We start from the raw sequence: 57671 nt of genomic DNA, 5'->3' as shown, positions 1-57671 counted from the left end.
ATGGTCGCGTTCGACCTGGTGACCCGCTGGTTGCGGTTCAGCGGTTATGACCTGACCTACGTGCGCAACATCACCGACATCGACGACAAGATCATCAACCGGGCCAACGAGAACGGTGAATCGTTCGAAGCGTTGACCGAGCGCATGATCGCGGCGATGCACGAAGACGAAGCGCGCCTGAACATCAAGAAGCCGGACATGGAGCCGCGCGCCACGGATCACATCCCTGGCATGCACGCGATGATCCAGACCCTGATCGACAAAGGTTACGCCTACGCCCCGGGCAATGGCGACGTGTACTACCGCGTCGGCAAGTTCATGGGCTACGGCAAGCTCTCGCGCAAGAAGATCGAAGACCTGCGCATCGGTGCGCGGATCGAGGTCGACGAAGCCAAGGAAGATCCGCTGGACTTCGTGCTCTGGAAAGGAGTCAAGCCTGGCGAGCCGAGCTGGGAATCGCCGTGGGGCGCCGGGCGTCCGGGCTGGCACATCGAGTGCTCGGTGATGTCCACCTGCTGCCTCGGCGAGACTTTCGACATTCATGGCGGCGGCAGCGACCTCGAGTTCCCGCACCACGAAAACGAAATCGCCCAGAGCGAAGCGGCCACCGGCAAGACCTACGCCAACGCGTGGATGCACTGCGGCATGATCCGTATCAATGGCGAGAAGATGTCCAAGTCCTTGAACAACTTCTTCACCATTCGCGACGTGCTCGACAAGTACCACCCGGAAGTCGTGCGTTACCTGCTGGTGTCGAGCCACTACCGCAGCGCGATCAACTATTCGGAAGACAACCTCAAGGACGCCAAGGGCGCCCTCGAGCGTTTCTACCATGCGTTGAAAGGCTTGCCGAAAGTGGCACCGGCGGGTGGCGAAGCCTTCGTCGAGCGTTTCACCCAGGTGATGAACGACGACTTCGGCACGCCGGAAGCCTGTGCGGTGCTGTTCGAGATGGTTCGCGAGATCAACCGTCTGCGCGAGAGCGATCTCGATGCGGCGGCCGGTCTGGCGGCGCGCTTGAAGGAACTGGCCAGCGTGCTAGGTGTGTTGCAGCTTGAAGCCGATGACTTCCTGCAGGCCGGTGCCGAAGGGCGGGTCGATGCGGCTGAGGTTGATGCACTGATCCAGGCGCGCCTGACTGCCCGTGCCAACAAGGACTGGGCCGAATCCGACCGCATCCGCGACCAGCTCACCGCCATGGGCGTGGTGCTGGAAGACGGCAAGGGCGGCACGACCTGGCGTCTGGCTGACTGATTGCTGCGCCTGTTACAAACAAAACCCGCCTTGTGCGGGTTTTTGTTTTTCTGTCCGATTGATCGATCTCACGCAGACAGTTGATCGCTCCCACGCTCCGCGTGGGAATGCAGCCCGGGACGCTCCGCGTCCCATGCCGAAGCGGACGCGGAGCGCCCATTGAGGCGTTCCCACGCAGACGGTTCGACGCCTCGACGTGGGAACGATCCAGACAATGTGTGATTGCTTTTGGTATTCGCATAGGTCTTGATAGCGCACGCGGCAGGATGCTCATCAGCGGCGAATCCGGAAGGGAGGAATCATGGCTAATCACTATCGCGAACTGGTATCGACACCCGGCGCCACCGGGCTGATCCTCGCGAGCTCCATCGCCCGACTGCCCCAGGCAATGATCGGTATCGGCATCATCACCATGCTGGTGCAGCAGACTGGCGTTTACTGGCTGGCGGGCGCAGTCGCCGGTACGTTTACCCTGGCTAATGCGCTGCTCGGTCCGCGCATCTCGAAACAGGTTGATCGGCGTGGCCAGAGTCGTGTGCTGCCCGTCGTTACGGCCTTCAGTATCGTCATGCTGCTGGCGCTGATTGTTGCCGTGCACCTGAGGGCTCCGGCCGCGTTGTTTTTTGTGCTGGCGGCTCTGGCGGGGACGATGCCGAGCATGCCGTCCATGATCCGCGCACGCTGGACGCAGCTGTTTCGTGGCAAGCCGCAACTGCACACCGCGTTCTCGCTGGACACAGTCCTCACTGAACTGGCTTACATCATCGGCCCGCCACTGGCGATCGGTTTGAGTGTGAGTTTCTTCGCAGAAGCCGGGCCGCTGGTGGCGGTAGGGTTGCTCGCTGTCGGCGTGACGGCGTTTCTCATGCAGCGGCAGACCGAACCGAAAGTGGTGGCGGGCAACCGGAAAAACAGCGGTTCGACCCTGCTGATTCCCGGCGTTCGCACCATTGTCCTGGCGTTGCTGGCGATGGGGGTTATTGGCGGAGCGATCGATGTTGCCGTTGTGGCCTTCGCCAATGCGCAAGGCTGGCCATCGGCTGCCACCTTCATTCTTGCCGCCTATGCATTCGGCTCGCTGGTGGCGGGTCTGACCTTCGGCGCGCTGCGGGTTTCGCTGGCGATTGAAAAACAGTTCTTTATCGGGATCCTGGTCACGGCAGTAACCGGCGTATTGCCGGTTTTCTCACCGGACGTTTATGTCCTTACCGCGATGCTGTTTATCGCCGGCATCTCGTTTGCGCCGACCATGGTGGTGGTGATGAAGCTGGGGACGATCATTATCCCGGCGGCGAGGATGACCGAAGGACTGACGTGGATGACCACCGGGATCAGCATCGGCGTGGCGCTCGGCGGCATGCTGGCGGGGCTGGTGATTGATGCCTGGGGCGCACGGGCAGGGTTCGGCGTTGCGATAGCCGCAGGTCTGATGATGATGGTTGTGGTGTCGATGGGCCTGCGGACGTTGGCGGCGGCATCGGCGGCGCCTGTTGAGCCAGCCGTTTCGGTCTGATCCGCTATGGAGGCGCTCAGTTTTCAATCTGCCGCAATCGCTTGTACAGCGTATTGCGGCTCACCCCCAACCGCCGCGCCAGGTGGGAAATATTGCCCCCGGCCAGCTGCAACTCCCGATTCAACGCCTCGGCATCGTTCAGGTCGATGCCCAACGGCTCGGCCAATTCCACGGGCTCCATCTCCAGATCGACAAAAAAGTCGTCCGGCAAATGCTCGGGTCGAATCGGTTGTTCCTCGGCCATCGCCAGTGCCACCTGCATCACGCTGCTGACCTGACGCAGATTGCCCGGCCACGGGTGCCGCTCGAACAGCTCCAGCACCTCACGACTCAATCCCGCCCACTGCGACGGCTCGCGATGTTGTTCCCACAGCCGTTTGAACAGCGCCTGCTTGTCGCTGCGCTCGCGTAGCGGTGGCAATTCCAGGGTCAGACCGCCGATGCGGTAGTACAGATCTTCGCGGAAGCGCCCCAGTTGCACCTGTTCCCTGAGCGAGCGGTTGGTGGCGGAGATGATCCGCAGATCCACCGGAAACAGCTCGCTGCTGCCCACCGGTTGCACGCAGCGCTCCTGCAACACCCGCAACAGCCGGGCCTGAGTCGGCAGCGGCATGTCGCCGATTTCATCGAGGAACAGCGTGCCTTTGTCGGCCTTGCGGATCAGGCCGATGCTGCCTTTCTGGTTGGCGCCGGTGAATGCGCCTTTCTCATAGCCGAACAGTTCGGACTCAACCAGTTCGGCTGGGATCGCCGCGCAGTTGACGGCGATGAACGCCTGTTTACTGCGGGAGCTGGCCTGGTGCAGGGCCTTGACGAAGACTTCCTTGCCGACCCCGGTTTCCCCGTGAATCAGCAGCGGAATGTCCTTTTCCAGCAGGCGTTCGGCCTGGCGCACGGCTTTTTCCACGCGGCTGTCACCGAAGTGCAACGTGCTCAGGCTGATGGCCGTGGGTACGGCGACTTTCGGTTCGGTGGGTCTGGCTTCAGTGAAGACCCGCGCCTGAATCTGTGCTTGTTTAGGTCGTTTCAACAAACACTGGAAACGATTGCGCCCGGAAGTCTGCAAGGCAAACGGCAACCCATCCGGCTGATTGATCAACTCCAGCAACGACACCTTGAACAGGCTCTCAACGCTGACCCGCGACAAGCGCACACCCAGCAAATTGTCGGCCCGGCGGTTGGCCGACAGCACCTGACCGCTCTCATCAAAGATCAGCAGCCCGGCCCACTGGCTGTCGAGGTTGTTCAACCCGGTGTTGAAGGTCAGTTGAAAGTGCTGGCCATGGAACAGGTTGAGGATCAGCCGGTTTTCCACGGTCTGACTCATCATCTTGACCATGCCGAGGGTGTGCGAGGGCGGCAGATAGCTGTCGCTGGACACATCAAGTACGGCGATGACCTTGCGCTCGGCATCGAAAATCGGCGCTGCGGAACCGGTCATGAAGCGGTTGGCCTTGAGAAAGTGTTCATCGTGTTCGATGTGCACCGCCTGCTCGCAGGCCAGCGCCGTGCCGATGGCGTTGGTGCCGCTGGCGCGTTCGACCCAACTGGCGCCGGCCTGAAAACCGCGCGCCAGATTCGGCTCGATAAAGCGCTGGGTGCCCCAGGACGTCAGCACCTGGCCCTGATTGTCGGCCAGCATGATCAGGCAATTGGAATTGCTCAGGATGTTCTCGTAATACGGCAGCACTTCCTGGTGAGTGGTCTGCACCAGCGAATGATGGCGGTCGAGCAACTGCGCAATGCCGGCGGCGGGCAACTGATCGAAAGCCGGGGCGCTTTGATGATTGAGACCGAAGGCGCGGCAACGGGACCAGGAGTCCTGGACGATGGCATCGTGGGAAAGCGGCGGGGCAGGTGCGGCCATGGCAGTCAGCCTCTGAATACAGCATTTTTATTATTGTTATTGAGATCTCTGTGGGAGTGAGCAAGCTCGCTCTCACAGGATCCATGCCAAAAAGCATCCATAGAGTGTTGTTCACGATTGTTCATTGTCAATCGCCCGACTGTTCAATTGTTCATTCGTAACTGTTCATTTGTGTTCAGCTACGAACCACGGTTTGCGTGGCTTGCAGCGAATTCGACGGTAAATCAAAGGCTTGGCGTTTCTGGCACGAATGTCGCTCTACAGGACAGGTCGCTTGACTCCAATAATAAAAAGGCCGAGCCATGTCACTCACCCTGGAGCACGTCAGCCGTACCGTCGAGGGCCAGACCTGGATCGACGATGCGAGCCTGAAATTCGAACCCGGATCCTTCAACGTTTTGCTCGGGCGCACGCTGTCCGGCAAGACCAGTCTGATGCGTCTGATGGCCGGTCTGGACAAGCCCGACAGCGGCCGCATCCTGATGAACGGCGTCGACGTCACCCAGCGCCCGGTGCGTTTGCGCAACGTGTCGATGGTCTATCAGCAATTCATCAATTACCCGACCATGACGGTGTTCGAGAACATCGCCTCGCCGCTGCGCCAGGCCGGGATCTCCAACGAGCAGATCCAGAGCAAGGTTCAGGAAACCGCGAAGATGCTGCGCATCGAGAAATTCCTGAAGCGCTATCCGCTGGAACTGTCCGGTGGCCAGCAGCAGCGCACCGCGATGGCGCGGGCGCTGGTCAAGGATGCCGAACTGATTCTGTTCGACGAGCCGCTGGTCAACCTCGACTACAAACTGCGCGAAGAATTGCGCCAGGAAATGCGCGAGCTGTTCAAGGCGCGCCACACCATCGCCATCTACGCCACCACCGAGCCCAATGAAGCGCTGGCGCTGGGCGGCACCACCACCATTCTTCATGAAGGCCGGGTGATCCAGAGCGGCCCTTCGACCGAGGTCTATCACCAGCCGCAAACGGTGCTGGCCGCCGAATTGTTCTCCGAGCCACCGATCAACCTGATGCCGGGGCGTATCGCCGGCAACGAAGTGAGCTTCGCCAACTTCGTGCACTTTCCGTTGAACGTCGACCTGCGACCGGTGGGCGAGGGCGAGTTCCGTTTTGGCGTTCGCCCGAGCCACATCTCGCTGGTGCCGAGCAACGACGACGACCTGGAACTGGCGGTGACCGTCGAGGTGGCGGAGATCAGCGGTTCGGAAACCTTCCTGCACGTGCGCAACGAGCATTTCCTGCTGGTGCTGCATTTGCCCGGCGTTCACGAATACGACGTCGATGCGCCGATCCGCATCTATATCCCGACCCATAAACTGTTTGTGTTCGATGCGCAGGGCCGTCTGGTGCAGGCACCGGGCCGGCGCGTCGCGAGGGTTGCCTGATGGCCGAAATCCGTTTGCAGCACCTCGCCCACAGCTACAGCAAAACCCCGAGCGGGCCCGAGGATTACGCGATCCGCGAGATGGACCACATCTGGGAGCAGGGCGGTGCCTATGCCTTGCTCGGCCCTTCGGGCTGCGGCAAGTCGACCTTGCTCAACATCATTTCTGGCCTGCTCAGCCCGTCTCAGGGTCATGTGCTGTTCGACGGCAAAGCGGTCAACGACCTGACCCCGGAGAAGCGCAACATCGCCCAGGTGTTCCAGTTCCCGGTGGTGTACGACACCATGACCGTGTTCGACAACCTGGCCTTTCCTTTGAGAAATCAGGGCCTGGCCGAGGCGAAAGTGCACAGCAAGGTGCAGGAAATCGCCGAAGTCCTCGACCTGCAGAACCTGCTGAGCAAAAAGGCGCGCAACCTCACCGCCGACGAAAAACAGAAAGTCTCCATGGGCCGTGGTCTGGTGCGCGATGACGTCTCGGCGATTCTGTTCGACGAGCCGCTGACGGTGATCGACCCGCACCTGAAATGGAAACTGCGGCGCAAGCTCAAGCAGATCCACGAGCAGTTCAACATCACCATGGTCTACGTCACTCACGATCAGCTGGAGGCCTCGACCTTCGCCGACAAGATCGCGGTGATGTACGGCGGCCAGATCGTCCAGTTCGGCACGCCACGGGAATTGTTCGAGCGGCCAAGCCACACCTTTGTCGGCTACTTCATCGGCAGCCCGGGGATGAACCTGATCGAAGTGCAGCCGCAACCGGGCGGGGTCGGTTTCAACTCGACCCATCTGCCGCTGTCCGACGGCTTGCAGCGCCATATCGAACACGGTCAGTGGAAAAATCTGAAGGTCGGCATCCGTCCCGAGTTCATCCATGTGTGGGATGAGCCGTTCGATGACGCGATGCAGGCGCGAGTCGTACACGTCGAAGACCTCGGCACCTACAAGATCATGACCCTGGATCTGGACGGCGCACCGCTGAAAGTGCGCCTGGCCGAGGACAAACCGGTGCCGCAGGGCACGGCGTACATCAGTTTTCCGGCGCAATGGCTGATGGTCTATGCCGACGAATTTCTGTTGGATGCCACCGACAGCGAGGTACAGCCATGAACAAGGTGCAGAACAACAAGGCCTGGTGGCTGGTGTTGCCGGTATTCCTGCTGGTGGCCTTCAGTGCCGTGATTCCGATGATGACCGTGGTCAACTATTCGGTGCAGGACATCTTCGACCAGTCCAGCCGCTACTTCGTCGGCGCCGACTGGTACAAACAGGTGCTGCTTGACCCGCGCCTGCACGATTCGCTGCTGCGCCAGTTCATCTACTCGGCGTGTGTGCTGCTGATCGAAATCCCCCTCGGCATCGCCATTGCGCTGACCATGCCGACCAAGGGTCGCTGGTCGTCGGTGGTACTGATCGTGCTGGCGATCCCGCTGCTGATTCCATGGAACGTGGTCGGCACCATCTGGCAGATTTTCGGCCGCGCCGACATCGGCCTGCTCGGGTCGAGCCTCAACGCCATGGGCATCAGCTACAACTACGCGGCGAACACCATGGATGCCTGGGTCACCGTGCTGGTGATGGACGTCTGGCACTGGACTTCGCTGGTGGCGCTGCTGTGTTTCTCCGGCTTGCGGGCGATTCCCGACGTGTATTACCAGGCCGCACGCATCGACCGGGCTTCGGCCTGGGCGGTATTCCGGCACATTCAGTTGCCCAAGTTGAAAAGCGTGCTGCTGATCGCCGTGATGCTGCGCTTCATGGACAGTTTCATGATCTACACCGAACCGTTCGTGCTCACCGGTGGCGGGCCGGGTAACTCGACGACCTTCCTCAGTCAGACCCTGACCCAGATGGCCGTAGGCCAATTCGACCTGGGGCCGGCGGCGGCATTCTCGCTGGTGTACTTCCTGATCATCCTGCTGGTGTCCTGGCTGTTCTACACCGCCATGACCCACAACGATGCCAACCGCTGAGGCCCGGCCATGAGCAAAAGAAAGCTGATTCCCCTGCTGCTCTACATTTTTTTCCTGCTGGTGCCGATCTACTGGCTGCTGAACATGTCGTTCAAGAGCAACACCGAAATCCTCGGCGGACTGACCCTTTTCCCACAGGATTTCACGCTGGCGAACTACAAGGTGATCTTCACCGACCCGAGCTGGTACACCGGCTATATCAACTCGCTGTACTACGTCAGTCTGAACACGATCATTTCCCTGACCGTGGCGCTGCCGGCGGCGTATGCGTTTTCCCGTTACCGTTTTCTCGGCGACAAGCACCTGTTCTTCTGGCTGCTGACCAACCGCATGGCGCCACCAGCGGTGTTCCTGCTGCCGTTCTTCCAGCTGTATTCGTCGATCGGCCTGTTCGATACCCATATTGCCGTGGCGCTGGCGCACTGCCTGTTCAACGTGCCGCTGGCGGTGTGGATCCTCGAAGGTTTCATGTCCGGGGTGCCGAAGGAAATCGACGAAACCGCCTACATCGACGGCTACAGCTTTCCCAAGTTCTTCGTGAAGATCTTCATCCCGCTGATCGGCTCCGGCATCGGCGTGACGGCGTTTTTCTGCTTCATGTTTTCCTGGGTCGAACTGCTGCTGGCGCGCACGCTGACTTCGGTGAACGCCAAACCGATCGCGGCGGTGATGACGCGCACGGTGTCGGCATCCGGGATTGACTGGGGCGTACTGGCGGCAGCGGGGGTGTTGACTATTCTCCCCGGCATGCTGGTGATCTGGTTCGTTCGCAACCACGTGGCCAAGGGCTTTGCCCTGGGCCGGGTCTGAGGAACTGATGATGGAATGGATGAGCTGGACCGTCCCGACGGCGGCGTTTTTCATCGTGATCGGGTTGATCCTGGTGGGCATGACCACCTGGGAATTGCGCTCGCCGAGCATCTTGCGGCGAGGGTTTCTGCCGATTGCCACCACCCGTGGCGATCGCTTGTTCATCGGTCTTCTCGGCAGCGCCTACCTGCATCTGCTGGTAATCGGCGTGACCGACTGGAGCATCTGGGTAGCGTCCGCGTTGTCCCTGGTGTGGCTGTTGGCTGTGATGCGTTGGGGCTAGTCGAATCGCTCGGCAATCGTGCTCCGAAAACCTAACAGGAGGTCTCTATGTTCGATAAGAAAAATAAGCTGCGACATAGCATTTCATTGGCAGCCATGCTGGCACTCAGCGGTTTGAGCGCGTCCGCCTGGGCCGACGCCTACGAAGATGCCGCAAAAAAATGGATCGGCAGCGAGTTCAAACCGTCGACCCTGACGGCCGAGCAGCAATTGGAAGAACTGAAGTGGTTCATCAAGGCGGCCGAGCCGTTTCGCGGGATGGACATCAAGGTCGTCTCGGAAACCCTGACCACCCACGAATATGAATCCAAGGTGCTGGCCAAGGCCTTCAGCGAAATCACCGGCATCAAGCTGACCCACGACCTGCTGCAGGAAGGCGACGTCGTGGAAAAAATGCAGACGGTGATGCAGTCGGACAAGAACATCTACGACGGCTGGGTCAATGACTCGGACCTGATCGGTACGCACTTTCGCTACGGCAAGACCGAATCGATCACCGACCTGATGGCCAACGAAGGCAAGAACTTCACCTCGCCGACCCTCGACATCAAGGACTTCATCGGCATCTCCTTCACCACCGCGCCGGACGGCAAGATCTATCAATTGCCCGACCAGCAGTTCGCCAACCTGTACTGGTTCCGCGCCGACTGGTTCGAACGCGCCGACCTGAAAGCCAAGTTCAAGGAAAAGTACGGCTACGAACTGGGCGTACCGGTGAACTGGTCGGCCTATGAAGACATCGCCAAGTTCTTCAGCGAAGACGTCAAGGAGATCGACGGCAAACGCATCTACGGGCACATGGACTACGGCAAGAAAGACCCGTCCCTGGGCTGGCGCTTCACTGATGCCTGGTTCTCCATGGCCGGTGGCGGCGACAAGGGCATTCCCAACGGTTTGCCGGTGGACGAGTGGGGGATTCGCGTCGAGGATTGCCACCCGGTCGGTTCCAGCGTGACCCGCGGCGGCGACACCAACGGCCCGGCGGCGGTGTTCGCCACCACCAAATACGTCGACTGGCTGAAAAAGTACGCGCCACCGGAAGCGGCGGGCATGACCTTCTCCGAGTCCGGCCCGGTGCCGTCCCAGGGCAACATCGCCCAGCAGATCTTCTGGTACACGGCCTTCACCGCCGACATGACCAAACCGGGCCTGCCGGTGGTCAACGCCGACGGCACGCCGAAATGGCGTATGGCGCCGTCGCCGCGAGGACCGTACTGGGAAGAGGGGATGAAACTCGGTTATCAGGACGTGGGCTCGTGGACCTTCATGAAATCCACGCCTGAGAAACAGAAACTCGCGGCCTGGCTGTACGCGCAGTTCGTGACCTCGAAAACCGTGTCGCTGAAGAAAACCATCGTCGGCCTGACGCCGATTCGCGAGTCGGACATCAACTCGCAGGCGATGACCGATCTGGCACCGAAACTCGGTGGTCTGGTCGAGTTCTATCGCAGCCCGGCCCGCGTGCAATGGACGCCGACCGGCACCAACGTGCCGGACTATCCTCGCCTGGCACAACTGTGGTGGAGCCACATCGCCGAGGCCGCCAGCGGCGAGAAGACCCCGCAACAGGCCCTTGACGGTCTGGCCAAGGATCAGGACGCGATCATGACCCGTCTGGAACGCTCCAAGGCCCAAGCGGTGTGCGCCCCGAAAATGAACCCCGAGCGCGACGCGCAATACTGGTTCGACCAGCCGGGCGCACCAAAACCGAAACTGGCCAACGAGAAGCCGAAAGGCGAAACCGTGAGCTACAACGAACTGCTCAAGTCGTGGGAGGCGGCACGCAAGTAAGGGTTTTTGAGGAATGGGACGGCACCTTCGGGTGCCGTTTTTCTTAGCCCTCGATTTCACGTTTCACCGCCCGACGCACTGCTTTGAGGATCGCATTTTCAAAGGCGTTGTGCCCGGCATGCAGCAGTCGGCAGTGGATGTTCATGCGTTGCCTGAGCCAGCGCACGCTGGCCATGCCATGGGTGTCGCGGATGCCCTGGATCAGCAGGGTGTTGTCGTCGAGGGTCAGGTATTCGTCCTTTGGGGTGAAGCAATAGTTCTGCAGGTGGTAATGCAGTTCCAGACGGATCGCAAGCACGGCTTCCTGATCGACGAAACGCTCCAGGGTGTCGGGGCAAATCGTCTGCCCTGAGCGACGTAGAACAGCGTTCAACCATTCGATGGCGGCGCGGTGCTGCTGCGATGGACAGCCTTCGCCGAGGATCCGGTAGATGTCGCTGGCCCGTTGGCCGGGCGACATTTGAGGCGATTGCGCCAACCCGTCATTGAGCGCCTGATCGTAGGCCCGGACATTGGCGGCAAACGGCACGAATAACGAAACCAGTGTGCTTTTCAGCAGGTGCTGCGGATATCGCTGCTGGTACTGGATCGCCAGCCAACTGCCCCATGACACGCCCAGCACGCTGATTTTTTCGAAGCCGAAATGCTGGCGCAGGGCATCGATGTCTTCGACACACAGCCCGGTAGTGTTGTCCCGCAGCTCGCCGTAAGGCGTCGAGCGCCCGCAACCCCGTTGGTCGAACAGGATGATGTCGAACCGGCCCTGGTCGAAGAACTGCAAATGGTGGCGGCTGAAACGTCCGCCGGGGCCGCCATGGAGGAAAAACACCGGTTCGTGTCCCGGAACACCATGCCGTTCCCAATAGAGTTGATGGCCGTCGCCGGTCGGGTAATAACCTCGGCTGTGCAGGGAAAAACTCATGGCGCCGAAACCGTCAGACGATAGAACTGGAACAGCTCGACCTGCCCCGACCGTGCCGCGACACTGGATTCAAGTTTCAGGTGGTGGATGGAGGCAAGCCAGGTGACCGGAATCAGTACCGGGGTGTGACCGAAGACGAGGATCGTGCCGCCGGGCTTGACGCAGCGGATCAGCGACTCGAATGCGGTTTGGGCCTCACGACGGGTCAAGACTTCGGCGTTGAGGAAACGCAGGATCAAGACATCGCAGCGAATCCCGGCATCGAAAGCTTCACTCGCCTCCAGCACATCGAACTCGACGGATGTCCCGCTGTGACATTGCCTGGCGTGTTCGATCATCGAGGCCGAACGGTCACTGCCCAGGCACAGACAGTCTGGCAGGGCGCGGGCGAGGTGGGCGATGAACGCGCCGGTCGAACAGGCCGGGTCGTAAATCAGTGCGCCTTTTCCAGTGATGGCCTGGAGCAGCCCGGCGCAGTATTCGCGCAAGTGCTGCTCGTCAGTGTTCAGCTGTTCGGCCAGTGATGCGTTGCATTGCCAGAAATCTGCCGGGCAGACCGCTTCCCGACCTGTCTCATCCAGCAGCGGAAAGGGAAACAGGATCTCACTGTCAGCCTGATGCAAGGCGTGCTCGAAGGCCTGCGTCTTCTCTGCGGGGGAAGCGGTCCGATAGCCGATCGACAACCCGTCATCTCCCCACAATGAATGGAGATGCGGGCCAAACAGCATGCCGGGTTTGAGTGCGCTGCCGGCCTGCCACCGAAAATGCCGGTCACGTTGCAGGAGCTTGCGGCCGACCCAGAGCTCATCGTTCACCCGCAGGAAAAAAATGTAATGCAGTCCGCTGCCTCGTGGTTCGAGGTAGTGACCAACAGCGCCGTTCTCGTTGAGGTAAAGGCGCATGGATCGGGCCAGTGTCAGCTCCCGGTTGCGATCGGGTCGGTTCATGAGGCGGGCCTCTCCAGCGTAAGGCCCCGGGCTTGCGGGACGACGACGTTACCGCTGCAGACCACGAAGAAGCGTTCCAGTCCGGGGATCACCACGTTGAGCAGGGTGGTGCCGAGCTCGGTTCGCTGCAGGACGGCGGCACCGAGCGTACGGCCATGAATCCGCAGGTCTTGAGTCAGCAAGTGCAGTTGACTGTCCACCGACAGGTCTTTAGCGGAATCCGGCAGTTTCACCTCGTGTTGAACGCAGCGATGCAGCAGCGTTTGCGGCTCGAACTGCGCACAGCGCAGCAGGCGCGGGAAGGGTTGCAGGTTGCGCAGCGCATTGGCCAGTGTCTGGCGGTATTCAGGTTCGGCGGCACTCAGTTGCAACTGCACCAGTTCAGTAAGCGCCCGCCACGCAGCATGGCGCGGGTCGAGAGAGCTGCCGCTGCCGAATACCTGTGGATGAGGGCTTGGCTTCGTAGTGAAGGCCAGAAAGGTCCGCGTCTTGAACTCGGTGCTGATATCCACCAGCACGATTTCGCCGTCGATTTCCTGTTCGGCATCGGCCCATAGACGACCGAGTTCGTCGCTTTCAGTGAGACGTGCCACCCGGCGCAGTGGCGGATGGTTCTGGTAATAGAAATGATCGAGCAGAAACAACGACACGGCGTCGCGCTCGATGCACTCGTTGGCGGCGTGCAGCAGCGCTTCGTTGTAAGTGGCGCCAATCGCGGTGCCGCTGTTGCTGGCGTAGCGCTGTACGGCGCGGCAGTCCGCCATGCCCGGTGACGAGGGCAAACGTGAGCCGTTCGGCGAGGTCAGCGCAATCGGATAGAAAAACCGGTCATGCCACGGCGGACAGACATAGGTTCGGCAGGTGATGCGCACGTTTTGCTGGCTGGTGAGCCTGTGCAGAAGCGAGTCATCGGCAAACATCGGCGTGTCTTTGAAATAGCGTTCAGTCTCTTCGTGAACATCGCAGGTGCAGAGCTTATCCGTCCAATAGTGCTCGAGCGCTTCATAAAGCGCGCCCAGGTGCGCCTGATCTGCATAGCCCTTGCCGGAGCCGCAGGCATGGCGGTTATCGCTGCCCTGAAGACTCGCCTGGACGGCAACGACTTTGCTGCCGAAGGTGCGGGTGTGTGGCGTGAGGCCCAGGCATGAAAGTTCGACATGAATACGCCGTTCTGCCTGATCGGCTGTGAGCTCACGCTCGGCCAACGTTGTCTTGTGCATGATTTCCTTCCTGGAAAACCCGCGAGGGCGCAAGCCCCCGCGGGTTCTGTCACTCGGCGTTGAGTTCCGCTCGTTCTTCCTCGGTCAGTTGCAGCGCTTCGATCTGCTCTGCCGAGGGCGCTTCCTGCTCTTCCAGTTCATCAATAGGGTTTGCGTTCCAGCTGCCCATGTAGCCCATGATGTTGCTCCTTGGTTGTTGTTTGGGAGTGCTGTTGCAAGCACGGGCCGAATCTAAAAGGGCGGTGACGGCGGGGTCAAAAATGTCCGGACGTTTCCAGTCGCGGGTTTCAGCGGTATCGAAATACGTACTGATAAAGCGTGAATTGACGCCGCGAGGACGTGTTTCTGAGGGGGCAGCACTGCGTTGCAACGGGCGAGCCACGCGAAAGGAATCAGCGGTTTGAGGCGTTCTGTCTTTTGCCGCTGTCAGACATTTCAGCGCAGGGACGACGCAAATTCGTGATGAAGGATTTACGGGGATGTATGCAGCACTTGTGCGGTGATTTTTCCCATGAGGTTTGAGAAAACACCGCACAAATCGGCTTGAAGGTTTAGTGCCGTTCCGGGTGCGTCACGGGAAACACCAGGCTGAATATTGTCATCGCTCCCGGTCGGCTTTGAACCTGCGCAGAGCCCTGATGCAGGGTCATGATCGAGTGCACGATGGCCAGTCCCAGACCGGTACTGCCCTGTGACCGGGTGCGGCTGCTGTCGATCCGGTAAAAACGGTCGAACAGATACGGCAGGTGCTGCGCTTCGATGCCCGCACCCGGATTGCTCACCCGCAATGACACCTCGTTCGGCGCCTGTTCGATGAACAGCGAAACGGTCTTGCCGGACGGGCAGTGGCGCAGGGCATTGGACAGCAGATTGGAAATCGCTCGCTGAATCATCAGCCGGTCCCCCGACACCTGCGCGCTGCCGATGACCTTCAGATCGATCTGTTTGTCCTGTGCCGTCAGGGAAAACAGATCCACCACCCTGGACGCCTCTTCTTCCAGCGCAATCGGCTCGAACGAGGCGTGCGCCGCAGGCTGGCTGGCCTGGGCCAGGAACAGCATGTCCGAGACAATCCGCGCGACCCGTTCCAGCTCTTCGGTGCAGGACACCAGAACGTTGGTGTATTCCTCGACCGAGCGCTCGCGCGACAGCGTCACCTGAGCCTTGCCCATCAGGTTGTTGATCGGCGTGCGCAGCTCGTGGGCCAGGTCATCGGAGAATTGCGACAACTGCTGCACGCCGCTGTCCAGGCGATCAAGCATCACGTTGATGCCCTGCGCCAGTTCGCTGAGTTCCTGGGGCATGTTCAGCACCGACAGGCGATGATCGAGATCCTGCGTCGTCACTCGCGCTGCCACTTTGCGAAATTCCCGCAACGGTGCCAACCCTCGCTGCACGGCGCCCCAAGCGGTCAGGCCGATGAATACCAGCAGCAACGGCAAAGCCATCAACGTCGAGCGCAAATAAGCACTGAGCAAGGCCTGATCGTGGGCGTTATCCATCGACAGCAGGACTGGTACGCTGCTGCCGTCCTTGAGGCGAATCAGCTTGGAGACGGTGAGAAACTTCGCACCTTCGGCATCGGCGCTGTCGGTGTGGGTCAACTGATCGGTTGTCGCCCGTACCGCCTTCAGTTCAACGCGCGGATCGGTCAGACCCGAACCGGACTTGAGCAGCGGGGTGCGCAGATTGTTCAGGTCATAAATAGTCAGGGTCAGGTTGTCGTGCCCCATGACCTGATCGAGCAGAATGTGCGGCTTGGCACTGATCTCTCCGGTGTCGAAGTACAGCGTCAGGCTGTGCTCGACTTGTTCCAGCTTCTTTTCCAGGCTGTCCCGGGATAGCGCGTTCAGCTCGTGGGTCAGGGCGAAATACGCGAGGATCGCCAGGAACACCACCAGCAATGCGCCCAGAATGCTGACCGTCAGACCCAGCCGCAGCGACAGGCTGGCCGGCTTCATTCCCGCGCCTCCAGCACATAGCCGACGCCGCGCAAGGTGTGGATCAGTTTGCTGTCGAACGGGTCGTCGATCTTCGCCCGCAAGCGGCGGATCGAGACTTCGACCACGTTGGTGTCGCAGTCGAAATTCATGTCCCACACCAGCGAGATGATCTGGGTGCGGGTCAGCACTTCGCCGGACTGGCGCATCAGCAGGTGCAGCAGGGCGAATTCCTTGGTGGTCAGGTCGATGCGCTGGGTGCCACGAAACGCCCGGTGACGGCCCGGATCGAGTTCCAGATCGGCAACCTTGAGCACCTGCGGCACCGGGATGTTCTCGCTGCGCCGCATCAACGTGCGCACCCTGGCCAGCAGCTCCGGGAACTCGAACGGCTTGACCAGATAATCATCGGCGCCCAGATCCAGACCCCGGATCTTGTCCGCCAGCCGCCCGCGTGCGGTGAGCATCATCACCCGGGTGGAGTGAGTGCGACGCAGTTGTTCCAGCACGCTCCAGCCGTCGAGTTCCGGCAGGTTCACATCGAGGATGATCAGGTCATAAACCTGTTGTTGCGCCAGGTGCAAACCATCCGCGCCATTGACCGCGTGATCAACGATATAACCACTTTCGGTCAGGCCCTGATGCAAGTATTCGGCAGCTTTAAGCTCGTCCTCGACGACAAGGATTCGCATGATGTTTCACCACTTTTAATGAATGGGTATTTAACTAAGTGAGTCTGGAAGTTGCAGTTTTTTGTAGGGACTTCCTGACGGACTTCGTAACTGAGTGGCGTGCACGGTAAAGGCTGTAGTGGCTACAGAGTCAACGTCTGAGCCCTTTAAATCGGCCATCCGCGACAGCCTTTCGCAGCGAAATGGTCGGTTTTTGATGACTTCCATTTCGGCAAGTGCTGTTCGGCGGATAACTAACGCACATTTGTTTCTATCTATTGCAACAAACTCATTCGAACTTCGAATCCTAGAGCAAAACAACTTCGATAAACCGTGGATAACGGATTTGTAATGTTCACGTCACCTTGTCGATAAGTTCAAAACCCTACCGTGGCGCCATCAACGATTCTTGATTGAAGGAAGCCTTCCATTGCCCGGTTTAATTGAACTGACGGCGCGATCACGCCTGAAAAAAACCGCCAGCGGCCTGTTGTTGCTGGCTTGTACCAGCCTTGCCAGCGCATCGACTTTGACGCTGGATCAGGCGTTGCAAACCGCCTTCGCCAGCAACCCGGAGCTGGCCGCCGCGCAGTGGGAAATCGGCATTGCCGAAGGTGACCGCAAGCAGGCCGGGCTGATCCCCAACCCCGAGGTGTCGTGGGAGGCCGAAGACACCCGGCGTGAATCGCGCACCACCACGGTGATGCTCAGCCAGCCGATCGAGCTGGGCGGCAAGCGCGGCGCGCGGATTGATGTGGCGAGTCGTGCCCAGGACGCCGCCGGCATCGAGCTGGAGCGCAAGCGCAACGTCCTGCGCGCCGACGTGCTTCAAGCGTTCAACGGTGCGCAAACCGCGCAGCAACGTTTGCAACTGGCCCGGCAGTCGCTGCAACTCGCCGAGCACGGTGTGCGTGTGGCGCAGGGGCGGATCGAGGCGGGCAAGTCGTCGCCGGTGGAAGGCACGCGGGCGCAAGTGCAGCTTTCGGAAGTGCGCCTGGAATTGAGCCGCGCCGAGCGTGATCAGGCCAATGCGTACCAGCAATTGGCACAGGTCATGGGCGCACCGTTGCCGACGTCGACCACGGTGCAGACCGCGACTCAAAGTCTGCCCAGCGTACCGCCGCCCACCCGTTTGCTTGAGCGTCTGAACGAGACCGCGGAGCTGCGGCTGGCCAGGTTGCAGATCGACCAGCGTGAAGCGTCGCTGGGGCTGGAAAAGTCCCAGCGGATTCCCGATCTCACCGTCAGCATCGGCAGCCAGTACAGCGAAACCGAGCGCGAGCGGGTCAACGTGGTCGGGCTGTCGATGCCGATTCCGCTGTTCAACCGCAATCAGGGCAACGTGCTGGCGGCGGCGCGGCGTACCGATCAGGCGCGGGACCTGCGCAACGCCACCGAACTGCGCTTGCGCACGGAAATCCAGACCACGCTGGCGCAATGGCAGACCGCCAACGGCGAAATCCAGGCATTCGACCGGACCATCCTGCCCGCCGCGCAAAGTGCGGTCGACAGCGCCACTCGCGGTTTCGAAATGGGCAAGTTCGGCTTCCTCGACGTGCTCGACGCCCAGCGCACATTGATCGCCGCTCGCAGCCAATACATCCAGGCGGTGAGCGAGGCGACCGACGCCCGGGTCCGCATCGAACGCATCTTCGGCGACCTCAGCGCCAACCCTTGAATTTCAACGTTCTGATGACTGCGCGATGGTTTGGCGCAGAGGAGTTTCCATGGATAAAAAACTGATCGTGGTCGCTGCGGCGACCTTGGCGCTGGGCATTGGCATCGGCTCGATGTGGAGCGGCAATGCGTCTGTCGATGCGCATGCCGATGAAGCGGCGGAGCACGCCGACCATGCCGAAGAAGGCGCCGCCGCTGACGGCGGGCACGACGAAGAAGGGCACATCGAACTGACGGCCGAGCAGATCGCGGCGGCGGGGATTCAACTGGCCGCCGCCCAGGCGCAGAACTTCAGCCTCGGTCTGTCGTTCCCCGGCGAAGTGCGCTTCGACGAAGACCGCACCGCGCATGTGGTGCCGCGTGTGCCGGGCGTGGTCGAGTCGGTGTCGGTCAACCTCGGACAGTCGGTGAAGAAAGGCCAGTTGCTGGCCGTGATCGCCAGTCAGCAGATCTCCGATCAGCGCAGCGAGCAGGCGGCCGCGCAACGCCGTCTGGCCCTGGCCCGCACGACGTTCGAGCGCGAGAGGAAACTGTGGCAGGACAAGATCTCCGCCGAGCAGGATTTCCTCCAGGCACGTCAGGCCCTGGAAGAAGCCGAGATTGCGGTGAGCAACGCCCGGCAAAAGATCAGCGTGCTCAGTGGCAGCGTGGTTGCCACCGGAGGAAATCGCTATGAACTGCGCGCGCCGTTCGACGGTGTGGTGGTGGAAAAGCACCTGACGCCGGGGGAGGTGGTCGACGAAACCACGGCAGCGTTCACGCTCTCGGATTTGTCGCGGGTGTGGGTCACGTTCGGCGTTTCGCCCAAGGACCTGAACAAGGTGCAAGTGGGCAAACCCGTCACCGTCAGCGCGGCGGAATTGAACGCCGAAGTCAGCGGCACCGTGACCTACGTCGGCAGCCTGCTCGGCGAACAGACCCGCACCGCGACCGTGCGCGTCACCCTGGAAAACCCGCAAGGCTCCTGGCGCCCGGGCCTGTTTGTCACGGCGCTGGTCGCTACCGACAGTCGCCAGGCCAAAGTCGCCGTACCGGAAACCGCAATCCAGACCGTCGAGGACAAGCCCACGGTGTTTGTGCGCACCGACGACGGCTTCAAGGCGCAAGCCGTGGAGCTGGGCAGTCGCGCGGCAGGCCAGGTGGAAGTCATCGCCGGACTGGAACCGGGCGTGCAAGTCGCCAGTGCCGGCAGCTTCGTCCTCAAATCGGAGCTGGGCAAAGCCTCGGCCGAGCACAGTCATTAATCGCGGAAGACTCCCATGTTCGAACGCCTCATCCAGTTTGCCATCGAGCAGCGCATCATCGTGCTGCTCGCCGTTCTGCTCATGGCCGGCCTCGGCATCGCCAGTTATCAGAAACTGCCGATCGACGCCGTGCCCGATATCACCAACGTCCAGGTGCAGATCAACACCGGCGCGGCCGGGTTCTCGCCGCTGGAAACCGAGCAGCGCATCACCTTTCCGATTGAGACCGCGATGGCCGGCCTGCCCGCGCTGGAGCAAACCCGCTCGCTGTCGCGCTCGGGCTTGTCCCAGGTCACGGTAATCTTCAAGGACGGCACCGATCTGTTCTTCGCCCGGCAATTGGTCAACGAGCGGTTGCAGTCGGCCAAGGAGCAGTTGCCCGAAGGTGTGGAAGCGGTGATGGGGCCGATTTCCACCGGACTCGGCGAGATCTTTTTGTGGACGGTCGAGACCAAGGACGGCGCGCTGAAAGATGACGGCACGCCCTACACGCCGACCGACTTGCGGGTGATCCAGGACTGGATCATCAAGCCGCAACTGCGCAACGTTCCCGGCGTGGCCGAGATCAACACCATCGGCGGTTTTGCCAAGGAATATCAGATCGCGCCCGATCCGAAAAAACTCGCGGCCTACAAACTGACCCTCACCGATCTGGTGACGGCGCTGGAGCGCAACAACGCCAACGTCGGCGCCGGGTACATCGAGCGCAGCGGCGAGCAATTGTTGATTCGCGCACCGGGCCAGGTGGCGAGCACCGAGGACATCGCCAACATCGTCATGGCCAATGTCGACGGCACGCCGATCCGGATCAAGAACGTCGCCACCGTGGACATCGGCCGCGAACTGCGCAGCGGCGCCGCCACGGAAAATGGCCGGGAAGTGGTGCTCGGCACGGTGTTCATGTTGATCGGTGAAAACAGTCGCACGGTTTCCCAGGCCGTCGCCGCCAAGCTCGAACAGATCAACAAGTCGTTGCCCACCGGCGTGATCGCGGTGCCGGTGTACGACCGCACGCATCTGGTCGACAAGGCCATCGCCACGGTGAAGAAGAACCTCGTCGAAGGCGCGATTCTGGTGATCGCTATCCTGTTTCTGTTCCTCGGCAATATCCGCGCTGCGCTGATCACGGCGATGGTGATTCCGCTGTCGATGCTGTTCACCTTCACCGGCATGTTCAGCAACAAGGTCAGCGCCAACCTGATGAGCCTCGGCGCGCTGGACTTCGGCATCATCGTCGACGGCGCGGTGGTGATCGTCGAAAACACCCTGCGCCGGCTGGCCCATGCGCAGCAGCATCACGGGCGACTGCTGACGCGATCCGAGCGTTTTCATGAAGTGTTTGCGGCGGCGAAAGAGGCGCGGCGACCGCTGATTTTCGGCCAATTGATCATCATGGTCGTGTACCTGCCAATCTTCGCCCTGAGCGGCGTCGAAGGGAAAATGTTCCACCCGATGGCGTTTACCGTAGTCATCGCGTTGCTTGGCGCCATGCTCTTGTCCGTGACCTTTGTGCCGGCGGCGATTGCGCTGTTCGTGACCGGCAAGGTCAAGGAAGAAGAGGGCGTGGTGATGCGCGGTGCCCGTCGCGTTTATGCGCCGGCGCTGGACTGGGTCATGTCCCATCGGACGATGGCGGTCGGCGCAGCGTTGGGTGTGATTGTGCTCAGTGGCGTGGTCACCAGCCGCATGGGCAGCGAGTTTGTGCCGAGTCTCAGCGAAGGCGATTTTGCCTTGCAGGCGTTGCGCGTGCCGGGCACCAGCCTGACGCAATCGGTGGACATGCAGCAGCGGCTGGAAACGTTGATCCTCAATAAAGTGCCGGAAGTCGAGCGCGTGTTCGCCCGCACCGGTACTGCGGAAATCGCCTCTGACCCGATGCCGCCGAACATCTCTGACAGCTACGTGATGCTCAAGCCCAAAGAGCAATGGCCGGACCCGGACAAGTCCCGCGAAACCCTGATGGCCGAACTGCAGCAGGCCGCGGCAACGTTGCCGGGCAGCAACTATGAACTGTCGCAGCCGATCCAGTTGCGCTTCAACGAACTGATTTCCGGCGTGCGTAGCGACGTGGCGGTCAAGGTGTTCGGTGATGACATGGACGTGCTCAACGCCACGGCGGCGAAGATTGCCGCCGCGATGCAGAAGGTCAACGGCGCGTCCGAGGTCAAGGTCGAGCAAACCACCGGTCTGCCGGTGCTGACCATCAACATTGATCGCGACAAGGCCGCGCGTTACGGGCTCAACGTTGGCGATGTGCAGGACACCATCGCGGTGGCCGTCGGCGGGCAGAAGGCCGGGACGCTGTACGAAGGTGATCGTCGATTCGACATGGTGGTGCGCTTGTCCGACGCCATGCGCAAGGACATCGACGGGTTGTCGGCACTGTTGATTCCGGTGCCGGCGGCAGGTGGCGATGCTTCCAGTCAGATCGGCTTCATTGCGCTGAAGGACGTTGCCAGCCTCGATCTGGTGCTGGGGCCGAATCAGGTCAGCCGCGAGAACGGCAAGCGCCTGGTGATCGTCAGCGCCAACGTGCGCGGGCGTGACATCGGTTCTTTTGTCGCCGAGGCGGGCGCAGCGATCGAGCGTGATGTGCAGGTGCCGGCGGGTTACTGGACGACCTGGGGCGGCCAGTTCGAGCAACTGCAATCGGCGGCCAAGCGCTTGCAGATCGTGGTGCCGGTGGCGTTGCTGCTGGTGTTCGGGTTGCTGTTCATGATGTTCAACAACCTCAAGGACGGCTTGCTGGTGTTCACCGGGATTCCGTTTGCGCTGACCGGCGGGGTCATGGCGTTGTGGCTGCGGGACATTCCCCTGTCGATCTCGGCGGGTGTCGGTTTTATCGCGCTGTCCGGTGTGGCGGTGCTCAACGGGTTGGTGATGATCGCGTTTATCCGCAACTTGCGGGAGGAAGGGCGCTCGCTGTCCGAAGCGATTCACGAAGGTGCGCTGACGCGATTGCGCCCGGTGTTGATGACGGCGCTGGTGGCGTCCCTGGGCTTCATTCCGATGGCGCTTGCGACCGGCACCGGGGCCGAGGTGCAGCGCCCGCTGGCGACGGTGGTGATTGGCGGGATCCTGTCCTCGACCATTCTCACGTTGCTGATTCTGCCGGCGTTGTATCAGCTGGCGCATCGTCGGGACGAGGAATCGCCCGCTGCTGTTTAGTCACTTCGGGGTTCAAAAACAGGCCCGCCATTGCGGGCCTTTCTACATAACGGATATGTAATTTCGGCGCCACCGTCACGAAAGGTTCTGATTGTTACCTTGATCCCGTCAGTGACTTGAATGAGGAATCAACGATGAAACTTGCACAGATTGGCGCGTTTGCCGTGGCTCTGATGATGTCTTCCCTGGTGTTGGCCGAAGGTGGCGGCGACCGCACTTTCGACCGAATGATGGCCGCCAATGACCGCTCGATGGAGATTTTTGCTGCGAAGGAAAAGGCCCGTGATCCGGTCGTCGTGAATGACAAGAAGGACGACAAGACCCAAGACCTGTAAGCGTGCTGCCAGTGAATGAGCCCGTCATCGCGCATCGATGGTGGGCTTTTTTATGAGTCGTGTTTTGAAGGAGCTGGATATGAAATTTCTTAAGCTGTTGGCGTTCACCGCTGTCATGGCAATGTCCTTGAATGCGCTGGCCGAAGGCGGTGGCGACAGAACGTTCGACCGGGCGCTCAGCGCCAACACCAAAGCCATGGAACAGTACGCGGCCAGTCAGGGCAAAGCGGCGCCGGTGGTCAAGGAATACGAGTATGGAATGAAGCTGGATGTGAAGAAGGTGGTGAGCGTTGTCCGGCCAAAGAATGAATGCGCGGTCGTGCCGGCTGCGATGACTTACGAGGACTCCAAGGGGCAGCTCAATACGGTCACTTACAACGTGATGGGGAATTGTCGTCAGCAGGGTGGCTGACGCTAATCCCGGCTGAAACGCCCGGTTCATGTGCAGTGAGTCGGGCTTTTTTTCATCCATAAAAAAGGCGCCCCGAAGGACGCCAAAGATTCACCTCTTACCAAAGGAGCAAGGAGCTTCTAAAGGTGAATGGGCATTGCTCGTGAAACTCAGAGAATCGCCAGCGGGTATTCAACGATCACCCGCACTTCATCCAGATCCGATTCGAACGCGGTGGCGCGGGTAGTGGCCTGGCGCAGACGCAGCGACAGATCCTTCATCGAACCGCTTTGCACCACGTATTTCACTTCGATATCACGCTCCCAACGCTTCTGGTCAGTCAGCGGATTGCCCTCGGCATCGCGGCGCATGTACACGGCGTTGGCGTTGGAGTAATCGGCGTCGGTGCCGCGTGCGTAACGGGTCATGAACGACAGACCGGGCATGCCGTAGGCGGTCATGTCGAGGTCGTAGCGCACCATCCACGAACGCTCTTTCGGCGAGTTGAAGTCGCTGTACTGAATCGAGTTGTCGAGGAAGATCGAGTCGGACTGACGCAGGTAATCGAAGTCGTCGTTGCCGTTGTTGCGCTGGTGGGAAATGGCGACGGAGTGGGCGCCGAGTTTCACGCCGACGCGGCCGCTCCAGATGTTGTTGTCGAACTCGCCGAGCAATTGTTTGCCTTCGTCGATCGCCTTGTAGTAGTTCAGGCCGCCGAACAGCGACAGGTCATCCGACAGCGGATACGTCCAGGCGGTGCCGGCGTAGTACTGGTTCCAGGCGTCTTTCAGGCGACTGGAATACAGGCTGAAACTGAGGTTTTTGTTCAGCGCGTAATCGCCGCCGCCGTAAGCGATCCACGGCGAGTTGACCGGGCCGGCATAGAAGGTCGCGAAGTTCTCGCGCAGGTCGCTGGACACCGGTTGACTCATCGCATGCAACCGGCCGCCCTGAATCGACAGACCTTCAATGCTGGTGTTGGTCGCCGTCACACCGCGAAAGCTTTCCGGCAGCAATCGCGAATCGCCTGCCGCGACCACCGGGTTGGCCGGGAACACATCACCGACTTTCACCACCGTATCGAAGGCCCGCAGTTTGGCGGCGCCACCGACCTTGGTGTATTCGTCCCGTGCTTCACCGTCGCTGTTGACCGGCAACACATCGAACGAACTGCGGCCACCGTTGCGGCCGTCGCCGGTGTCGAGCTTCAGACCGATCATCGCAAACGCGTCCACCCCGACCCCGACGGTGCCCTGGGTGAAACCGGATTCGAACTTGCCGATGATGCCGTGGGCCCAGGCTTCGGAATAACCATTGCCCGTGGGGCTGGACTGGCCGTTGCGGTGGTCACGGTTGAAGTAAAGGTTACGGTTGAGCACCGTCAGACTGCTGCCTTCGATAAACCCTTCGGGTTTTTCTTCTGCAAACACCGTGGACGGCCCGGCGCCGACAACCACTGCCAGAGCAGCCATCGACATTTTTGTGTTGTTAACCATCAATCACTCCTTGGGTTCGGCAGAACGGGAACGAGCTTCGGCGTGGGTTTTATTGTTCGAACGGGCAAGGGCCCGCCGGGAGAGTCGCCGGGTGACATCGTTGCAGGCTGCGGATAACGCGGAGGTGATTGGGGAATTACAATTTTGTTAGATCCCGGAAGTCAGGTCAGAGCCGCAAGGTGGTCGATCGTTTGTGGAAAACGCTCGACTAGTCGAATGAGTGTCGTCGCTTGGGCATTTGGCGTTGCTCGACCTTGTTCCCAGTTTTCGAGGGTTCGAGTGTTGGTTCGCAGGTACATGGCGAAAACTGACCGGGAGAGGTTGAGTTGCTGGCGGATCGCAACAACTTCCTCGGCAGTGATCGGCAATAGTTTGGGTAACTGGACTTTGTGGGTGCGAAGGGTGACCTTGCCTTGGCGCTCGTCGGCCAAAGCCTCAAGGCCCTCCATCAGTTCGGAAAAAATGTCACGTTTCATATTTGGGTTCTCGTGTTGATTTCTGTATCCAGCGCCTGTTTGAAGACTCTTTTCTGAGAAGGCAACAGATCGTCTTGCTCGTTTTTGCTGTACACGGTGAATAGCCAGAACTGGTCGAAACCAGACCACCAGTAATAAATCACTCGTAATCCGCTGCGCTTGCCCTTACCGCGTCGTTGGTCGCAGAAGCGAATTTTGCGCAGCCCGCCCGTGCCTTCGATGAGGTCGCCTGCTTCAGGATTTTTCAGCAGCTCCAACTGAAAGCTGCGAAACAGGTCATCATCCAGGTAATCGTCCCGGTGCTTCTGGAACGCGGGTAATTCGATAAAAAGAGCATCCATTTTCTGTACGTTACCTGCGTATAGTTTTGTCCCGATGATCGAATTGGTCAAGGCCTCCAGGCCATCCTTTTCGCCCCCTTTTCAACGGTAGTCACCAATAGTAAAAACACCTGTAGGACGAGTCGGCCACTGTGGTGGGAGCGCTCGACTGTTTAGGGAAGAGCCTTGCGATTGACTCGTCGGAACAATCCGCAGCACTATCCAGCCATGACTGCCCAACACCGAATGATCATGATGTGCTCCTCTATGACCGCTTCCGGCGGGCCATAAGGTCATGCATGTCTGGTCAATGACGTGTTACCCAAAGCCCCGCCAGAAATGGACGGGGCTTTTTCATGCCCGTCCGCACATGGCTCAAGGAGAGAGAAATGTTCGAAATGAAAAGAGCCGACCCGGACGATGCCGGGATAGCGTTCGAGATTCGGCGACTGGCTATCCGGCATCAATGCATCGGTGCCTACAGTGAGCAGCAAATGCTCGACTGGACAATGGGCTCGGCGGCAGACGGTTATGACACGCTCATGCAAAAGCATTTCTATCTGGGTTGCGTTGAGGGTGAACCCGTGGCAACCGGCATGCTCGATCTGGAGCACCGTGAAATCGGTGCAATCTTCATCCATCCGGATTTCATGCAGCGTGGGCTTGGTAAACGCGTGCTGCACTTTCTGGAAGCGCTGGCACAGGATCTGGGGCTGGCAGAGGTTTGTCTGGATGCGACGTTGAATGCCGCTGATTTTTATCGGCGCTGCGGTTACGTCGGGGAGGAGAGGGCGATCTATCAATCGCCTTCAGGTCTGCAACTGGTTTGCGTGCCGATGGTGAAAAAACTCAAGACGGTCTAGACGCAAAAACGGCACCCGAAGGTGCCGTTTCTGTTTCTAGCCAACTATCGCTGAGCGATCAGCCCGCCAGGCCCGATTGCTGAACCAGGGTCAGCAGCGGTTGCGGGTAGACGCCGAGGAAGAACGCAACCACAGCGATCGCCAGCAGCATCACGCCGCCTGCTTTCTGTTCCCAGTGCAGTTGGGCGTCGTGGCGGCGCAGGTTTGGTTCGATCAGGTACAGGGTGACCATCACGCGCAGGTAGTAGAAGACGCCGATGGCGCTGCCCAGAACCAGGGAACCGACCAGCCACCATTGGTGCGACTCGACACCGGTAGCGATGATGTAGAACTTGCCGATGAAGCCTGCAGTCAGCGGGATACCGGCCAGGGACAGCATCATCACGGTCAGGACGGCGGTCAGGTACGGACGGCGCCAGAACAGGCCGCGGTATTCGTACAGCGCGTCTGCGTCACGGCCGTTGTACGGCGAGGACATCAGGGTGATCACACCGAAGGCGCCGAGGCTGGTGATCACGTAGGTGACCAGGTACACGCCGATGGCCTCCACCGCCAGGCCCTTGCTCGCCACCAGCGCGATCAGCAGGTAGCCGAAGTGCGCGATGGAGGAGTAACCGAGCAGACGCTTGAGGTTGCTCTGGGTCAGGGCCAGCAGGTTACCGAACAGGATCGAAGCGATGGCGATGATGGTCAGCACGTTGCTCAGTACGCCACTGCTTGCGGCAGGGGAGATCTGGAACAGGCGAACCATGACCGCGAACACAGCCACTTTCGAAGCGGTCGCGAGGAACGCGGCCACCGGTGCCGGAGCACCTTCGTACACGTCCGGCGTCCACAGGTGGAACGGTACCAGCGACAGCTTGAACGCCAGACCGATCAGCATCATGCCCAGGCCCAGTTGTGCCAGCGAGCTTGGCAGACCGGTCGCGGCCAGGGCCTGACCGATACCGACGAAGCTCAGCGAACCCGAGTCGGCGTACAGCAGCGCCATACCGAACAGCAGGAACGCGGAACCGGCGGCCGACAGCACCATGTACTTGATGCCGGCTTCCAGCGAACGCTTGTTGAAGAAGGCGTAGGCCACCAGACCGTAGACCGGCACCGACAGCAGCTCCAGACCGATGAACAAGCCGGCCAGGTGCTGCGCGCTGACCAGAACCAGGCCACCGGCGGCGGCCATCAGGATCAGCAGGTACAGTTCTTCACGGTTGCCCGGGTAACCCGAACCGCCATCGCCGAGGTAGGCGTGGGCAAGGGTGACACAGGCGAGGGTGGCGACCAGGATGAGCGCCATGTACAGGCAGGCAAAGGTGTCGATCTGCAGCAACGGGGTCACGGCCAGAGGCGCGACTTTCAGGGCCGGCAGGATCGACAGCAAGGCCAGGTTCAGACCTGCCACCGAAATCAGGAAGGTCTGCGAGTGGTTGCGGCGCCAGGCGATTGCCAGCATCACCACGATAATGGTGAGGCTGGTGATCAACAGTGGCGCAAGCGCAATAAAGTGTTGAATCGTGAATTCCATAGCGCTCTTACCGGGCCGAAGCGAGTTGAGTGAAGGCGGTGCCGAGCCACTGCTGCACGCCATGCATCGTGGCGGCAGAAGTGTCGAGGAACGGTTGCGGGTAGACGCCGAGGTAAATCAGCAGTACCGCAAGGCCCAGCACCATGATCAGTTCGCGACCGTCCATGCCGTGCAGGATCGAATCCGATTTGGACGGACCGAAGTAAGCGCGGTGGATCATGATCAGCGAGTAGACCGAACCGAACACCAGACCGGAGGTGGCAATCGCGGTGATCCATGGAGCACTGGCGAACGTACCGATCAGGATCAGGAATTCACCGACGAAGTTACCGGTACCCGGCAGACCCAGAGAAGCGGCTGCGAAGAACAGGCTGATCGCCGGCAGGTAAGCGATGCGCGACCACAGACCGCCCATCTCACGCATGTCACGAGTGTGCAGGCGCTCGTACAGCTGACCGCTGAGGATAAACAGTGCTGCGGCCGACAGACCGTGCGCCAGCATCTGGATCACGGCACCTTGCAGGGCCAGTTGGCTGCCGGAGTAGATGCCGATCAGTACGAAGCCCATGTGGGAAACGGACGAGAAGGCGATCAGACGCTTGATGTCGGTTTGCGCGAAAGCGAGGAACGCACCGTAGAAGATCCCGATCAGACCGAGGGTCATGGCGATCGGCGCGAACTCGGCCGAGGCGTTCGGGAACAGCGGCAGGGCGAAACGCAGCAGACCGTAGGCCGCGGTTTTCAGCAAGATACCGGCGAGGTCGACGGAACCTGCAGTCGGCGCCTGGGCGTGAGCGTCAGGCAGCCAGGAGTGGAACGGAACTACGGGCAGCTTGACCGCGAAGGCGATGAAGAAGCCGAGCATCAGGATGTACTCGGTGGTCATCGACATCTTGGTCTTCAACAGATCGGCGTAGTTGAAGGTGATCACGCCGGTGCTGTTGTAGTTGACCAGGACCAGACCGAGGATCGCCACCAGCATGATCAGGCCGGAAGCCTGAGTGAAGATGAAGAACTTGGTCGCCGCGTAGATCCGGGTTTTCTTGCCGTCCGAAGAACTGTGACCCCAGAGCGCGATGAGGAAGTACATCGGCACCAGCATCATTTCCCAGAAGAAGAAGAACATGAACAGGTCGAGGGCGAGGAACACGCCGACAACGCCGCCCAGGATCCACATCAGGTTCAGGTGGAAGAAGCCGACGTGACGCTGGATCTCTTTCCACGAGCAGAGTACCGACAGGATACCCAGCAGACCGGTCAGCAGGATCATCAGCAACGACAGGCCGTCGAGGGCCAGGTGCACGTTGATGCCGAAGCGCTGGATCCAGACGTGCTTGAACTCAAGCGCCCAGGTCGGATCGGCGCCAGGCGCCGGTGCAAATGAATAGTCACCGTGGGCCCACAGCCAGAGGCCGAGGGCGAGTTCCAGGGTCATGGTCAACAGCGCAATCCAGCGGGGGAGGGTGGCGCCGAAGCGCTCACCCAGCCAGCACAGCAGGCCGCCGATGAAGGGGATCAGGATTAGCCAAGGCAGAATCATGACGGGCTCGTTTCCTTTCGCAAATTCGCAAGGTTCATATCAGACCGCTACCAGCACGACAGCGCCGATGACCAACACGGCACCAGCAGCCATCGAAGCAGCGTACCAACGCAGTTGACCGGTTTCGGTACGGCTCAGGGCGGTGTGACCCCCCTTGGCCATGCGCGGGATCAGACCGATGGTCTGGTCGAGCGGGTCTTTGCGCAGCATGTGGCTGATCGCAAGGTACGGCTTGACGAACAGTTTGTCGTAGATCCAGTCGAAGCCCCAGGCAGCGAACCACCAGGCCGAAAGGAGACGGCCGATGCCGCTGTTGGCGATCGCGGTCACAAAGCGACGCTTGCCGAGGAACAGCAGGGCCGCCAGCAGGATACCGGCCAGGGCGATGGCGCCCGAGGCGATTTCCAGACTGTGCTTGGCTTCGCCACCGGCATGGCCAACGCTCTCGGGCAGTACGCCGTGCAGCGGTGGAACGATCATGGCGCCGACGAAGGTCGACAGCACGATCAGCACCGACAGCGGCAGCCAGTGAGCGATGCCGTGACCGGCGTGGGCTTCGGTCTTGGCTTCACCGTGGAACGCGATGAAGATCAGGCGGAAGGTGTACAGCGAGGTCATGAATGCGCCGACCAGACCTGCGTAAAGCAGACCGTGGTTGCCGCTGGCGAACGCTTCCCAGAGGATTTCGTCCTTGGAGTAGAAACCGGCGGTCACCAGCGGCAGGGCGGCCAGAGCGGCACCACCGACGATGAAGCTGGCGTAGGCCAGTGGCAGTTTCTTCCACAGGCCGCCCATCTTGAAGATGTTCTGCTCGTGGTGGCAGGCAACGATCACCGCACCGGAAGCAAGGAACAGCAGGGCCTTGAAGAAGGCGTGGGTCATCAGGTGGAAGATCGCGCCTTCCCAGGCGCCAACGCCCAGCGCCAGGAACATGTAGCCGATCTGGCTCATGGTCGAGTAGGCGAGGATACGTTTGATGTCGGTTTGCACCAGTGCGGCGAAACCGGCCAGTACCAGGGTCACACCGCCGACGATGCCGACCAGGTGCAGAATGTCCGGCGCCAGGGCGAACAGACCGTGGGTACGGGCGATCAGGTAGACACCGGCAGTCACCATGGTTGCGGCGTGGATCAGTGCCGAAACCGGGGTAGGACCGGCCATCGCGTCCGCAAGCCAGGTTTGCAGCGGCAGTTGCGCCGATTTACCGACCGCACCACCCAGCAGCATCAGGGTTGCCAGCACGATCCAGAAATCGCCGACCTTGAAGTGCTCAGGCGCCTTCACCAGCAGTTCCTGGACGTTCAGCGTGCCCAGTTGCTGGAACAGGATGAACAGGCCGATTGCCATGAACACGTCGCCGATACGGGTGACGATGAAGGCTTTCAGTGCGGCGTTACCGTTGTTGCGGTTGCTGTAGTAGAAACCGATCAACAGGTACGAGCACAGGCCCACGCCTTCCCAACCGAAGTAGATGAACAGCAGGTTATCGCCGAGGATCAGGAACAGCATGCTGGCGATGAACAGGTTGGTGTACGAGAAGAAGCGCGAGTAACCGGCTTCGCCACGCATGTACCACGATGCAAACAGGTGGATCAGGAAGCCGACACCGACGACCACACCGAGCATGGTCACGGACAGACCATCCAGGTACAGCGCGAAGTTAGGCTGGAAACCTTCCACCGACATCCAGCGCCACAGCACCTGGGTGTAGACGCCACCTTCCGGTGGCGCGACGTTGAACTGCCAGATCACGTAGGCCGCGACGATGGCAGACAGGCCGATGGAGCCGACACCGATCAGCGCCGACAGGTTTTCCGAGAAGCGGCCGCGCGAGAACGACAGCAACAGGAACCCGATCAGAGGGAATACGAAAGTCAGAAAGAGTAGGTTCATCCGCGCATCTCACTGGCAGCGTCGATATCGAGCGTGTGGAAGCGGCGATACAGTTGCAGCAGGATCGCCAGGCCAATACTGGCTTCGGCGGCTGCAAGGCTGATCACCAGGATGAACATGATCTGTCCATCCGGTTGCGCCCAGCGGGCGCCCGCAACGATGAAGGCCAGTGCAGAGGCGTTCATCATCACTTCCAGACTCATCAACACGAACAAAATGTTGCGGCGGACCATCAGGCCGACCAGACCAAGGCAGAACAGGATGCCGGCAACCGCCAGACCATGTTCGAGAGGGATAGCAGGCATGTCTTACTCCTTCGCCTCGTTACGGCCCAAATGGAACGCCGTGACGGCTGCAGCGAGCAGCAGCATCGAGGCGAGTTCGACCACCAGCAGGTACGGACCGAACAGGCTGATGCCCACGGCTTTCGCGTCCACGGTGGTTTGACCGATGGCCTGACCGCTCTGGTGAGCGAACAGCACATACAGCAGTTCGGCCAGCAGCAGGGCGGCGAGAATCACCGGCCCCGCCCAGATGCCGGGCTTGAGCCAGGTGCGTTCCTGCTGAACCGAGGCAGGCCCCAGGTTCAGCATCATCACCACGAACACGAACAGCACCATGATGGCGCCGGCGTAGGCGATCACTTCCAGCACGCCGGCGAACGGTGCGCCGAGTGCGAAGAAGGTCATGGCCACGGAGATCAGCGAAATGATCAGGTAGAGCAGGGCGTGCACAGGATTGGTGTTGGTGACCACACGCAGTGTGGACACAACAGCGATACCCGATGCGAAATAGAAAGCGAATTCCATCGTTCTTCCTTAAGGCAGCAAGCTCTTCACGTTGATCGGCTCGGCTTCGTTTTGTGCGGCGCCTTTCGGCTTGCCCGCAACGGCCATACCTGCAACACGATAGAAGTTGTAATCAGGGTTTTTGCCGGGGCCGGAGATCAGCAGATCTTCTTTCTCGTACACCAGGTCCTGACGTTTGAACTCGGCCATCTCGAAATCCGGGGTCAGCTGGATCGCGGTGGTCGGGCAGGCTTCCTCGCAGAGACCGCAGAAAATGCAGCGCGAGAAGTTGATACGGAAGAAGTCCGGGTACCAGCGACCGTCTTCGGTTTCAGCTTTCTGCAGCGAGATGCAACCCACCGGGCATGCCACGGCGCACAGGTTGCAGGCTACGCAGCGTTCTTCGCCATCGGGGTCGCGGGTCAGGACGATGCGGCCACGGTAGCGTGGCGGCAGGTAGACCTGCTCTTCCGGGTATTGCAGGGTGTCGCGCTTGCGAAAGCCATGGCCGAAGACCATGACCAGGCTGCGCAACTGGGTACCGGTACCCTTAACGATGTCGCCAATATATTTGAACATGGGTCAAATCCTCACTGAACCGCAACCGCAGGCGTGTTCCACAACACGATTGCAGCGGTCACCAGCAAATTGATCAGGGTCAGTGGCAGGCAGAATTTCCAGCTGAAATCCATCACCTGGTCATAACGCGGACGCGGGATGGAAGCGCGCAGCAGGATGAACAGCATGATGAAGAACGCGGTCTTCAGTGCAAACCAGACGAAGGACAGTTGCGGCAGGATGCCGAACGGACCGTGCCAGCCACCGAAGAACAGGGTGACCAGCAGCGCCGAGATCAGGATGATGCCGATGTATTCACCGACGAAGAACATGCCCCATTTCATACCGGCGTATTCAATGTGGTAACCGTCGGCCAGTTCCTGTTCCGCTTCCGGCTGGTCGAACGGGTGACGGTGAGTCACGGCCACGCCAGCGATGAAGAAGGTACAGAAGCCGAAGAACTGCGGAATGATGAACCACAGGTTCTGCGCCTGGTACTCGACGATGTCGCGCATGTTGAACGAGCCGACCTGCACCACGATGCCCATCAGGGCCAGGCCCATGAACACTTCGTAGGACACGGTCTGCGCCGAGGCACGCAAGCTGCCCAGCAGGGCGAACTTGTTGTTACTCGACCAGCCGGCGAACAGCACCGCGTAGACCGAAAGACCGGCCATGGCGAAGAAGAACAGCAGGCCGATGTTCAGATCCGCCACGCCCCAGGTCGGGGTGATCGGGATGATCGCGAACGCGATCAGCAGGGCGGACATGGCCACCACCGGCGCCAGGGTGAAGATCACCTTGTCGGCAAACGGCGGGGTCCAGTCTTCCTTGAAGAACATCTTCAGCATGTCGGCCGCGATCTGGAACATGCCGAACGGGCCAACGCGGTTCGGACCGTAACGGTCCTGCCACCAGCCCAGCAGGCGACGTTCGACAAAGCTGAGCAACGCGCCTGCGACCACCACGGCCAGCAGGATCACGATGGCCTTGATGACCGTCAGGATCACATCGATCACTTCAGGGGTGAACCAGGTCATTGCGCTGCCTCCTGCAGACCATCAACGGATACGCCGGCGAATGCCGGTGGAATGCCGGCGATGCCCGCAGGCAATGCCACCAGACCTGCGCCCAGTTCTTCATTGATACGCAGCGGCAGGCGCAGGGTCTGACCGGCAACGTTGAGGCTCAGCAGCGCGCCGTCGTTGACGCCCAGGCGGTCCGCTTCGGACTTGGCCAGTGCGACGTAGGCAGCCGGAATGCGTTCCTGAACCGGAGCGGCTTTCGACGAGTTCTCGTCGCTGCCGAACAGGTGGTAGAACGGCACGGCTTGCCAGGTGCCCTGGGCCGGGTTGAACGCGCGCGGAACACTGGCGAACCAGTTCAGCGAATCACCGCTGCTTTCGATCAGGCGAGTGCCCGGATCGCCAGCGCGCAGGTGACCACCGACTTCGTCCTGGAACTTGTTCCAGGCTTGCGGCGAGTTCCAGCCCGGCGACCAGGCGAACGGCACCTGCTGACGCGGTTCGGCGGAGCCCGAGTAACCTTCCATCGAGAAGGCGAACGCGGTGTCCTTGTCTTGCGGGGTGCGTGGTTCGTGAACGCTGATGTCGGCGCGCATCGCGGTGCGACCGGAGTAACGCAGCGGCTCACGGGCCAGTTTCAGACCCTTGATGCGGAACGAGGCGGACGGTGCTGCGTCGACAATACGGGCCAGTTGCGGCGTGCTCGAAGCAACGGCAGCGGTCACGTGGTCGAGTTGCGTCCAGTCGATCGGCTGGTTCAGCAGGGTGGCGCGCAGGGCGTGCAGCCAGCGCCAGCCTTCGTGGACCAGAATGCTCGCGTCCATGTATTGCGGGTCGAAAACCTGGAAGAAGCGCTGGGCGCGGCCTTCCTGGCTGACCAGTGTACCGTCGCCTTCAGCGAAGCTGGCGGCCGGCAGAACCAGATGCGCGCGGTCGCTGGTGGCGGTCTTCTGATGGTCGGCAACGATCACTACTTTCGCAGCGTTCAGTGCCGCATCGACCTTGGCCTTGGCGGTGCGGGTGTACAGATCGTTTTCCAGCACGACGATGGCGTCTGCCTTGCCGTCGATGACCGCTTGCAGCGCGGCATCAACCGATTCGCCACCGAGCATGGCCAGGCCGAGGCTGTTGGCTTCCGGCACGATCAGGCTGATCGAACCGTTTTTCTCGCGCAGCTTCAGGGCCTTGGCGATGTTCGCAGCGGCTTCGATCAAGGCTTTGGAGCCCAGCGAAGTACCGGCGATGATCAGCGGACGCTTGGCCGCGAGCAGGGCATCGGCGATGCGCTTGGCCAGTTCCAGGGCTTCGGCGTCCAGACCTTCGACGGCCGGCGCGCTGGCGTCCAGGGCGTGAGCCACGGCGAAACCGATGCGGGCCAGATCGTCCGGAGCTGCGTGTACGCATTCTTCGGCGATGTCGTCGAGCTTGGTTTCAGCCAGGCTGGCGATGAACAGCGGGTTCAGTTCGTGCTGACCGATGTTCTTCACCGCAGCGTCGAGCCAAGGCTGAACGCGCATGGCTTCGGCCATGTCTTCGGCCTTGCCTTTGACCGACTGACGCAGGGCCAGGGCCATGCGGGCGGCGGTCTGGGTCAGGTCTTCACCGAGGACGAACACGGCGTCGTGGTCTTCGATGTCGCGCATGTTCGGCACTGGCAGCGGGCTGTCTTTCAGCACTTGCAGGACCAGACGGATGCGTTCCAGCTCGGAGGCTTCGATACCGGAATAGAAGTGCTCGGCGCCGACCAGTTCACGCAACGCGTAGTTGCTTTCCAGGCTGGCACGCGGCGAACCGATACCGACGATGTTGCGACCGCGCAGCAGGTCGGCGGCTTTGTCCAGCGCAGCATCCAGCCCAAGCTTGGTGCCGTCGGCCAGCAGCGGCTGACGTGGGCGGTCGGTGCGGTTGACGTAGCCATAACCGAAACGGCCACGGTCGCACAGGAAGTACTGGTTTACCGAACCGTTGTAACGGTTTTCGATGCGACGCAGTTCGCCGTAACGCTCGCCCGGGGAGATGTTGCAACCGCTCGAGCAGCCATGGCAGATGCTTGGCGAGAACTGCATGTCCCACTTGCGGTTGTAGCGCTCGGAGTGAGTCTTGTCGGTGAACACACCGGTCGGGCAGACCTCGGTGAGGTTGCCGGAGAACTCGCTTTCGAGGGTGCCGTCTTCAACGCGACCGAAGTACACGTTGTCGTGAGCGCCGAATACACCGAGGTCGGTGCCGCCAGCGTAATCCTTGTAGAAACGCACGCAGCGGTAGCAGGCGATGCAGCGGTTCATCTCGTGGGAAATGAACGGGCCCAGTTGCTGGTTCTGGTGGGTGCGTTTGGTGAAGCGATAACGGCGCTCGTTGTGGCCGGTCATCACGGTCATGTCTTGCAGGTGGCAGTGACCGCCTTCTTCGCACACAGGGCAGTCGTGCGGGTGGTTGGTCATCAGCCATTCAACAACACTGGCGCGAAACGCCTTGGATTCTTCATCGTCGATGGAGATCCAGGTGTTGTCGGTGGCAGGCGTCATGCAGGACATGACGATGCGACCACGGGTGTCGTTCTCGTCGGTGTACTGCTTGACCGCGCACTGGCGGCAGGCCCCGACGCTACCAAGCGCGGGGTGCCAGCAGAAATAAGGGATGTCGAGGCCCAGCGACAGACATGCCTGTAACAGGTTGTCTGCCCCGTCGACTTCGAGCGCTTTGCCGTCTACGTGGATAGTGGCCATGGTTCAAAGGTCTTCGTTGGCCCGGTGTCAGCGGGCGTGGCTAATGGAATCTTGTTATCCGTCCGAATCCAGTCAGCCCCGAAAGGCGTCATCGGACGAAAGGCGAAGGGCACGGACCCTTCGCCTTTTTAAGCGTTTACGCGCCGACTACGATCGGCTTCGCCAGAGGCGGGACGGCGGCGCTTGCAGGCGCGATACCGGCTTCGAACTCTGGACGGAAGTATTTGATGGCACTGCCCAACGGCTCCACGGCACCCGGTGCGTGAGCACAGAAGGTCTTGCCCGGGCCGAGGAAGTTGACCAGACCCAGCAGGGTCTCGATGTCGCCTGGCTGGCCGCGGCCTTGTTCGATGGCCATCAGCAGCTTGACGCTCCATGGCAGGCCATCACGGCAAGGGGTGCAGAAACCGCAGGATTCGCGAGCGAAGAACTGCTCCATGTTGCGCAGCAGGGACACCATGTTGACGCTGTCGTCCACCGCCATGGCCAGGCCGGTACCCATACGGGTGCCAACCTTGGCGATGCCGCCAGCGTACATTTGTGCGTCGAGGTGTTCCGGCAACAGGAAACCGGTACCGGCGCCACCTGGCTGCCAGGCTTTCAGCTTGAAGCCGTCGCGCATGCCGCCGGCGTAGTCTTCGAACAGCTCGCGGCCGGTCACGCCGAATGGCAGTTCCCACAGGCCGGGGTTCTTGACCTTGCCGGAGAAGCCCATGAGCTTGGTGCCCATGTCTTCGCTGCCGTCGCGGGCCAACGATTTGTACCAGTCCACGCCGTCGGCAATGATCGCCGGCACGTTGCACAGGGTTTCAACGTTGTTCACGCAGGTCGGCTTGCCCCACACGCCAACGGCGGCAGGGAAGGGTGGCTTGGAACGCGGGTTGGCGCGGCGGCCTTCGAGGGAGTTGATCAGTGCGGTTTCTTCACCGCAGATGTAACGTCCGGCACCGGTGTGGACGAACAGCTCGAAATCGAAGCCGCTGCCCAGGATGTTCTTGCCCAGCAGGCCGGCTGCCTTGGCTTCTTCCACGGCACGGTTCAGGTGCTTGGCGGCGGTGGTGTATTCGCCACGCAGGAAGATGTAGCCACGGTAGGTTTTCAGCGCGCGGGCGCTGATCAGCATGCCTTCGATCAGCAGATGGGGCAGTTGCTCCATCAGCATGCGGTCTTTCCAGGTGTTCGGCTCCATTTCATCCGCGTTGCACAGCAGGTAGCGGATGTTGATGGATTCGTCCTTTGGCATCAGGCCCCACTTCACGCCTGTGGGGAAGCCTGCACCGCCGCGACCTTTGAGGCCGGCGTCTTTCACGGTCTGGACGATGGCGTCCTGATCCATGTCGGCGAAGGCTTTGCGCGCAGCGGCGTAACCGTTCTTGGCCTGGTACTCGTCGAGCCACACGGCTTCGCCGTCGTCACGCAGGCGCCAGGTCAGCGGGTGAGTCTCGGCCGAACGCTGGATGCGGTTGGCCGGACCGAAAGAAGTCAGGGTCATACGTAGCCCTCGAGCAGTTTGGCGACGCCGGCAGGCTGGACATCGCCAAAGGTGTCGTCATCGATCATCAGCGCCGGTGCCTTGTCGCAGTTGCCGAGGCAGCAGACCGGCAGCAGGGTGAAGCGACCGTCGGCGGTGGTCTGACCCAGGCCGATACCCAGGTTGTTCTGGATTTCGCTGACCACCGACTCGTGGCCACCGATGTAGCAGACCATGCTGTCGCAGACGCGAATGATGTGACGGCCGACCGGCTGACGGAAGATCTGGCTGTAGAACGTGGCCACGCCTTCAACGTCGCTGGCCGGGATGCCGAGGATCTCGCCGATGGCGTACAGAGCGCCGTCCGGTACCCAGCCGCGTTCCTTCTGGACGATCTTCAAGGCTTCGATCGACGCCGCGCGCGGATCTTCGTAGTGATGCAGCTCGTGCTCGATGGCCGAGCGCTCGGTTTCGCTCAAGGTGAAACGGTCTGTCTGGATAAGCGTGCTGTTCATGCTTAGCGGTCCACGTCGGCCATAACGAAGTCGATACTACCCAGGTACGCAATCAGGTCCGCGACCATGCTGCCTTTGATCACCGAAGGGATCTGCTGCAGGTGGGCGAAGCTCGGAGTACGGATCCGGGTACGGTAGCTCATGGTGCCGCCGTCGCTCGTCAGGTAATAACTGTTGATGCCCTTGGTCGCTTCGATCATCTGGAAGGATTCGTTGGCCGGCATGACCGGGCCCCACGAAACTTGCAGGAAGTGCGTGATCAGGGTTTCGATGTGCTGCAGCGTGCGCTCTTTCGGCGGCGGCGTGGTCAGCGGGTGATCCGCCTTGTACGGGCCTTCCGGCATGTTGCGCAGGCACTGGTCGATGATCTTGACGCTCTGGCGCATCTCTTCGACGCGAACCATGCAGCGGTCGTAGGCATCGCCGTTGGCAGCCAGCGGCACTTCGAACTCGAAGTTCTCGTAGCCGGAGTACGGACGCGCTTTACGCAGGTCGAAGTCGCAACCGGTGGAACGCAGGCCAGCACCGGTAACGCCCCATTCCAGGGCCTCTTTGGTGTTGTACTGGGCAACGCCGATGGTACGACCCTTGAGGATGCTGTTCTGCAGGGCGGCCTTGGTGTATTCGTCGAGGCGCTTCGGCAGCCATTCAACGAAGTCTTTCACCAGTTTTTCCCAGCCGCGTGGCAGGTCGTGGGCGACGCCGCCGATGCGGTACCAGGCCGGGTGCAGACGGAAACCGGTGATGGCTTCGATCACCGTGTAGGCCTTCTGACGGTCGGTGAAGGTGAAGAACACCGGAGTCATGGCGCCGACGTCCTGGATGTAGGTACCCAGGAACAGCAGGTGGCTGGTGATCCGGAAGAACTCGGCCATCATGATGCGGATGACGTCGACTTTCTCTGGCACCTTGATGCCGGCCAGCTTCTCGACCGAGAGCACGTACGGCAGGTTGTTCATCACGCCGCCGAGGTAGTCGATACGGTCGGTGTACGGAATGAAACTGTGCCAGGACTGACGCTCAGCCATCTTCTCGGCGCCACGGTGGTGGTAACCGATGTCCGGAACGCAATCGACGATCTCTTCACCGTCCAGCTGCAGGATGATGCGGAACGCACCGTGCGCCGAAGGGTGGTTCGGGCCCAGGTTGAGGAACATGTAGTCCTCGTTCGCACCGGAACGCTTCATGCCCCAGTCTTCAGGACGGAAGCGCGCGGCTTCTTCCTCAAGCTGTTGCTTGGCCAGGTTCAGGCTGAACGGATCGAATTCGGTGGCGCGCGCCGGGAAGTCCTTGCGCAGCGGGTGACCTTCCCAGGTCGGCGGCATCATGATGCGCGACAGGTGCGGGTGACCTTTGAAGTCGATGCCGTACATGTCCCAGACTTCACGCTCGTACCAGTTGGCGTTCGGCCAGATGCTGGTGACGGTCGGCAAGCTGAGGTCGCTTTCGGACAAGGCGACCTTGATCATCACGTCACTATTACGTTCCAGCGACATGAGGTGATAGAACACGGTGAAATCGGCACCGCTCGGCAGCCCTTGACGCTTGGTGCGCAGACGCTCGTCCACGCCGTGCAGGTCATAGAGCATGACGTACGGTTTGGGCAGATTGCGCAGGAAGGTCAGGACTTCGACGAGCTTGGCGCGAGCCACCCACAGCACCGGCATGCCGGTGCGGGTCGGCTGGGCGGTGAACGCTTCGGCGCCAAAACGGTTGTTGAGTTCGACGACCACATCCTGGTCGTCTGCCTTATAAGGCGGGATGTACAGAGCACTGCCTGTAGTCATGGTTATTTTTTCGCTTTCGGTCAACGTAAAGAATGAAGCCAGCTTCTCGTTTCTTTGAAACAGACTGGATCAGACTTCGTCAGGGCTGCGCAGGTTGGTGACTGCGATTCGCTGTTCGCGGCGCTGTTCCTTCTGCGAAGGCATGTCGGCGCGATAAACGCCTTGATCGCCAACGACCCAGGACAGTGGGCGACGCTCCTGGCCAATGGATTCCTGCAACAGCATCAAACCTTGCAGAAATGCTTCTGGACGGGGCGGGCAGCCAGGTACGTAGACGTCAACGGGCAGGAACTTGTCCACCCCCTGAACCACGGAGTAGATGTCGTACATGCCGCCGGAGTTGGCGCACGAACCCATGGAGATAACCCATTTCGGCTCGAGCATCTGCTCGTACAGGCGCTGAATGATCGGCGCCATCTTGATGAAGCAGGTCCCGGCGATAACCATGAAATCAGCCTGACGCGGTGAAGCCCGGATAACTTCGGCGCCGAAGCGCGCGATGTCGTGGGGCGCCGTGAAGGCGGTGGTCATTTCCACGTAGCAGCACGACAGACCGAAGTTGTACGGCCACAGGGAGTTCTTACGTCCCCAGTTGACCGCGCCACTCAGCACGTCTTCCAGCTTGCCCATGAAAATGTTTTTGTGGACTTGATCTTCTAACGGATCGGAAACGGTTTCCCGCTGGCCGATCGGATACTGCTCGTTAGGAGCATCGGGGTCGATTCTGGTGAGATTGTATTGCATTGCCAAAGCCTCATTGTTTCAGCTTCGCCTGCCGCTTGCGACGAGCTTCCGGAGCCCAGTCAAGGGCGCCCACTCGGAACAGGTAGACAAGACCTGCCAACAGAATTGCTATGAAAACGAGAGCTTCGACGAATCCGGTCCAGCCGCTTTCGCGGACGGACACAGACCATGCAAAGAGAAAGAGGGCTTCGATATCGAAGATCACGAACAGCATCGCGACCAGATAGAATTTGGCTGAGAGCCGCAAGCGGGCGCCACCGGTAGGTAGCATGCCGGACTCGAACGGTTCGTTTTTGCTGCGGCCCCAGGCTTTTGACCCGAGGAGGCTGGAGACGCCGAGCATGAAGGCACACAGGCCGACTACACCCAGAAGGAAAATGGCAAAGCCCCAGTTGTGGGCCATGAGTCCTGTCGCTTCGGGCATGCTGGAAATCCTTAACAGAGAGCAAAGGTCTCTGAGCTTGATAAAGAAATAAGGCAGTGACGATATGTCGCAGCAATCAATCGCGCTGATTTTATGGCTAAACACCCGGCAAGTAAAATTCCTATAGCGAAATTATTTATTGGAATAAGGACATAGCGCACCTCGAAGGGCCCGCAGCCCATGCGCTGCGGGCATTAGCCGGGATTTCACGAATTATGTTTTGTAGGAAATGTAACGAACATAGTTGTCGCTAAATGATAATTGATATCGTTTGGAGTGATTGGGTAACTGTTTAACGGGTCAGTAGTCGGGAAGTTGTCTTATATCCGCGTTACTGCAAGTAGCGGCGGCGCCCGTTTTAACCGGTTTTTCCGATGCGGATACCGCTCTGGATCAATGTTTTGCCTGACAGGCTGTGCCATTTCCTGAGGTGCCCGGAAAAGCGCAGGCAAAAAAACGCCCCGAACCAGTCGGGGCGTCAGTTTTTCGGCAGTGCGGTTAGCTTTCTATACGGTCCGCAAAGGCCGTTCGCTCAGGCGAAGTCGATCAGTGGAACTGTTCTTCTTCGGTCGAGCCGGTCAACGCGGTCACCGAGGACGTGCCGCCCTGGATCACGGTGGTCATGTCGTCGAAGTAGCCAGTGCCCACTTCCTGCTGGTGAGCCACGAAGGTGTAGCCCTTGGCGGCGTCAGCGAATTCCTGCTCTTGCAGCTTCACGTAGGCAGTCATGTCGTTGCGGGCGTAGTCGTGCGCCAGGTTGAACATGCTGTGCCACATGTTATGAATGCCGGCCAGGGTGATGAACTGGTGCTTGTAACCCATGGCGGACAGTTCGCGCTGGAACTTGGCGATGGTCGCGTCGTCCAGGTTTTTCTTCCAGTTGAAGGAAGGCGAGCAGTTGTAAGAGAGGATCTGGTCCGGGTATTCCTTCTTGATCGCTTCAGCGAAGCGACGGGCTTCGTCCAGGTCTGGTTTGGCGGTTTCGCACCAGATCAGGTCGGCGTACGGCGCGTAGGCCAGGCCACGGGCGATTGCCTGATCCAGACCTGCACGAACCTTGTAGAAACCTTCCTGGGTACGGGTGCCAGTCACGAACGGCTGGTCGTACGGGTCGCAGTCGGAAGTCAGCAGGTCGGCAGCGTTGGCGTCGGTACGGGCCAGGATGATGGTCGGTACGCCGGCAACGTCGGCAGCCAGACGGGCAGCGGTCAGCTTCTGCACGGCTTCCTGGGTTGGCACCAGCACCTTGCCGCCCATGTGGCCACATTTCTTCACGGAAGCCAGTTGGTCTTCGAAGTGAACGCCGGCGGCGCCTGCTTCGATCATGCTCTTCATCAGCTCGTAGGCGTTCAGTACGCCGCCGAAACCGGCTTCAGCGTCAGCCACGATTGGCGCGAAGTAGTCGATGTAGCCTTCGTCGCCCGGGTTCTTGCCGGCTTTCCACTGGATCTGGTCGGCGCGACGGAACGAGTTGTTGATGCGCTTGACCACGGTTGGAACCGAGTCCACCGGGTACAGCGACTGGTCCGGGTACATCGATTCGGCGGAGTTGTTGTCCGCCGCGACTTGCCAGCCCGACAGGTAGATCGCCTGGATACCGGCTTTAACCTGCTGCACAGCCTGACCGCCGGTCAGGGCGCCCATGCAGTTGACGAAATCTTTCTCTGGGCGGAAGGACGGCTTGGCACCCTGGGTGACCAGGTTCCACAGTTTTTCGGCGCCCATTTTTGCAAAGGTGTGCTCTGGTTGAACCGAGCCACGCAGACGGACGACGTCAGCAGCGGAGTAATTGCGAGTCACGCCTTTCCAGCGCGGGTTTTCAGCCCAGTCTTTTTCAAGGGCTGCAATTTGCTGTTCGCGTGTCAGTGCCATGGAGATAAACCTCGTCGCGTCTTTATGAAAAGTTGTTCTGCGGTGGAAAATTCCTTGCGCTCGCTGACCAGAAGCTTAGGTGGTCAGGTCGGGTTCGGCGGGGCAGGCGACGGGATGAACGATGAGCTCGAGGGGAGGTGAGCAGGTAAAGGCGAACTGGCGGGCGCATTCAGGCGTCGTGGGCCTTTATACGAACTACAGTGTAAAGCCGGGTTACCTAATTACGCTTCCGTCCCTCGGGACAACTTCGTTCCAGTCGGCAACCTCGTCAAACACACCTTGTGGGCGGTACAGACACGAAACGGCTCGCGGGGATGGTTGCGAGCAGCGCTTCGAAGGCCCTTGCCAGGGCCTCTGATTAGCGGGAGCGAGGCCATCATGCCTTCGCTTTTTTGGCTCGTCAAACGTTTTGTAGTGCTTTTTTTCAAGCACTACATCTTTCGTCTAATACGACTAATCAGTCAGTTTTCGGTGCTTTAGTCCAACGTGTCGACTTTCACCCGCAACGTCATGTCATCCCGGCCTTGAGTCGAGTAGCTGCGGGCCAGGCCCTGTTTGTCGGCTTGGGTCTGGCGATTCACGCCGGCGAGGGTGATCCATTCGCCCAGCCGTCCGGTGACAGTTGTGTCGGTGCTTTGCACGTTCACTACATCGGGACGTTCCTGGCTCATGCGGTCACGGTTGGTACTGATTGCCAGGTGAACGGTTTCGCCGGTGACGCTGGCGGTGACGTAAAAACCCTGTGTGACGTTGCGATATTGCGTCTGGCTGCTGTAATCGCCGTAGGAGTTGGTCTGGCTGCTGGTGATCGGCACGCTCTGGCCGACCTGGATCAGTGCCGGTGCACCTTCGCTGGCCTGAATTTGCTGAATGCCGCCGTCACGGCTGGCGGTGCTGCGGCTGATGATGCGGGTTTGCGCGCCGTTCACCGAATAGCCTTCATCGCCACGACCGTTGTTTTCGTTGGTGTCGACTGTGATCAGCAGGCGCTTGGGCGTGGTGTCGAGTTGCGAGAGCAGGTCCTTGAGTTCTTGAATCTTGCCGGGCTCGGCCTTGACGATCAGTTGGTTGCCATAGGCGCTGACCTGGCCGTCCTTGCCGATAAAGTCCTGAGCCACCGGCAGCATGTCGGCACTGGTGTGGTACTTGAGGGGCACGATTTCTGTGGCTGCCATCACCGAAAAACTGCAGCCGAGCAGCAGGGTGGTGAGCAGGGTGCGTAGGGACATGTCCGTTATCTCCGCTTTCGAAAGGCTTGATATTGCCAGTTTGTCGGCCCGGGGTGGGGCAAGTTGAATCGTAGACAGCAAAACGCCCCGGCATCGTGAGATGGCGGGGCGTTTTGCGTGTTACGTGATCGTTCAGGCCGAATGACGAACCATATCGACATGCGGAATCCCGGCCTCGAGGAATTCCTCGCTGACCAGGTTGAAACCCAGACGCTCATAGAACGCCGTGGCCTGCACCTGGGCGCTGAGCATCTGCTGCTTAAGGCCGCGTGCTTCCGCTTCGGCAATCACCGCTTGCATCAGCGCATCGCCAACCTTCAAGCCGCGCCAGTCCTTCAGCACCGAAACCCGGCCAACATGCCCGTCGGGCAAAAGGCGGGCGGTGCCGATCGGAAAGTCGCCTTCGAAGGCCAGGAAATGCACCGCCGTAGCGTCATCGGCGTCCCACTCAAGCTCGGGTGGAACCGATTGTTCGGCAATGAACACCGTTTCGCGAATGCGGCGGATCTCGGCGTTGTCCTTTTGCCAATCTGCAACACGTACGCGAATCTTATTCATCGTCGGCGAACCCCAGGCTTCCCTGTTTGACCAGTTCGCACAGCAGGCCGCGACCGTCTTCATCGCTCAGCCAGTCACCGAGGTTGTCGGTGTGCAGGGCGTCGGCGGAGCAGATCAGCTTCAGCAGTTCGCGCAGCTTGCCCGGCAGGTAGCGGCTCTGGCCGCTGGCGAACAGCAGCAGATCGTCATCGACGTCCGACCACGCCAGGCGCGCGCTCGGATTGCGGATCAGGATGGCGCCGTCTTCGAGCGCGCCGAGGAGGTCTTCTTCCTCGACTTCTTCCGGCCCGACCACCAGCTCCGGATAGCGCGGCTCGGTCATGTACTGGCCGAACCAGGTCAGCAGCAGGCGTTCGTCGCTCATGTGCTCGGCGAGCAGCGCTTTCAGGCGGCCGAGGGCATCGTGCTGGATCTGATGTGGATCATCGCTGACCGGTTTTGCATCGGCGTCGGTATAACGCTCTTCGTCAGTCAGGAACTGGCTGAGGAAGTCGGTGAAGTGGGTCAGCACTTCTGCGGCGCTTGGTGCGCGGAAACCGACCGAGTAGGTCATGCAGTCGTCGACGGCAACACCGCAGTGGGCCAGGCGCGGTGGCAGGTAGAGCATGTCGCCCGGTTCCAGGACCCACTCTTCAGTCTCGTGGAATTCGGCGAGGATGCGCAGGTCGGCGTGTTGCAGCAGCGGGCTTTCGGAGTCGCACATCTGGCCGATTTTCCAGTTGCGCTTGCCGTGGCCTTGCAGCAGGAACACGTCGTAGTTATCGAAGTGCGGGCCGACGCTGCCACCCGGGGCGGCGAAGCTGATCATCACGTCGTCGACGCGCCAGCTCGGCAGGAAGCGGAAGTTTTCCAGCAGCTCGCTGACTTCCGGCACGAACTGATCGACCGCCTGCACCAGCAGGGTCCACTCGCGCTCCGGCAGTTTGCTGAATTCGTCTTCGGCGAACGGGCCGCGACGCAGTTCCCATGGACGCTCGCCGTGCTCGATCACCAGGCGCGATTCGACTTCTTCTTCCAGGGCCAGGCCGGCGAGTTCGTCGGCGTCGATCGGGCTTTCGAAATCAGGAATCGCCTGACGGATCAGCAGTGGTTTTTTCTGCCAGTAATCGCGCATGAATTCGCGCGCCGTGAGACCACCCAGAAGTTGAAGAGGAATATCGGGATTCATATGTAACCTATTGAAAAAAAGCATTTTTCAGACGGGAATAAAAACGCCCGGCGCGGCCGGGCGTCTCAAACGGGTCAAGCAGTCGGTCAGATGCGTTTGGCTTGCGCTACAGCGTTGCCGATGTAGTTGGCCGGAGTCAGTTGCTTGAGCTCGGCTTTCGCAGCGGCCGGCATGTCCAGGCCATCAATGAAAGTCTGCAGCGCTTCAGGGCTGATGCCCTTGCCGCGCGTCAGTTCTTTCAGCTTCTCGTACGGGTTTTCGATGTTGTAGCGGCGCATCACGGTCTGGATCGGCTCGGCCAGGACTTCCCAGCAAGCGTCCAGATCGGCAGCGATCTTGTCAGCGTTCAGTTCGAGCTTGCTGATGCCTTTGAGGCTCGCTTCGTACGCGATCACACTGTGGGCGAAACCCACACCGAGGTTGCGCAGAACGGTGGAGTCAGTCAGATCGCGCTGCCAGCGGGAGATCGGCAGTTTGCTCGCCAGGTGCTGGAACAGCGCGTTGGCGATGCCCAGGTTGCCTTCGGAGTTTTCGAAGTCGATCGGGTTGACCTTGTGCGGCATGGTCGACGAACCGATTTCGCCGGCGATGGTGCGCTGCTTGAAGTAACCCAGGGAGATGTAGCCCCAGATGTCACGGTCAAAGTCGATCAGGATGGTGTTGAAGCGCGCAATGGCGTCGAACAGCTCGGCGATGTAGTCGTGCGGCTCGATCTGCGTGGTGTACGGGTTGAAGGCCAGGCCCAGCTCGTCTTCGATGAAGGCGCGGGCGTTGGCTTCCCAGTCGATCTGCGGGTAGGCCGACAGGTGAGCGTTGTAGTTGCCGACAGCACCGTTGATCTTGCCCAGCAGCGGAACGGCAGCGACCTGAGCGATCTGACGCTCGAGACGGTAAACCACGTTCGCCAGCTCTTTACCCAGAGTGGTCGGCGAAGCCGGCTGGCCGTGGGTGCGCGACAGCATTGGCACGTCGGCGAAGCGCAGGGCCAGTTCGCGGATGGCGTTGGCGGTCTGGCGCATCAGCGGCAGCATCACGTCGTCACGACCTTCGCGCAGCATCAGGGCGTGGGACAGGTTGTTGATGTCCTCGCTGGTGCAGGCGAAGTGGATGAATTCGCTGACCTTGGCCAGCTCCGGCAGCTTGGCTGCCTGCTCCTTGAGCAGGTATTCGATCGCTTTGACGTCGTGGTTGGTGGTGCGCTCGATCTCTTTCACGCGCTCGGCGTGCTCCAGCGAGAAGTTTTCGGCCAGTTCGTTCAGAACGGCGTTGGCTTCGGCGGAGAAGGCTGGCACTTCCGGGATGCCGGCGTGAGCGGCCAGGCGCTGGAGCCAGCGCACTTCAACCAGAACGCGGGCACGGATCAGGCCGTACTCGCTGAAAATTGGGCGCAGGGCCTGGGTTTTGCCGGCGTAGCGGCCGTCAACAGGGGAAACCGCAGTGAGCGAAGAGAGCTGCATGGGGTGTTCTCGGACAGTCGGGCAACGAAATGGGGCGCGTATCATACATGAAAAAATCCGCCGGTCCGTCGCCAACTGACCGGCGTATTACGCGTTACAGACTACAAAGCTTTTGTTGCGCGGTGATTTACTCGCTGCGCATCAACGGATACAGCTCTTTGAGCAATTTGCGCCGGCTGACGACCAGTTGCCAGCGGTGACCGCCGAGCTGGCGCCACAGGCGGGCCGAACGAATGCCGGCGAGCAGCAGGGCGCGGATCTTCGAGGCATTGCTCGGCTGCTGCAGATTGCGCATGTCGCCATGCACCTGAATGCGTTGGCGCAGCGTGCTCAGGGTGTCCTGATACAGCGCACCGCAGGCCGCGATCACGTTTTCATGGGCCGGGCCGAAATGCTCGACCTGCGACTGAATCTGCGGCAGACGCTTGCCGATCACGTCGAGCATGTCGTCGCGCTTGGCCAGTTGTCGCTCAAGACCAAGCATCGACAGGGCGTAACGCAGCGGTTCGCGCTGCAGAGTGCTCGGGTCGCGCTCAAGGGCACCGATCAGCGCGCGGTAACCCTCGCGCAGGTTGATGTCGTCGCCGCCGTAAACATCCAGGGTGTCTTTCGGGTCGCGAACCAGCAGGCTGCCGAGCATGCAGCTCAGGCCGGCCTCGTTGGTCTGGCCGGTCTTGGCGATCCGGTCGACCAGCACGGCGGCGAGAAACACGCCGCCCAGAGCGGTCAATTGCTCCTGAGTCGGGCTCATGCCTGGCCGCTCCAAGGCTCGGCGACTTCGATCACGCCGCCACCGAGGCAGATTTCACCGTCATAGAACACCACCGACTGGCCCGGCGTGACCGCGCGTTGCGGCTCGTCGAACACGGCGCGATAGCCGGTGTCGGTTTTCTCAAGGGTGCAGGCCTGATCGCTCTGGCGATAACGGACTTTGGCGGTCAGACGCAGCGGCTGGCTCAGATCGATCGGATTGACCCAATAGATTTCCGAAGCGAGCAGGGCGCTGGAGAACAGCCACGGATGGTTGTTGCCCTGACCGACGATCAGCTCGTTGGTGTCCAGATCCTTGCGCAGCACGTACCACGGCTCGTCGCCGGCGTCTTTCAGACCACCGATGCCCAGGCCCTGGCGCTGACCGATGGTGTGGTACATCAAACCGTGGTGACGGCCGATGACTTCGCCTTCGGTGGTCTTGATCTCGCCCGGTTGCGCCGGCAGGTATTGCTTGAGGAAATCGCTGAAGCGACGCTCGCCGATGAAGCAGATCCCGGTGGAATCCTTCTTCTTGGCGGTCGCCAGCTCGTATTTCTCGGCAATCGCACGGACTTGCGGCTTTTCCAGCTCGCCGACCGGGAACAGGGTCTTGGCGATCTGTTCGCCGCCGACGGCGTGCAGGAAGTAGCTCTGATCCTTGTTCGGATCCAGGCCCTTGAGCAGTTCGGTGCGGCCGTCGATGTCGCGGCGGCGCACGTAGTGACCGGTAGCGATCAGGTCGGCGCCGAGCATCATGGCGTAGTCGAGGAACGCCTTGAACTTGATCTCGCGGTTGCACAGGATGTCCGGGTTCGGCGTGCGGCCGGCCTTGTATTCGGCCAGGAAGTGCTCGAACACATTGTCCCAGTACTCGGCGGCGAAGTTGGCGGTGTGCAGTTTGATGCCGATCTTGTCGCACACGGCCTGGGCATCCGCCAGGTCGTCCATGGCGGTGCAGTATTCCGTTCCGTCGTCTTCTTCCCAGTTCTTCATGAACAGGCCTTCCACTTCATAGCCCTGCTCGATCAGCAGGAGAGCGGAAACGGAAGAGTCCACGCCGCCGGACATGCCGACAATGACGCGCTTCTTGGATGTGTCAGAAGGGGCTGGATCACGCATAGGGATTCAATGAGTGTCTTGAAAAAGGACGCGATTCTATCAGGCTCACGGCCTCAAGGCTAAAGGGAAGGGCGGATCAGTTCGAGGCCGAAGCGATTGCCGGCCAGATAATCGTCGATGCAACGGATGATCAGCTCGCTGCGCCAATTATCGCGCTGGGCCAATAATTCGTCGCGGGTCAGCCACTTGGCGCCGACGATGCCGTCGTCCAGTGGGTAATCCGGGTGATGTTTCACGGCTTTGGCGCTGAAGCACACGCGCTGGTAAGTCACGCCGTTGCTCGGGGCGGTATACAGATAAATGCCGACCACGGCGGTGGGCTCGACGTCCCAGCCGGTTTCTTCGAGGGTTTCGCGTACGGCGGCTTCGATCAGGGTTTCGTCCGGATCCAGATGGCCGGCCGGCTGATTGAGTACGTTACGGCCAGCCTTGTGTTCCTCGACCATCAGGAAACGGCCGTTGTCCTCGACGATGGTGGCGACGGTGATGTGGGGGAGCCATTGCATTGATTGAATCTCCTGGGCGAAAGGCAGAAACACAAACCCCGGCGCATGGCCGGGGTTTGTGATGTTCCCTTTACAACCTTATACCAGCGCAGCAATCGCCGCGTTGAGGGTTGCGCTTGGGCGCATGGCCTTGCTGATCAGCTCGGCGTCGGCGTGGTAGTAACCGCCGATGTCCACTGGCTTGCCTTGAACGGCGTTGAGCTCGGCGACGATGGTCGCTTCGTTCTCGGTCAGGGTTTTGGCCAGAGTCGCGAACTGCGCTTGCAGTGCAGCGTCTTCAGTCTGGGCGGCCAGAGCTTGTGCCCAGTACATCGCCAGGTAGAAGTGGCTGCCGCGGTTGTCGATGTTGCCGACTTTGCGCGATGGCGACTTGTTGTTGTCGAGGAACTGGCCGGTGGCCTGATCCAGGGTCTTGGACAGAACCAGCGCTTTCGGGTTGTTGTAGTTAACACCCAGGTGCTCGAGAGAAGCGGCCAGGGCCAGGAATTCACCCAGCGAATCCCAGCGCAGGAAGTTCTCTTCGACCAGTTGCTGCACGTGCTTCGGAGCCGAACCGCCGGCGCCGGTTTCGAACAGGCCACCGCCGTTCATCAGCGGCACGATCGACAGCATCTTGGCGCTGGTGCCCAGTTCCATGATCGGGAACAGGTCGGTCAGGTAGTCGCGCAGTACGTTGCCGGTCACCGAAATGGTGTCCTTGCCTTCGCGGGTGCGCTGCAGGGTGTATTTCATGGCATCGACCGGCGCCATGATCTGGATGTCCAGACCGGCGGTGTCGTGATCCTTCAGGTAAGCCTGAACCTTCTCGATCACCACGCCGTCGTGGGCGCGCATCGGGTCCAGCCAGAAAATGGCTGGAGTTGCGCTTGCGCGAGCACGGTTGACGGCCAGTTTGACCCAGTCCTGGATCGGCGCGTCTTTGGTCTGGCACATGCGGAAGATGTCGCCGGCTTCAACAGCCTGTTCCATCAGCAGGGTGCCTTTGCTGTCGGTCACGCGTACCACGCCGTCAGCCTTGATCTGGAAGGTCTTGTCGTGGGAGCCGTACTCTTCAGCCTTTTTAGCCATCAGGCCAACGTTTGGCACGCTGCCCATGGTGGTCGGATCGAAAGCGCCATTGGCTTTGCAATCTTCGATCACGGCCTGGTAGATGGTGGCGTAGCAGCGATCCGGGATCACAGCCTTGGTGTCGTGCAACTGGCCGTCAGTGCCCCACATCTTGCCGGAGTCACGGATCATGGCCGGCATCGAGGCGTCGACGATAACGTCGCTCGGCACGTGCAGGTTGGTGATGCCTTTGTCGGAGTTGACCATCGCCAGCGACGGACGAACGGCGTAGACCGCTTGAATGTCAGCTTCGATCTGGGCTTGCTGCTCGGCCGGCAGGGATTTGATGCGGGCGTACAGGTCGCCGATGCCGTTGTTCAGGTTGAAGCCGATTTCGGCCAGCACGTCGGCGTGCTTGGTCAGGGCGTCCTTGTAGAACTCGGCAACGATCTGACCAAACATGATCGGGTCGGAGACCTTCATCATGGTGGCTTTCAGGTGAACCGACAGCAGCACGCCTTGCTGCTTGGCGCTGTCGATTTCGGCGGCGATGAACGCGCGCAGGGCCTTTTTGCTCATCACGGAGCAGTCGAGGATCTCGCCCGCCTGAACGGTGGTCTTTTCTTTCAGGACGGTCGCGGTGCCGTCTTTGGCGATCAGTTCGATCTTCACGGCGTCAGCGGCGTCGATCAGGACAGCTTTTTCGCTGCCATAGAAATCGCCGGTGCTCATGTGAGCGACATGAGACTTGGAGTCTTTGGCCCAGGCGCCCATTTTGTGCGGGTGCTTGCGAGCGTAGTTCTTGACCGACAGCGGCGCACGACGGTCGGAGTTGCCTTCACGCAGAACCGGGTTCACGGCGCTGCCCTTGACCTTGTCGTAACGCGCCTTGGCTTCTTTTTCGGCGTCGTTGGTCACGGATTCCGGGTAGTCCGGCAGGTTGTAGCCCTGGGCTTGCAGTTCTTTGATCGCGGCTTGCAACTGCGGAACCGAAGCGCTGATGTTCGGCAGCTTGATGATGTTGGCTTCAGGCGTAACGGCCAGGTCGCCCAGTTCGGCGAGGTGGTCGGCTACGGCTTTGTCGCCCAGTTGCTCGGGGAAGCTGGCCAGAATACGTGCTGCAAGAGAGATATCGCGGGTTTCCACGGCGATATCGGCCGAGGCGGTGTAAGCCTCGATGATCGGCAGCAGGGAATAGGTGGCGAGGGCTGGAGCTTCGTCGGTGAAGGTATAGATGATCTTCGAGCGGGTGGGCATATTCGGATTAACTCTCTCTTCTTTGCTAAAGCGTGCGCAGAAACTCGAGGGGCGCCGGGTAAGCGCGTTCGTTCAAAGTCATCCATGAACCGAATGTCGAGAATCTTCGCGGTGATGTTGGGTGCATCAGTAGAGCGTCAAGCAGTCGGACTGCGGTAACAACCCGACCAATCAGGCGGAAAGTCTCGTGCTAGAGAGGCCAGCCGTCGTGACCCTGTGGTCAGCGGGCGGCATTATACATAGGTAGCTGGCAATCTGCCGATGGTTCATATGCAACGATTCTCGTCCATTGGTCTAAAGGTCGCAGGGCGGGGTGGGGCGTAGAGTCGCCGTGAATGCTTGAGATTGGCGCTTTTCCCTTTGCTTTCAGGCTTGTACGAAACGAGATGTGGTCGCGCCCGGAACAGAGGGTTTGCGTGTTGATTCAACTGGGTTACGCTCGAACCAAGCCAGATGTTCAATCCAAACAATGGAGTTCAGCATGGGTTACAAGAAGATTCAGGTTCCAGCCGTCGGCGACAAAATCACCGTCAACGCAGACCATTCTCTCAATGTCCCTGATAACCCGATCATTCCCTTCATCGAAGGTGACGGCATTGGCGTCGACGTCAGCCCTGTGATGATCAAAGTGGTTGATGCTGCCGTAGAAAAAGCCTACGGGGGCAAGCGCAAGATTTCCTGGATGGAGGTTTATGCTGGCGAAAAAGCAACTCAGGTCTATGACCAGGACACCTGGCTGCCCCAGGAAACCCTGGACGCGGTCAAGGATTACGTGGTCTCCATCAAAGGCCCGCTGACCACTCCGGTCGGTGGCGGCATCCGTTCCCTCAACGTCGCCCTGCGCCAACAGCTCGATCTCTATGTCTGCCTGCGCCCTGTGGTGTGGTTCGAAGGTGTGCCGAGCCCGGTGAAAAAGCCTGGCGACGTCGACATGGTGATCTTCCGCGAGAACTCCGAAGACATTTATGCCGGTATCGAATGGAAAGCCGGCTCCCCTGAGGCCACCAAGGTCATCAAATTCCTGAAAGAAGAAATGGGCGTCACCAAGATCCGTTTCGACCAGGATTGCGGCATCGGCATCAAGCCGGTTTCCAAAGAAGGCACCAAGCGTCTGGTGCGCAAGGCGCTGCAATACGTGGTGGACAACGACCGCAAGTCGCTGACCATCGTGCACAAGGGCAACATCATGAAATTCACCGAAGGTGCCTTCAAGGACTGGGGCTACGAGGTGGCGAAGGAAGAATTCGGCGCCGAGCTGCTCGATGGCGGCCCATGGATGAAATTCAAGAACCCGAAAACCGGCCGCGAAGTCGTCGTCAAGGACGCCATCGCCGACGCCATGCTCCAGCAGATCCTGCTGCGTCCGGCCGAATACGATGTGATCGCCACCCTCAACCTCAACGGTGACTACCTGTCCGACGCCCTGGCGGCGGAAGTGGGCGGTATCGGTATCGCGCCGGGTGCCAACCTGTCCGACACCGTAGCCATGTTCGAGGCGACCCACGGTACTGCGCCGAAATATGCCGGCAAGGACCAGGTCAACCCGGGTTCGGTGATTTTGTCGGCGGAAATGATGCTGCGCCACCTGGGCTGGACCGAGGCGGCCGACCTGATCATCAAGGGCACCAATGGCGCCATCAAGGCCAAGACCGTGACCTACGACTTCGAACGTCTGATGGAAGGCGCCACACTGGTGTCTTCTTCGGGCTTCGGTGAAGCGCTGATCAAGCACATGTAAGAACGGCAGCTGCAACGAAACCGCCCGGCTCGAGTGATCGAGCCGGGCGGTTTGTTTTCTGGCAGGTGTTCGGGTTGCTTCAGCTGGTCACTGACTGGTGCTGAGTAGCGGCCGAGGCGGCATCTTTTGCGGCTTCGACATTCTGAATTTTTGTGGCATGCAGGCCTTTGGGCCCTTGCACGATCTCGAATTTGACGATTTGCCCGGCTTTGAGGGTTTTGTATCCGTCCATTTCAATGGCGGAATAGTGGGCAAAGAAATCGATCTCCTTGCCGTCCTCGTCCTTCCCCTCGCGGGAGTCGGTATTAATGAAACCGAACCCCTTGGCATTGTTGAACCATTTCACCTTGCCGACAGCCATGCTCAAATCCCTCTGCAACAGTCTCCATCGCTGGAGTATCATCCAATTCATCCGCAGTCGAATCCGTTAAAAAGATTGACTCCGCGGATCTTTTTTCCCCACTGTGGGTTCTATTGGTTGTAACACCGTTTTCCCGATAGTCAAGGTGACCGGGCAGTCGGAGTTGAAAACGTGTCAAGCCGCCCCCACCACTGTATTTGCACAACTGACGAACCTTTCTTTCCATGCATGCAATCAGCCAGATTCGACTAACATTCAATCAGGATCGCCCGCTTCTCCAAAAGGATCTTCCACAGGAGCACGACGACGATTCGGCAGGCGTTGCTGTTCAGGAAGCAAAGCCTGCGTTACAGGCGCCGCCGATGTACAAGGTGGTTTTGTTCAATGATGACTACACACCGATGGATTTCGTCGTCGAAGTGCTCGAGGTGTTTTTTAACCTGAATCGCGAGCTGGCGACCAAGGTCATGCTGGCCGTCCACACAGAAGGGCGGGCAGTATGTGGAGTGTTTACCCGCGACATCGCCGAGACAAAGGCCATGCAGGTCAACCAGTACGCCAGGGAAAGCCAGCATCCGCTACTCTGTGAAATCGAGAAGGACGGTTAATCGCCGACCACTTGGGTATGAGGTGAAGCTATGTTAAACCGCGAGCTCGAAGTCACCCTCAATCTTGCCTTCAAGGAGGCACGTTCGAAACGTCATGAGTTCATGACCGTCGAACACCTGCTGCTGGCCCTATTGGACAATGAGGCTGCCGCCACCGTATTGCGTGCCTGCGGCGCAAACCTCGACAAACTCAAGCACGACCTGCAGGAGTTCATCGACTCCACCACGCCGCTGATCCCTGTCCATGACGAGGATCGCGAAACCCAGCCAACCCTGGGCTTCCAGCGTGTACTGCAACGTGCTGTCTTTCATGTGCAGAGCTCGGGCAAACGCGAAGTAACCGGCGCCAACGTGCTGGTTGCAATCTTCAGTGAGCAAGAGAGTCAGGCGGTGTTCCTGCTGAAACAGCAGAGCGTTGCACGCATTGATGTCGTCAACTATATCGCTCACGGCATTTCCAAAGTGCCGGGGCATGGCGATCACTCTGAAGGTGAACAAGATATGCAGGACGATGAGGGCGGTGAGTCTTCTTCTTCAGGCAATCCGCTGGACGCTTATGCCAGCAATCTCAACGAACTCGCACGCCAGGGCCGGATCGATCCGCTGGTCGGGCGTGAAACGGAAGTCGAGCGTGTCGCGCAGATTCTTGCGCGTCGTCGCAAGAACAATCCGCTGCTGGTGGGCGAGGCGGGCGTGGGTAAAACCGCGATTGCCGAAGGCCTGGCCAAGCGCATTGTCGACAACCAGGTGCCGGACCTGCTGGCCAACAGCGTCGTTTATTCCCTCGATCTGGGCGCTCTGCTCGCGGGCACCAAGTATCGCGGTGACTTCGAGAAGCGCTTCAAGGCGCTGCTCAACGAGCTGAAAAAACGTCCGCAGGCGATCCTGTTCATCGACGAGATCCACACCATTATCGGTGCAGGTGCCGCTTCGGGCGGCGTCATGGATGCCTCGAACCTGCTCAAGCCGCTGCTGTCGTCTGGCGACATTCGCTGCATCGGTTCGACCACGTTCCAGGAATTCCGTGGCATCTTCGAAAAAGACCGCGCCCTGGCGCGTCGCTTCCAGAAGGTCGATGTTGTCGAGCCGTCGGTGGAAGACACCATCGGTATCCTGCGTGGCCTGAAAGGGCGTTTTGAACAGCATCATAATATCGAATACAGCGATGAGTCGCTGCGCGCCGCTGCGGAACTGGCTTCGCGCTACATTAATGACCGGCACATGCCGGACAAGGCCATCGATGTGATCGACGAGGCCGGCGCCTATCAGCGTCTGCAACCGGTCGAGAAGCGTGTGAAACGCATCGAAGTCCCTGAAGTCGAGGACATCGTTGCGAAAATCGCGCGGATTCCGCCGAAGCACGTCACCAGCTCCGACAAGGAACTGCTGCGTAACCTCGAGCGTGACCTGAAGCTGACGGTGTTCGGTCAGGACGCGGCGATCGATTCGCTGTCGACTGCGATCAAACTGTCCCGTGCCGGTCTCAAGTCGCCTGACAAGCCTGTCGGTTCGTTCCTGTTCGCAGGGCCGACCGGTGTCGGTAAAACCGAAGCCGCGCGTCAATTGGCCAAGGCGCTGGGGATCGAACTGGTGCGTTTCGACATGTCCGAGTACATGGAGCGCCACACCGTATCGCGTCTGATCGGTGCGCCTCCGGGTTATGTCGGTTTCGACCAGGGCGGTCTGTTGACCGAAGCGATCACCAAGCAACCGCATTGCGTATTGCTGCTCGATGAAATCGAGAAGGCGCATCCGGAAGTCTTCAACCTGCTGCTGCAGGTGATGGACCACGGCACGCTGACCGACAACAACGGGCGCAAGGCGGACTTCCGCAACGTGATCGTGATCATGACCACCAACGCCGGTGCTGAAACGGCGGCGCGTGCTTCGATCGGTTTCACCCATCAGGACCACTCGTCCGATGCGATGGAAGTGATCAAGAAGAGCTTCACGCCGGAATTCCGCAACCGTCTGGATACCATCATTCAGTTTGGTCGCCTCAGTCATGAGGTCATCAAAAGTGTGGTGGACAAGTTCCTCACCGAACTTCAGGCGCAATTGGAAGACAAGCGTGTGCTTCTGGAGGTTACCGATGCGGCGCGCAGCTGGCTGGCGGCCGGTGGGTACGATTCGGCCATGGGCGCTCGTCCGATGGCGCGTCTGATCCAGGACAAGATCAAGCGTCCGCTGGCGGAGGAGATTCTGTTTGGCGAGCTGGCCGAGCATGGCGGTGTGGTTCATATCGACATCAAGGATGGTGAGCTGACGTTTGACTTCGAGACCACTGCAGAAATGGCCTGACGGCTGGTAAGTGAAAAGGCGCCTTCGGGCGCCTTTTTATTGTCTGTTTGTTTGGTGTGTATATCCGTTGCTGCGGTAACGGCTTCTTGGGGTTCCGCCCTTACGGCGGGTCACTTTTGGCAAACGCCCCAAAAGTAACCAAAAG

At 60.2% G+C, this 57671-nt stretch carries 50 protein-coding genes (1 of these 50 running past the window's edge); 17 read left to right on the top strand and 33 right to left on the bottom strand.

Annotation, left to right across the window (positions count from 1 at the left end):
• Positions 1–1254: the 3' portion of a cysteine--tRNA ligase gene (gene cysS / locus QRN46_RS06240; protein ID WP_011334983.1), read on the top strand. Its footprint begins 129 nt before the window's first position; the window shows 1254 of its 1383 coding nt (coding positions 130–1383); its start codon lies beyond the left edge, outside the window; its stop codon occupies positions 1252–1254.
• Positions 1255–1555: 301 nt separating this feature from the next.
• A complete protein-coding gene (locus tag QRN46_RS06235) occupies positions 1556–2767 on the top strand; it encodes an MFS transporter (RefSeq protein WP_201820076.1) in 1212 nt (403 codons plus the stop codon).
• 16 nt (positions 2768–2783) lie between these two features.
• On the opposite strand, the gene QRN46_RS06230 is transcribed toward QRN46_RS06235, so the two are convergent.
• The gene (locus tag QRN46_RS06230) at positions 2784–4634 is read right to left on the bottom strand and encodes a sigma-54-dependent Fis family transcriptional regulator (RefSeq protein WP_285354405.1); all 1851 of its coding nucleotides are present in this window, start codon (positions 4632–4634) and stop codon (positions 2784–2786) included.
• A 302-nt stretch (positions 4635–4936) separates the two neighbouring features.
• On the opposite strand from QRN46_RS06230, the gene QRN46_RS06225 reads away from it, so the two are divergent.
• The 6 genes from QRN46_RS06225 to QRN46_RS06200 are packed head-to-tail and all read left to right on the top strand — an operon-like array spanning position 4937 to position 10889.
• Entirely contained in the window at positions 4937–6031 is a 1095-nt protein-coding gene (locus tag QRN46_RS06225; RefSeq protein WP_007951489.1) for an ABC transporter ATP-binding protein, read from the top strand.
• Positions 6031–7143, top strand: coding sequence for an ABC transporter ATP-binding protein (locus QRN46_RS06220; RefSeq protein WP_007951488.1), 1113 nt, complete (start codon positions 6031–6033; stop codon positions 7141–7143). Before QRN46_RS06225 ends, QRN46_RS06220 begins: the two co-directional genes overlap by 1 nt.
• On the top strand, positions 7140–8006 hold the full coding sequence (locus QRN46_RS06215) for a carbohydrate ABC transporter permease (RefSeq protein ID WP_007951487.1): 867 nt from the start codon (positions 7140–7142) through the stop codon (positions 8004–8006). Before QRN46_RS06220 ends, QRN46_RS06215 begins: the two co-directional genes overlap by 4 nt.
• 9 nt (positions 8007–8015) lie before the next feature.
• Positions 8016–8816 carry a carbohydrate ABC transporter permease gene (locus QRN46_RS06210; protein ID WP_011334979.1) on the top strand — a complete coding sequence of 267 codons (801 nt, stop codon included), beginning with the start codon at positions 8016–8018 and terminating at the stop codon, positions 8814–8816.
• A gap of 10 nt (positions 8817–8826) precedes the next feature.
• Positions 8827–9099 (top strand): DUF2160 domain-containing protein, encoded by a 273-nt coding sequence (locus tag QRN46_RS06205; RefSeq protein WP_039767461.1) that lies wholly within the window; start codon positions 8827–8829, stop codon positions 9097–9099.
• Positions 9100–9146: 47 nt separating this feature from the next.
• Positions 9147–10889 (top strand): ABC transporter substrate-binding protein, encoded by a 1743-nt coding sequence (locus QRN46_RS06200; RefSeq protein WP_007951484.1) that lies wholly within the window; start codon positions 9147–9149, stop codon positions 10887–10889.
• A 43-nt stretch (positions 10890–10932) separates the two neighbouring features.
• Here the strand turns inward: QRN46_RS06200 and QRN46_RS06195 are convergent, their stop codons facing one another.
• The 6 genes from QRN46_RS06195 to QRN46_RS06170 form a co-directional block, all read right to left on the bottom strand.
• The gene (locus QRN46_RS06195) at positions 10933–11811 is read right to left on the bottom strand and encodes an alpha/beta fold hydrolase (protein ID WP_285354404.1); all 879 of its coding nucleotides are present in this window, start codon (positions 11809–11811) and stop codon (positions 10933–10935) included.
• The gene (locus QRN46_RS06190) at positions 11808–12758 is read right to left on the bottom strand and encodes a class I SAM-dependent methyltransferase (protein WP_285354403.1); all 951 of its coding nucleotides are present in this window, start codon (positions 12756–12758) and stop codon (positions 11808–11810) included. The genes QRN46_RS06195 and QRN46_RS06190 overlap by 4 nt, the downstream gene beginning before the upstream one ends.
• Positions 12755–13978, bottom strand: coding sequence for a YcaO-like family protein (locus tag QRN46_RS06185; protein WP_285354401.1), 1224 nt, complete (start codon positions 13976–13978; stop codon positions 12755–12757). The genes QRN46_RS06190 and QRN46_RS06185 overlap by 4 nt, the downstream gene beginning before the upstream one ends.
• Positions 13979–14027: 49 nt before the next feature.
• Positions 14028–14360 (bottom strand): hypothetical protein, encoded by a 333-nt coding sequence (locus QRN46_RS06180; protein ID WP_285354400.1) that lies wholly within the window; start codon positions 14358–14360, stop codon positions 14028–14030.
• Between the two features lie 169 nt (positions 14361–14529).
• Positions 14530–15939 carry a heavy metal sensor histidine kinase gene (locus tag QRN46_RS06175; RefSeq protein WP_221614384.1) on the bottom strand — a complete coding sequence of 470 codons (1410 nt, stop codon included), beginning with the start codon at positions 15937–15939 and terminating at the stop codon, positions 14530–14532.
• Positions 15936–16610 (bottom strand): heavy metal response regulator transcription factor, encoded by a 675-nt coding sequence (locus QRN46_RS06170; RefSeq protein ID WP_007951475.1) that lies wholly within the window; start codon positions 16608–16610, stop codon positions 15936–15938. Before QRN46_RS06170 ends, QRN46_RS06175 begins: the two co-directional genes overlap by 4 nt.
• 409 nt (positions 16611–17019) lie before the next feature.
• Here QRN46_RS06170 and QRN46_RS06165 point away from each other — a divergent pair, with 409 nt between their 5' ends.
• From QRN46_RS06165 to QRN46_RS06145, 5 genes are all read left to right on the top strand, one after another.
• A complete protein-coding gene (locus QRN46_RS06165; RefSeq protein ID WP_221614385.1) occupies positions 17020–18267 on the top strand; it encodes a TolC family protein in 1248 nt (415 codons plus the stop codon).
• Between the two features lie 49 nt (positions 18268–18316).
• Positions 18317–19510, top strand: a complete 1194-nt coding sequence (locus QRN46_RS06160) for an efflux RND transporter periplasmic adaptor subunit (RefSeq protein WP_221614386.1) — start codon at positions 18317–18319, stop codon at positions 19508–19510.
• A 15-nt stretch (positions 19511–19525) separates the two neighbouring features.
• Positions 19526–22678 (top strand): efflux RND transporter permease subunit, encoded by a 3153-nt coding sequence (locus QRN46_RS06155; RefSeq protein WP_285354399.1) that lies wholly within the window; start codon positions 19526–19528, stop codon positions 22676–22678.
• Between the two features lie 134 nt (positions 22679–22812).
• Positions 22813–23013: a co-regulatory protein PtrA N-terminal domain-containing protein gene (locus QRN46_RS06150; protein WP_201820100.1), complete on the top strand. Its 201-nt coding sequence runs from the start codon at positions 22813–22815 to the stop codon at positions 23011–23013.
• Positions 23014–23092: 79 nt separating this feature from the next.
• Positions 23093–23425: a DUF2790 domain-containing protein gene (locus tag QRN46_RS06145; RefSeq protein ID WP_285354398.1), complete on the top strand. Its 333-nt coding sequence runs from the start codon at positions 23093–23095 to the stop codon at positions 23423–23425.
• Positions 23426–23574: 149 nt separating this feature from the next.
• On the opposite strand, the gene QRN46_RS06140 is transcribed toward QRN46_RS06145, so the two are convergent.
• The 3 genes from QRN46_RS06140 to QRN46_RS06130 all read right to left on the bottom strand — a co-directional run bounded on the left by QRN46_RS06140 (position 23575) and on the right by QRN46_RS06130 (position 25717).
• Entirely contained in the window at positions 23575–24900 is a 1326-nt protein-coding gene (locus tag QRN46_RS06140; RefSeq protein ID WP_201820102.1) for an OprD family porin, read from the bottom strand.
• A 161-nt stretch (positions 24901–25061) separates the two neighbouring features.
• Positions 25062–25376, bottom strand: coding sequence for a helix-turn-helix domain-containing protein (locus tag QRN46_RS06135; RefSeq protein ID WP_007951468.1), 315 nt, complete (start codon positions 25374–25376; stop codon positions 25062–25064).
• Positions 25373–25717 (bottom strand): toxin, encoded by a 345-nt coding sequence (locus QRN46_RS06130; protein WP_096822369.1) that lies wholly within the window; start codon positions 25715–25717, stop codon positions 25373–25375. Before QRN46_RS06130 ends, QRN46_RS06135 begins: the two co-directional genes overlap by 4 nt.
• 368 nt (positions 25718–26085) lie before the next feature.
• Here QRN46_RS06130 and QRN46_RS06125 point away from each other — a divergent pair, with 368 nt between their 5' ends.
• Entirely contained in the window at positions 26086–26559 is a 474-nt protein-coding gene (locus tag QRN46_RS06125) for a GNAT family N-acetyltransferase (protein WP_201820103.1), read from the top strand.
• Between the two features lie 58 nt (positions 26560–26617).
• Here the strand turns inward: QRN46_RS06125 and nuoN are convergent, their stop codons facing one another.
• From nuoN to QRN46_RS06015, 22 genes are all read right to left on the bottom strand, one after another.
• Positions 26618–28081, bottom strand: coding sequence for an NADH-quinone oxidoreductase subunit NuoN (gene nuoN / locus QRN46_RS06120; protein ID WP_011334964.1), 1464 nt, complete (start codon positions 28079–28081; stop codon positions 26618–26620).
• A 7-nt stretch (positions 28082–28088) separates the two neighbouring features.
• Positions 28089–29621: an NADH-quinone oxidoreductase subunit M gene (gene nuoM / locus QRN46_RS06115; protein WP_011334963.1), complete on the bottom strand. Its 1533-nt coding sequence runs from the start codon at positions 29619–29621 to the stop codon at positions 28089–28091.
• Between the two features lie 39 nt (positions 29622–29660).
• Entirely contained in the window at positions 29661–31514 is a 1854-nt protein-coding gene (nuoL, locus tag QRN46_RS06110; RefSeq protein WP_221614391.1) for an NADH-quinone oxidoreductase subunit L, read from the bottom strand.
• Entirely contained in the window at positions 31511–31819 is a 309-nt protein-coding gene (gene nuoK, locus QRN46_RS06105; RefSeq protein ID WP_003180046.1) for an NADH-quinone oxidoreductase subunit NuoK, read from the bottom strand. The genes nuoL and nuoK overlap by 4 nt, the downstream gene beginning before the upstream one ends.
• 3 nt (positions 31820–31822) lie before the next feature.
• Positions 31823–32323, bottom strand: coding sequence for an NADH-quinone oxidoreductase subunit J (gene nuoJ, locus QRN46_RS06100; RefSeq protein ID WP_085690004.1), 501 nt, complete (start codon positions 32321–32323; stop codon positions 31823–31825).
• A 9-nt stretch (positions 32324–32332) separates the two neighbouring features.
• The gene (nuoI, locus tag QRN46_RS06095) at positions 32333–32881 is read right to left on the bottom strand and encodes an NADH-quinone oxidoreductase subunit NuoI (protein ID WP_011334960.1); all 549 of its coding nucleotides are present in this window, start codon (positions 32879–32881) and stop codon (positions 32333–32335) included.
• An 11-nt stretch (positions 32882–32892) separates the two neighbouring features.
• Positions 32893–33900: an NADH-quinone oxidoreductase subunit NuoH gene (nuoH, locus tag QRN46_RS06090; RefSeq protein WP_007951460.1), complete on the bottom strand. Its 1008-nt coding sequence runs from the start codon at positions 33898–33900 to the stop codon at positions 32893–32895.
• Positions 33897–36611: an NADH-quinone oxidoreductase subunit NuoG gene (gene nuoG, locus QRN46_RS06085; RefSeq protein ID WP_064380704.1), complete on the bottom strand. Its 2715-nt coding sequence runs from the start codon at positions 36609–36611 to the stop codon at positions 33897–33899. The genes nuoH and nuoG overlap by 4 nt, the downstream gene beginning before the upstream one ends.
• A 136-nt stretch (positions 36612–36747) precedes the next feature.
• Entirely contained in the window at positions 36748–38103 is a 1356-nt protein-coding gene (nuoF, locus tag QRN46_RS06080) for an NADH-quinone oxidoreductase subunit NuoF (protein WP_007951458.1), read from the bottom strand.
• A complete protein-coding gene (nuoE, locus tag QRN46_RS06075; RefSeq protein ID WP_003223804.1) occupies positions 38100–38597 on the bottom strand; it encodes an NADH-quinone oxidoreductase subunit NuoE in 498 nt (165 codons plus the stop codon). Before nuoE ends, nuoF begins: the two co-directional genes overlap by 4 nt.
• A 2-nt stretch (positions 38598–38599) precedes the next feature.
• On the bottom strand, positions 38600–40384 hold the full coding sequence (gene nuoC, locus QRN46_RS06070) for an NADH-quinone oxidoreductase subunit C/D (RefSeq protein ID WP_011334957.1): 1785 nt from the start codon (positions 40382–40384) through the stop codon (positions 38600–38602).
• Between the two features lie 69 nt (positions 40385–40453).
• The gene (locus tag QRN46_RS06065; RefSeq protein WP_007951456.1) at positions 40454–41128 is read right to left on the bottom strand and encodes a NuoB/complex I 20 kDa subunit family protein; all 675 of its coding nucleotides are present in this window, start codon (positions 41126–41128) and stop codon (positions 40454–40456) included.
• Between the two features lie 10 nt (positions 41129–41138).
• Positions 41139–41552 carry an NADH-quinone oxidoreductase subunit A gene (locus QRN46_RS06060; RefSeq protein ID WP_003223812.1) on the bottom strand — a complete coding sequence of 138 codons (414 nt, stop codon included), beginning with the start codon at positions 41550–41552 and terminating at the stop codon, positions 41139–41141.
• Positions 41553–42098: 546 nt separating this feature from the next.
• Positions 42099–43424, bottom strand: coding sequence for an isocitrate lyase (aceA, locus tag QRN46_RS06055; protein WP_011334956.1), 1326 nt, complete (start codon positions 43422–43424; stop codon positions 42099–42101).
• A 476-nt stretch (positions 43425–43900) separates the two neighbouring features.
• Positions 43901–44653, bottom strand: a complete 753-nt coding sequence (locus tag QRN46_RS06050) for a secretin N-terminal domain-containing protein (RefSeq protein ID WP_201820105.1) — start codon at positions 44651–44653, stop codon at positions 43901–43903.
• A 132-nt stretch (positions 44654–44785) separates the two neighbouring features.
• Positions 44786–45211: a GNAT family N-acetyltransferase gene (locus QRN46_RS06045; protein ID WP_007951452.1), complete on the bottom strand. Its 426-nt coding sequence runs from the start codon at positions 45209–45211 to the stop codon at positions 44786–44788.
• Positions 45204–46379 carry a ribosomal protein uL16 3-hydroxylase gene (locus QRN46_RS06040; protein ID WP_007951451.1) on the bottom strand — a complete coding sequence of 392 codons (1176 nt, stop codon included), beginning with the start codon at positions 46377–46379 and terminating at the stop codon, positions 45204–45206. Before QRN46_RS06040 ends, QRN46_RS06045 begins: the two co-directional genes overlap by 8 nt.
• Before the next feature lie 86 nt (positions 46380–46465).
• Positions 46466–47836, bottom strand: coding sequence for an adenylosuccinate lyase (gene purB / locus QRN46_RS06035; RefSeq protein WP_085712387.1), 1371 nt, complete (start codon positions 47834–47836; stop codon positions 46466–46468).
• Between the two features lie 127 nt (positions 47837–47963).
• Positions 47964–48587: a high frequency lysogenization protein HflD gene (gene hflD, locus QRN46_RS06030; RefSeq protein ID WP_011334953.1), complete on the bottom strand. Its 624-nt coding sequence runs from the start codon at positions 48585–48587 to the stop codon at positions 47964–47966.
• Positions 48584–49708 carry a tRNA 2-thiouridine(34) synthase MnmA gene (gene mnmA, locus QRN46_RS06025; RefSeq protein WP_285354396.1) on the bottom strand — a complete coding sequence of 375 codons (1125 nt, stop codon included), beginning with the start codon at positions 49706–49708 and terminating at the stop codon, positions 48584–48586. The genes hflD and mnmA overlap by 4 nt, the downstream gene beginning before the upstream one ends.
• A gap of 59 nt (positions 49709–49767) precedes the next feature.
• Positions 49768–50214, bottom strand: a complete 447-nt coding sequence (locus QRN46_RS06020; RefSeq protein WP_285354395.1) for an NUDIX hydrolase — start codon at positions 50212–50214, stop codon at positions 49768–49770.
• Positions 50215–50292: 78 nt separating this feature from the next.
• Positions 50293–52518: an NADP-dependent isocitrate dehydrogenase gene (locus QRN46_RS06015; RefSeq protein WP_201820108.1), complete on the bottom strand. Its 2226-nt coding sequence runs from the start codon at positions 52516–52518 to the stop codon at positions 50293–50295.
• A 481-nt stretch (positions 52519–52999) separates the two neighbouring features.
• Here QRN46_RS06015 and icd point away from each other — a divergent pair, with 481 nt between their 5' ends.
• Positions 53000–54256: an NADP-dependent isocitrate dehydrogenase gene (gene icd / locus QRN46_RS06010; protein ID WP_007951441.1), complete on the top strand. Its 1257-nt coding sequence runs from the start codon at positions 53000–53002 to the stop codon at positions 54254–54256.
• Between the two features lie 79 nt (positions 54257–54335).
• Here the strand turns inward: icd and QRN46_RS06005 are convergent, their stop codons facing one another.
• The gene (locus QRN46_RS06005) at positions 54336–54617 is read right to left on the bottom strand and encodes a cold shock domain-containing protein (RefSeq protein WP_011334949.1); all 282 of its coding nucleotides are present in this window, start codon (positions 54615–54617) and stop codon (positions 54336–54338) included.
• Positions 54618–54841: 224 nt separating this feature from the next.
• On the opposite strand from QRN46_RS06005, the gene clpS reads away from it, so the two are divergent.
• Together clpS and clpA are read left to right on the top strand one after the other, a co-directional pair.
• Complete coding sequence (gene clpS, locus QRN46_RS06000) at positions 54842–55225, top strand: ATP-dependent Clp protease adapter ClpS (protein WP_011334948.1); 384 nt, start codon at positions 54842–54844, stop codon at positions 55223–55225.
• A gap of 30 nt (positions 55226–55255) precedes the next feature.
• The gene (gene clpA, locus QRN46_RS05995) at positions 55256–57526 is read left to right on the top strand and encodes an ATP-dependent Clp protease ATP-binding subunit ClpA (RefSeq protein ID WP_007951436.1); all 2271 of its coding nucleotides are present in this window, start codon (positions 55256–55258) and stop codon (positions 57524–57526) included.
• The last annotated feature ends 145 nt before the right edge of the window (positions 57527–57671 follow it).

The sequence above is a fragment of the Pseudomonas sp. lyk4-R2A-10 genome (genome assembly GCF_030209075.1).
GTDB classification, from domain to species: Bacteria; Pseudomonadota; Gammaproteobacteria; order Pseudomonadales; family Pseudomonadaceae; genus Aquipseudomonas; species Aquipseudomonas glycinae.
The sequence above is the reverse complement of the archived record's forward strand: the minus strand, read 5'-3'. Positions and strand labels throughout refer to the sequence as shown.

Excerpts from the sequence above, each read along its gene's own strand:
- QRN46_RS06130 (WP_096822369.1), bottom strand. The coding sequence starts at position 25,717 with ATGGATGCTCTTTTTATCGAATTACCCGCGTTCCAGAAGCACCGGGAC.
- QRN46_RS06150 (WP_201820100.1), top strand. The coding sequence starts at position 22,813 with ATGAAACTTGCACAGATTGGCGCGTTTGCCGTGGCTCTGATGATGTCT.
- QRN46_RS06175 (WP_221614384.1), bottom strand. The coding sequence starts at position 15,939 with ATGAAGCCGGCCAGCCTGTCGCTGCGGCTGGGTCTGACGGTCAGCATT.
- QRN46_RS06060 (WP_003223812.1), bottom strand. The coding sequence starts at position 41,552 with ATGCCCGAAGCGACAGGACTCATGGCCCACAACTGGGGCTTTGCCATT.
- QRN46_RS06040 (WP_007951451.1), bottom strand. The coding sequence starts at position 46,379 with ATGAATCCCGATATTCCTCTTCAACTTCTGGGTGGTCTCACGGCGCGC.
- QRN46_RS06225 (WP_007951489.1), top strand. The coding sequence starts at position 4,937 with ATGTCACTCACCCTGGAGCACGTCAGCCGTACCGTCGAGGGCCAGACC.
- clpA (WP_007951436.1), top strand. The coding sequence starts at position 55,256 with ATGTTAAACCGCGAGCTCGAAGTCACCCTCAATCTTGCCTTCAAGGAG.
- mnmA (WP_285354396.1), bottom strand. The coding sequence starts at position 49,708 with ATGCGTGATCCAGCCCCTTCTGACACATCCAAGAAGCGCGTCATTGTC.
- nuoN (WP_011334964.1), bottom strand. The coding sequence starts at position 28,081 with ATGGAATTCACGATTCAACACTTTATTGCGCTTGCGCCACTGTTGATC.
- QRN46_RS06210 (WP_011334979.1), top strand. The coding sequence starts at position 8,016 with ATGAGCAAAAGAAAGCTGATTCCCCTGCTGCTCTACATTTTTTTCCTG.
- nuoH (WP_007951460.1), bottom strand. The coding sequence starts at position 33,900 with ATGACCTGGTTCACCCCTGAAGTGATCGATGTGATCCTGACGGTCATC.
- QRN46_RS06220 (WP_007951488.1), top strand. The coding sequence starts at position 6,031 with ATGGCCGAAATCCGTTTGCAGCACCTCGCCCACAGCTACAGCAAAACC.
- QRN46_RS06140 (WP_201820102.1), bottom strand. The coding sequence starts at position 24,900 with ATGGTTAACAACACAAAAATGTCGATGGCTGCTCTGGCAGTGGTTGTC.
- aceA (WP_011334956.1), bottom strand. The coding sequence starts at position 43,424 with ATGGCACTGACACGCGAACAGCAAATTGCAGCCCTTGAAAAAGACTGG.
- QRN46_RS06015 (WP_201820108.1), bottom strand. The coding sequence starts at position 52,518 with ATGCCCACCCGCTCGAAGATCATCTATACCTTCACCGACGAAGCTCCA.
- nuoK (WP_003180046.1), bottom strand. The coding sequence starts at position 31,819 with ATGCCTGCTATCCCTCTCGAACATGGTCTGGCGGTTGCCGGCATCCTG.
- QRN46_RS06200 (WP_007951484.1), top strand. The coding sequence starts at position 9,147 with ATGTTCGATAAGAAAAATAAGCTGCGACATAGCATTTCATTGGCAGCC.
- nuoF (WP_007951458.1), bottom strand. The coding sequence starts at position 38,103 with ATGACCCTGACTTCTTTCGGTCCGGCCAACCGCATCCAGCGTTCGGCC.
- QRN46_RS06195 (WP_285354404.1), bottom strand. The coding sequence starts at position 11,811 with ATGAGTTTTTCCCTGCACAGCCGAGGTTATTACCCGACCGGCGACGGC.
- QRN46_RS06005 (WP_011334949.1), bottom strand. The coding sequence starts at position 54,617 with ATGGCTGTCGGCAAGGTGAAATGGTTCAACAATGCCAAGGGGTTCGGT.
- clpS (WP_011334948.1), top strand. The coding sequence starts at position 54,842 with ATGCATGCAATCAGCCAGATTCGACTAACATTCAATCAGGATCGCCCG.
- QRN46_RS06065 (WP_007951456.1), bottom strand. The coding sequence starts at position 41,128 with ATGCAATACAATCTCACCAGAATCGACCCCGATGCTCCTAACGAGCAG.
- purB (WP_085712387.1), bottom strand. The coding sequence starts at position 47,836 with ATGCAGCTCTCTTCGCTCACTGCGGTTTCCCCTGTTGACGGCCGCTAC.
- QRN46_RS06185 (WP_285354401.1), bottom strand. The coding sequence starts at position 13,978 with ATGCACAAGACAACGTTGGCCGAGCGTGAGCTCACAGCCGATCAGGCA.
- nuoC (WP_011334957.1), bottom strand. The coding sequence starts at position 40,384 with ATGACTACAGGCAGTGCTCTGTACATCCCGCCTTATAAGGCAGACGAC.
- QRN46_RS06045 (WP_007951452.1), bottom strand. The coding sequence starts at position 45,211 with ATGAATAAGATTCGCGTACGTGTTGCAGATTGGCAAAAGGACAACGCC.
- nuoL (WP_221614391.1), bottom strand. The coding sequence starts at position 31,514 with ATGAACCTACTCTTTCTGACTTTCGTATTCCCTCTGATCGGGTTCCTG.
- QRN46_RS06160 (WP_221614386.1), top strand. The coding sequence starts at position 18,317 with ATGGATAAAAAACTGATCGTGGTCGCTGCGGCGACCTTGGCGCTGGGC.
- QRN46_RS06155 (WP_285354399.1), top strand. The coding sequence starts at position 19,526 with ATGTTCGAACGCCTCATCCAGTTTGCCATCGAGCAGCGCATCATCGTG.
- QRN46_RS06215 (WP_007951487.1), top strand. The coding sequence starts at position 7,140 with ATGAACAAGGTGCAGAACAACAAGGCCTGGTGGCTGGTGTTGCCGGTA.
- QRN46_RS06145 (WP_285354398.1), top strand. The coding sequence starts at position 23,093 with ATGAAATTTCTTAAGCTGTTGGCGTTCACCGCTGTCATGGCAATGTCC.
- nuoI (WP_011334960.1), bottom strand. The coding sequence starts at position 32,881 with ATGTTCAAATATATTGGCGACATCGTTAAGGGTACCGGTACCCAGTTG.
- QRN46_RS06170 (WP_007951475.1), bottom strand. The coding sequence starts at position 16,610 with ATGCGAATCCTTGTCGTCGAGGACGAGCTTAAAGCTGCCGAATACTTG.
- QRN46_RS06135 (WP_007951468.1), bottom strand. The coding sequence starts at position 25,376 with ATGAAACGTGACATTTTTTCCGAACTGATGGAGGGCCTTGAGGCTTTG.
- QRN46_RS06020 (WP_285354395.1), bottom strand. The coding sequence starts at position 50,214 with ATGCAATGGCTCCCCCACATCACCGTCGCCACCATCGTCGAGGACAAC.
- nuoJ (WP_085690004.1), bottom strand. The coding sequence starts at position 32,323 with ATGGAATTCGCTTTCTATTTCGCATCGGGTATCGCTGTTGTGTCCACA.
- QRN46_RS06125 (WP_201820103.1), top strand. The coding sequence starts at position 26,086 with ATGTTCGAAATGAAAAGAGCCGACCCGGACGATGCCGGGATAGCGTTC.
- QRN46_RS06190 (WP_285354403.1), bottom strand. The coding sequence starts at position 12,758 with ATGAACCGACCCGATCGCAACCGGGAGCTGACACTGGCCCGATCCATG.
- nuoM (WP_011334963.1), bottom strand. The coding sequence starts at position 29,621 with ATGATTCTGCCTTGGCTAATCCTGATCCCCTTCATCGGCGGCCTGCTG.
- QRN46_RS06050 (WP_201820105.1), bottom strand. The coding sequence starts at position 44,653 with ATGTCCCTACGCACCCTGCTCACCACCCTGCTGCTCGGCTGCAGTTTT.
- hflD (WP_011334953.1), bottom strand. The coding sequence starts at position 48,587 with ATGAGCCCGACTCAGGAGCAATTGACCGCTCTGGGCGGCGTGTTTCTC.
- nuoG (WP_064380704.1), bottom strand. The coding sequence starts at position 36,611 with ATGGCCACTATCCACGTAGACGGCAAAGCGCTCGAAGTCGACGGGGCA.
- QRN46_RS06235 (WP_201820076.1), top strand. The coding sequence starts at position 1,556 with ATGGCTAATCACTATCGCGAACTGGTATCGACACCCGGCGCCACCGGG.
- QRN46_RS06205 (WP_039767461.1), top strand. The coding sequence starts at position 8,827 with ATGGAATGGATGAGCTGGACCGTCCCGACGGCGGCGTTTTTCATCGTG.
- nuoE (WP_003223804.1), bottom strand. The coding sequence starts at position 38,597 with ATGAACAGCACGCTTATCCAGACAGACCGTTTCACCTTGAGCGAAACC.
- QRN46_RS06230 (WP_285354405.1), bottom strand. The coding sequence starts at position 4,634 with ATGGCCGCACCTGCCCCGCCGCTTTCCCACGATGCCATCGTCCAGGAC.
- icd (WP_007951441.1), top strand. The coding sequence starts at position 53,000 with ATGGGTTACAAGAAGATTCAGGTTCCAGCCGTCGGCGACAAAATCACC.